We start from the raw sequence: 54310 nt of genomic DNA on the forward strand, positions 1-54310 counted from the left end.
ATGTCCACTGACGGCATCGGCGAAAGCCTCTGGCAAGCCTGCGTCGACCAACTCGCGCAGGAGCTGTCCGAGCAGCAGTTCAACACCTGGATCAAGCCCCTGACAGCGCAGGTCGCGGACGACCTTTCGCGCATGACGGTGTTCGTTGCCAACCGCTTCAAGCTCGATTGGATCCGGGCCCAGTACGCCGGCAAGATCGCCGCCATGGCCGAGAAGATGTATGGCCAGCCGGTAGCTGTTGAGTTAGCGCTTGCTCCGCGAGAAGCGCCCGTGCGTTCTGCCCCGGTTGCCGTGCTGGCCGAAACCGACGTGCCGCGCGACGTGGCCGGCCCGGGCGAGGAGCCCGCCAACGCCGGCTTCAAGAACCGGCTGAATTCGGGCCTCACTTTCGACACCCTGGTGGAGGGCACGGCCAACCGCATGGCGCGCGCCGCCGCCATGCACGTGGCCGGCATGCCGGGCCACCTGTACAACCCGCTGTTCATCTACGGCGGCGTCGGCCTGGGCAAGACCCACCTGATGCACGCGGTGGGCAACCGGCTGCTGGCCGACCGCCCGGATTCCAAAGTTCTCTACATCCATGCCGAGCAGTTCGTCTCGGATGTGGTCAAAGCCTATCAGCGCAAGACTTTCGATGAGTTCAAGGAGCGCTACCACTCGCTCGACCTGCTGCTGATCGACGATGTGCAATTCTTTGCCAACAAGGACCGCACGCAGGAAGAATTCTTCAATGCGTTCGAGGCCCTCCTGGCCAAGAAGTCGCACATCGTGATGACCAGCGACACCTATCCCAAGGGCCTGGCCGACATCCACGAGCGGCTGGTCTCGCGCTTCGATTCGGGCCTGACGGTGGCGATCGAGCCGCCCGAGCTCGAAATGCGCGTGGCCATCCTGATCAACAAGGCGCGCGCCGAATCGGCCGAAATGCCCGAGGAAGTGGCCTTCTTCGTGGCCAAGAACGTGCGCTCCAACGTGCGCGAGCTCGAAGGCGCGCTGCGCAAGATCCTGGCCTATTCGCGCTTCAATCAGAAGGAGATCTCGATCGCCCTGGCGCGCGAGGCGCTGCGCGACCTGCTGTCGATCCAGAATCGGCAGATCTCGGTCGAAAATATCCAGAAGACGGTGGCCGACTACTACAAGATCAAGGTCGCCGACATGTACAGCAAGAAGCGCCCGGCCAGCATTGCGCGGCCGCGGCAGATCGCGATGTACCTGGCCAAGGAGCTCACGCAGAAGAGCCTGCCCGAAATCGGCGAGCTGTTCGGCGGGCGCGATCACACCACGGTGCTGCACGCGGTGCGCAAGATCTCGGGCGAGCGCCAGCAGCTCACCGAACTCAACCAGCAGCTACACGTGCTCGAGCAGACGCTCAAGGGCTGATCCCGGATGTCATCAGGCATGCCCCTCGCAACAGCGGAGAATGGCGTCTCAATGGCGGATTCAAAGAGATAAGAGAAGAGGAAGAAGACATGATCGTTTTGAAGGCTACCCAAGACAAGGTCCTCGCCGCGCTGCAGTCGGTGGCTGGCATCGTGGAGCGGCGCCACACGCTGCCGATCCTGGCCAACGTGCTGATCCGCAAGACCGGCGGCCAGCTGCAGCTGACCACCAGCGACCTCGAGATCCAGATCCGCACCACGGCCGAGCTCGGCGGCGACGAAGGCAACTTCACCACCACCATCGGCGCGCGCAAGCTGATCGACATCCTGCGCACCATGCCGGCCGACCAGACCGTGAGCCTCGAATCGAGCGCGAGCAAGCTGGTGCTCAAGGGCGGCAAGAGCCGCTTCACGCTGCAGTCGCTGCCGGCCGAGGACTTTCCGCTGGTGCAGGAAGCCGCCAACTTCGGCCCGGTCTTCAGCGTGCCGCAAAAGACGCTGAAGGACCTGCTCTCGCAGGTTTCCTTTGCCATGGCCGTGCACGACATCCGCTACTACCTGAATGGCATCCTGTTCGTGGCCGAAGGCAAGCAGCTGAGCCTGGTGGCCACCGACGGCCACCGCCTGGCGTTCTCGTCGGCCACGCTCGACGTCGAGGTGCCGCGCCAGGAAGTCATTCTTCCGCGCAAGACCGTGCTCGAGATGCAGCGCCTGCTGTCGGACGCCGAAGGCGCCATCGAGATGCAGTTTGCGAACAACCAGGCCAAGTTCAGCTTCGGCGGCATGGAGTTCGTCACCAAGCTGGTCGAGGGCAAGTTCCCCGACTACAACCGCGTGATTCCCAAGAACCACAAGAACAGCGTCACGCTCGGCCGCGCGCCGCTTCTGGCCAGCCTGCAGCGCACCGCCATCCTGACGAGCGAGAAGTTCAAGGGCGTGCGCCTGAACATCGAGCCCGGCACGCTGCGCATTGCGTCGAACAACGCCGAGCAGGAAGAGGCGCAGGACGAACTCGACATCGACTACGGCGGCGACGCCATCGAGATCGGTTTCAACGTGACCTACCTGATCGACGCGCTGTCCAACATGGACCAGGACATGGTGAAGCTGGACCTGGCCGACTCCAACAGCTCGGCCCTCTTGACCATCCCCGAGAACGCATCCTTCAAGTACGTCGTGATGCCGATGCGAATCTAGAAGCCAGAAAACACAGCGCCTTGCGCAGACAGCCCGCGGCCCTCCGCGGGTTTGCGCTTTCAAGAGGCAGGAAAAACCGGCTCCGAGAGCCCGAGAAATCCCGTGAATGCCGTGAGAGATAGAGGAATATCCGAATGAGTGCAGAAGAGAACAAGCCCGAAGTACCCCACACCGAGCCGGTCTACACGCCCGAGATCGAGAGTGCGGTACCGATCGAGATCACGCCCGCCGACACCAGCTACGGCGAAGGCTCGATCACGATCCTCGAAGGGCTCGAGGCGGTGCGCAAGCGCCCCGGCATGTACATCGGCGACACCTCCGACGGCACGGGCCTGCACCACCTGGTGTTCGAGGTGGTCGACAACTCCATCGACGAGGCGCTGGCCGGGCACTGCGACGACATCGTCGTCACCATCCACAGCGACAACTCGATCTCCGTCACCGACAACGGCCGCGGCATTCCCACCGGCGTGAAGATGGACGACAAGCACGAGCCCAAGCGCTCGGCCGCCGAAATCGCGCTCACAGAGCTGCACGCGGGCGGCAAGTTCAACCAGAACAGCTACAAGGTGTCGGGCGGCCTGCACGGCGTGGGCGTGAGCTGTGTGAACGCGCTGAGCGTGATGCTGCGCCTGGTGGTGCGGCGCGAAGGCAAGATCCACGAACTCGAATTCAGCCGCGGCTTCGTGCAGAACCGCCTGCTCGAAACGGTGAACGGCGTCGAGGTGTCGCCGATGAAGGTCATCGGTGACACCGACAAGCGCGGCACCGAGGTGCATTTTCTGCCCGACACCCAGATCTTCAAGGAGAACTCGGACTTCCACTACGAGATCCTCAGCAAGCGCCTGCGCGAATTGAGCTTCCTGAACAACGGCGTGCGCATCCGGCTGAAGGATGAGCGCACCGGCAAGGAGGACGACTTCTCCGGCGCCGGCGGCGTGCGCGGCTTCGTGGAATTCATCAACAAGGGCAAGACCGTCCTGCACCCGAACTCGTTCTACGCGGAGGGCGAGCGCCCGGCCGACACCTACGGCGGCATCCCCGGCACGCACATCGGCGTCGAAGTGGCGATGCAGTGGAACAGCGGCTACAACGAGCAGGTTCTCTGCTTCACCAACAACATCCCGCAGCGTGACGGCGGCACCCACCTCACGGGCCTGCGCGCCGCGATGACCCGCGTCATCAACAAGTACATCGAAGAGAACGAGTTCGCGAAGAAGGCGAAGGTCGAAGTCACCGGCGACGACATGCGCGAAGGCCTGTGCTGCGTGCTGAGCGTGAAGGTGCCCGAGCCCAAGTTCTCCAGCCAGACCAAGGACAAGCTGGTGTCCAGCGAAGTGCGCGCGCCGGTGGAAGACATCGTCGGCAAGCTGCTGACCGACTACCTGCAGGAACGCCCGAACGACGCCAAGATCATCTGCGGCAAGATCGTCGAGGCTGCCCGCGCCCGCGAAGCCGCCCGCAAGGCCCGCGAAATGACGCGCCGCAAGGGCGTGCTCGACGGCATGGGCCTGCCCGGCAAGCTGGCCGACTGCCAGGAAAAGGATCCCGCCCTGTGCGAGGTCTACCTGGTGGAGGGTGACTCCGCCGGCGGCTCCGCCAAGCAGGGCCGCGACCGGAAGTTCCAGGCCATCCTGCCGCTGCGCGGCAAGATCCTGAACGTCGAGAAGGCTCGCTACGAGAAGCTGCTGACCAGCAACGAAATTCTCACGATGATCACCGCACTGGGCACCGGCATCGGCCGCGCCGGCGCGACCACCGCGGGCGGCGGGGCGGACGACTTCAACGTCGCCAAGCTGCGCTACCACCGCATCATCATCATGACCGACGCCGACGTCGACGGTGCCCACATCCGCACGCTGCTGCTCACCTTCTTCTACCGGCAGATGCCGGAGCTGGTGGAGCGCGGCCACATCTACATCGCGCAGCCACCGCTGTACAAGGTGAAGGTCGGCAAGGAAGAGCAGTACCTGAAGGACGGCCCCGCGCTGGACGCCTTCCTGCTCAAGGTGGCGCTGAAGGACGCGAGCATCGAGACCGGTGGCCCCAACTCGACCACCCTCTCCGGCGACACGCTGGCCGAGCTCGCGCGCAAGCACCAGCTGGCCGAGGCCGTGATCGCGCGGCTGCGCAACTTCATGGATGCCGAAGCCCTGCGCGCCATTGCCGACGGCGTGGCGCTCGACCTCGACACCACGCCCGCGGCCGAAGCCTCGGCCGTGGCGCTGCAGGCCAAGCTGCGCGAGCTCAACACCACCGGCGTGCCGGCCGAGGTGAGCAGCGAGTTCGACGCCCGCACCGACAAGCCGCTGCTGCGCATCAGCCGCCGCCATCACGGCAACATCAAGAGCAGCGTGCTGACGCAGGACTTCGTGCACGGCGCCGACTACGCCGCGCTCGCCGAAGCCGCCAACACCTTCCGCAACCTGCTGAGCAGCGAGGGCGCCATCGTCCGCCGCGGCGAAGGCGAGCGCGCCAAGGAAGAAAAGGTGGCCGACTTCCGCATCGCGATGAAGTGGCTCATCGGCCAGGCCGAGAACGCCACCTCGCGCCAGCGCTACAAGGGCCTGGGCGAAATGAACCCCGCGCAGCTGTGGGAAACCACCATGGACCCGACCGTGCGCCGTCTGCTGCGCGTGCAGATCGACGACGCCATCGAAGCCGACCGCGTGTTCACGATGCTGATGGGCGACGAGGTGGAGCCGCGGCGCGAGTTCATCGAGCAGAACGCACTGCGGGCGGCGAATATCGACGTCTGATCGATCGGTCAGCGGCAGCCCAGCCGGAACCGCCGGTCCCGGGCCTGCTGTCTCTGCCCGCGCAGCCAGTCCTGCATGGCCGCGCCCTGCGGCCGCCGCGCCGCGGTGTCGAGCGACTTGACGTGGGCGTCGAGCGCATCGCACTCGGCTCCTGTGTCGCCAGCGGCATTGCGAGCCGGCTCGCGCTCAAGGGACTGCTGCTGCGCCGCAAGTGCGGCGCTATTCCGATTCGACGCAGCTCGCGCCTCGAGGCTCATTCCGTCCACCAGATTCTGATTGCGATCCAGCCGAACGGTCGTGGCGGTCGAGCCTGCGGGGCAGGGCCCGTCCGAATAGGCGGTGCTGCCTGCCGCATTCGTGCATTTGCTGACCTCGCGAAATGGCGAGGCCGCTGGGCCAGTGAACGGGCCGCGACCGGGGTTTTCAGATCGAGCGATGCACGCGAACACCCTTCCGGCCGCCTCGGCCGCCCTGCACCATCCGCGCGACACGCGCCAGCCCGCCAGTGCCGCTTGCCGCGCGGCCGACCAGCGCACCGCCGGCGGCGCCCGCCAGCAGGCGTCGCGGCAGCGAATGGCTGCGCCCCGCGGTCAAGAGCAGCAGGAGGCCGGCACCAAGCACGGCAAGGTGCTCGCCGGGGAAGCCGCGCCGTTGCGCGTCCATTCTTCGCATGGCTTCGATCCTGGATCCGATGGTCATTTGAAGCTCCTTTTCTGTACGAACTTTCTTCATAGCGAGCGGTTCGGTGCACCTCTGTAGGCGCCGAGGACGTGCACCGCGTCGAATCGGGCCCACAGCGCGGCACTCTCAGGGTTTTCATTGGGAAGAACCTCCGAAAGGGCGCCGGCGCCCGTCACACGCCTGTCATCAGCTATTAAAACAATAGCGTTCAGTACTTCCCCGAGGATCCTTCCTCGTAAACGCTATATCTAGCCCGACTCTTGCTAAGCAAAATCCTCGACGGATTTCACGTCACCCCATGATCGAGGACTCGAAGCAATGAACCTTATGCGTCTGCGGCAGCCGGTGGCTGCATTGGTACTGGGCGGCACAGCAGCATTCTTCGGGGCGATGACATCGGCCCATGCGTTCTCGAACCCGCCCATCCAGATGGCGCAGGGCGTCGAATACATGTGCGGCGGCACGAACAAGGCCGAGGCCGCCTTCATGCAGATGGTGTCGCCGCGATGGGCGGCCACCATCGAGTTCGGCATCAACGACAGCGCGCAGCGCGGCAATTTCCCGGTGCGCGCGGCGGTCCAGGTGCGCGAGAAGTACACGGGCCGCCCCGTGATGGAAGCGCAGTCGCACGGGCCGTACATGCTTGCGCGGCTGGATCCGGGCGCCTACGACGTGAACGTGACGCTCGGCGGCCTCACGATGACGCAGACGCTGACGGTGATTGCGGGCGTGCCGGCCCGGGCGGTGTTCATGTGGCCGTCGAACTTCGACATGGCCTCGGTGATGCCGCCGATGCCGCAGGCACTCGCGCAGACCTCGGCGGCGCGCTGAGCTTCCCCTCTGTCTTCTTTCCCGGCCCCGGCCGGGTCCGGCCCTTTTCGTTAAGCCTTGCCTAAGCCGTGCGCCGCACAGTGGCGCCGTGGCCTTCCCCAGCCACGCAGACTGGCAAGCAAGAAAGGACCAGACCATGATCCCCCGGATTTCATCGCAGACGCGGCCCCTGGCGGCCGCCATGCTGTGCGGCGCCGTTCTTCTCGCGGCGCTTTCCTCTTCGGCGCACGCAACGTTCAACCCGCCGATCCGCATGACGCACGGCATCGAATACATGAGCGGCGGCATCGGCAGCGACGAGGCCAAGCTGATGGAGACGGTGGCGCCGCGCTGGCCGGCCACCTTCGAATTCGCGATCAAGGACCACAAGGGCGCCGAGTTCGCCTCCGACGTGCGCGTGACCGTGCGCGACAGCCACGGCACGGCGCTGCTCGACAACGTGGAGTCGGCCGGTCCGTTCATGGTGGCGCGGCTCGACCCGGGCACCTATGAAGTGGAGGCTCGCTTGCGCGGAAACACGCTCAAACAGACGCTGCAGATCAGGCCCGGCACGCCCGCTCGGGTGGCATTCGTGTGGCCGGCGGGCACCGATATGGCTTCTGCCGGCACGCGCGCGGTGCAGTGATCGGCGAGCACCGGCCCGGCGGCGGCGTGCCGGAACGGGGGGCTTTGCCGCTCACGCCGATCGCAGCGCACGCTATCCGGCTGCCCGGCGCTATAGAAAAAATAGCGGGGCGCTGGCCGGAGACCGCCTTGAATGCACGGCATGCGCCTTGCAGATGCCGTGTCCCGGGCCATGCCCGTTCCCATTGCCCCCATGCCGATACGTTCCCTGAGCGTGCTCACCGCGCTCCTGCATGTCTACATTGCGCTGCGCCTGCTGCCAGCGCTGGCCATGCTCACGCCGGCCTGGCCGCTCGCGCTGGCCGCGCTCGCCATCTCGGCCTTGACGATCCCGCTGCCTTTTGTCTCGCGCCGCGCCGGACGCAAGGCCTCGACGGGCGAACTGCTCCAGTGGACGGGCCTGATCAGCATGGGCTGGTTCTCCTCGCTGTTCGTGTCGACGCTGCTGCGCGACGCGGGGCTGCTGCTCGCCTGGCTCGCGAGCGTGCTGTTCGGCGCAACGGTGCCCTGGCATGCCGTGCTGCCCTGGAGCGCGATGGCCGTGCTGGTGCTGGCCACGCTGGTGTCGATGGTGGGCTTCCTCAATGCCCGCCGCACCGCGGACGTGAAGCGCGTCGAGGTTCCGATCCGCGGGCTGCCCGCGGCGCTCGAGGGCTTCACGATTGCGCAGCTCAGCGACATCCACGTCGGTCCGACGATCAGGAACGCCTACATCCAGCGCATCGTCGACGCGGTGAACCGGCTCGGCGCCGATGCCATCGCGATCACCGGCGACCTGGTGGACGGCAGCGTGGCCGAGCTGCGCGAGCACATTGCGCCGCTGGCCGGCCTGCGCGCGCGCCACGGCACCTTCGTCGTCACCGGCAATCACGAGTACTACGCGGGCGCGCATGCATGGATCGACGAGCTGCGCAGGCTGGGCCTGAAGGTGCTGCTCAATGAGCACGTGGTGCTGCAGACGCGCAACGTGCGCGGCGCCCAGAACGACGAAGAGCTGTTCGAGAGCCAGCTGGTGCTGGCGGGCGTGACCGACTACACCGCCGGCCACTTCGACGCCGCGCACGCCAGCGACCCGCACCTGGCGCTGTTCGATGCGCCGCCGCTGGTGCACACGCGGGTGCTGCTTGCGCACCAGCCGCGCAGCGCGACGCTGGCGGCCCAGGCCGGCTACCAGTTGCAGCTGTCGGGCCACACGCACGGCGGCCAGTTCTTTCCGTGGAACCTGTTCGTGCCGATGCAGCAGCCCTTCACCGCCGGCCTGCACCGGCTGCACGACATGTGGGTCTACGTGAGCCGCGGCACCGGCTACTGGGGGCCGCCCAAGCGCTTTGGCGCGCCGTCCGAGATCACGTTGTTGACGCTGGTGATGGCGCGCGGCTGAACGCGCCGGCGCGCTCAGCCGCGCAGTTCGGCGGCCAGCCGCCGGGCGTTCGAGGTGGCTGCGGCGTGGATCGGCTTCAGCCCTTCGCGCGCAATGCGCACGGCCGCGCCCGAAAGCCGGCTGGCCGTGCCCGCCGCCCGGGCCGTGGCTTGCACGAAGGCGTCGCTGCGCTCCGCAGCCTGCGCGGGGGTGACGCTGCCGGCCATTGACAGAAAGGCCCCGGCACTCAGAAGCCATTGCTGCAGCGCGCGGTTCGCCAGCGAGACATGGCTGCTGTGCCATTGCCTGACCATGGCGGCCCCCGATTCACCCGCGGCGGCGAGTTTTTCATTTCCCATGAGTTGAAACTCCGCGAGATCGGCCGCGCTGGGCGCGAGCCCCGCCTTGGCCATGCGCCCGGTGCGCATCTGGATCACGGACCCGGAGGACAGCAGCATCTCCTGGGTCTTGAGGGCCACGTCGACCCACAGCATCAGCGGGTTGGACAGGCGAGCGACGGAGGTAAGGGATGGCATGGGCGATCTATGAGGACGGATGAGCCCCACTATAGACGCGAGGCGCAGCAATTGCTGCACCGCAACAAAATCGACTCCGCATTTCTGTTGAACAAGTCCTACTTTCCGACATGGCAATAGCCTCGGCCCAAGGCGCGGACCGCTGCGGAAAGTAATTATTTCTTTTCTTTCCTTTCATTATTTGCAGATAACAACCACATCATGAAAGCACACAGGTCCGCGTCCCTCGGGGCCGCCGTGTTCGCAGGCGTCCTGAGCCTGCTGGGCGCACCGGCTCATGCCTTCGAAGACAGCGCGCGCGGCTTTTATTTCGAGGGCGGCCATGCGCCGCATGGCGACAAGGGCGGCACCGAGTCGGCCACGGTGGGCGTGACGCTGCCGTGGTCGCCGCGCCAGCCGGTGCACGAAGGGGCGCTCACTTCGTACTGGGATCTGTTCGCGAGCCATTGGCATGCGCCGGCCCTGGGCAGCGGTTCGCGCAACTACACCCAGATCGGCGCGATCTACACCTGGCGCTACCGCTTCGACAGCGGCAGCTCGCCGTGGTTTGCCGAAGGCGGCGTCGGCGGCACGGTGATGGACCACCTCTACAGGACGCCCGACCGGACCTTCAGCACCGCGTTCCAGTTCACCGAAGTGCTGGGCGTGGGACGCAGTTTCGGCGAGAACGGCAAGCATGAACTGACATTGCGGCTGCAGCATTTTTCGAACGCCGGCATCAAGAAACCCAACCCGGGCGAAAACTTTGTCCGGCTGCGCTACACCTATCGCTTCTAGCGCTTCAACGGCGCGGTATGCCGCCAGCGCCGCGCGCGCAGTTCGGTGACGAAGTACGCCACCGTGGCCACGCCCAGCGGCAACAGGTAGTAGAGCCCGCGGTAGACCAGCAGCACGCCCAGCAGCCGGCCTTGCGCCACCTCATGCGAGAGCAGGGCAAGGAACACCGCCTCCAGTACACCCAGGCCCGCCGGCACGTGCGTGACCACGCCGGCCACAGCGGCCACCAGCAGCACCGCGAGCACCGTGTGGTAGGCCACCGCGCCCTGCAGCAGGACCCAGATCACGCTGCCGATCAGCGCCCAGTTCAGGCACGACATGGCCAGCTGCAGCCAGGCCATCCGAAGAGAGGGCACCTTGAACGGATAGTGGCGCAGCCGGAACACGTGCCCGCTGGCCAGGGCGCACAGCACGAAGTAGCCCGCGGCCAGCAGCAGCAGCACCGCGCCCAGGATGCGGAGCCCGCCATTGCCGACCTTCCATTCGGCCGGCAGCGCCAGTGGCCAGAAGCAGAAGGCCAGGCCGGCCACCACCAGGTAGCCGAGCCAGTTGGTCAGCATGCTGAAGCCGAGCACGCGCGTGATGGTGCCGTTGGGAAGGCCCAGCCGCGAATAGAGCCGGTAGCGGAACGCCACGCCGCCCACCAGCGAACCGAGGTTGAGGTTGAAGGCATAGCTGATGAAGGTCACGCCCATGACGGTGCGGGCGCCGAGCGGATGGCGCGTGAGATGGCGGCCCAGCAGGTCGTAGGTGCTGTAGGTGGCAAAGCTGCCGGCCGCTAGCGCGCCGGCCAGCCACAGCGTGGCCGCGGGCAGCGCGCGCATGGCATCGAACACCTCCTGCCAGTCGATGGAACGCGCCTGGCTCACGAGCAGCCAGGCGATCAGGCCGAAGAAGGCCCAGACCGCGCTGCGCCGCAGCCAGGGCCACCAGGGCCGGCGCGCGAGTCTCGCGGTGCGTGTGGTCACTGGGCGGCCTCCATGCGCTTTCGGAACGGCCGGTGGGCGCTCATGCCGCTTCCGTCGGCGTGGCCCCGTTGTCGCCGGCAGCCTCGCGCTTTTCGCGCTTCTCGGCAAGCTCGGTGGCCTCGGCCGGGGTGAGGCGCGGCACCTGCCGCGGCAGCCAGCCCAGCCACGACGGATACCAGCGCAGGAAGTGGAAGATGAAGAAGCTGCGCACCAGCCGCCAGCCGCTCCATCCGGTCTCCAGGTCGGCCACGCCGATCTGCTGGCAGCTCTCGCGCATGAGCTTGTCCATGCGCTCCCACAGCAGCTGGTTGAAGGCCCTGCCGCGCGCGAACACGTTGGCCTCCAGGTTGAGCGACAGACTCAGCGGATCGAGATTGCTCGAGCCGACCGTGCTCCACTCGTCGTCCATCAGCGCGACCTTGGCATGCAGCGGGCGGTCGCAGTATTCGTAGATGCGCACGCCCGCATGCAGCAGGTGGTGGTAGAGCATGGTGGCGGCCGTCTTGACGATCGGCATGTCGGGCTCGCCCTGCAGGATGAGCCGTACATCCACGCCGCGCCGGGCCGCGCGGCGCAGCTCCTTGATGAGCCTGTAGCCGGGAAAGAAATACGCGTTGGCAACCACGATGCGCTGGCGCGCGGCGCGGATCGCGGCCAGGTATTCGCGTTCGACGTCGCCGGTGTGGCGGCGGTTGTCGCGCGTGATGAGCACCGCCTCCACATCGCCGACAGGCTCCCGGTCGACGGACGGCGCCTGCTTGAGCCGGCGGCGGAACCAGCGCGGCCCCTTGTCGCCGAGCGCGATGGCGCGCAGCACGAACTGGTGGATCTGCGCCACGACGGGCCCGCGCAGCTCCACCGCGTAGTCCTGCTTGGCCTTGGGCCCGAAGTCCAGCAGATGGTCGGCCGAATAGTTGATGCCGCCCACGAACGCGAGTTCGCCATCGACCACCACGATCTTGCGGTGCATCCGCCGAAACACGTTGAGCCGCTGGCCGAGGATGCGCTGCCCTGGATCGAACACCCGCACCCGCACGCCCACGGCGCTCAGCTCCGCGATGAATTCGCGCGACAGGTCCGGCGAGCCGAAGCCGTCGACCATCAGGTCGATCTTCACGCCGCGCTGGGCCGCCGAGCGCATGGCGGCATGCAGCGCAAGGCCCACCTTGTCCTCGAACAGGATGAAGGTCTCGATGATGACTTCGCGCTGCGCCTCCCGAATGGCATCGAACACGCGCGGGAAGAACTCCTCGCCGTTCTCGAGCAGCGCGATGCGGTTGCCGCCCACCCATCGGCCGACGTTATCCATGGCGTTCACCGCAGGTCATGGGTGGGGCCCGCTTCAAAGATCGATGTTCGCCACCAGCGGCGCGTGGTCCGACAGGTGCGACCAGGGCTTGCGCGGCAGCACCACGGGCGCGTGCACGCCCGCGTTGCGAACATAGATGCGGTCCAGCGGCAGCAGCGGAAAGCGCGCCGGAAAGGTCTTGGCGGCCGAGCCGTTCGCATGCACGAAAACCTCGCGCAGCGCGGCGCCTTCCTCCAGCACCTGGTGGGCGCGGCCGCGCCAGTCGTTGAAGTCGCCCGCGACGATCAGCGGCGCATCGGCCGGCACCTCGTCGCGCACGATGTGCAGCAACAGTTCCAGTTGCTGCTGCCGGTGCGCCTCGGCCAGGCCGAGATGCGCGCAGATCGCATGGACGTCGACCGTGCGGCCCGGCAGCCGCAGCACGCAATGGAGCAGGCCGCGCTTTTCGGGCCCGGCCACCGACACGTCGTGGTTGCGGAAATGCACGATCGGAAACTTGGACAGCACCGCGTTGCCGTGATGGCCCCTCGGGTACACGGCGTTGCGCCCGTAGGCGAACTGCGGCCACATGGTGTCGGCCAGGAATTCGTAGTGCGGCGCCTCGGGCCAGTTGTTGACCTTGCGCGAGTGGCGCGAATGGGTGCCGAGCACTTCCTGCAGGAACACCACGTCGGCTCCCACCGTGCGCACTGCGTCGCGCAGCTCCGGCAGGATGAACTTGCGGTTGAGCGCGGTGAAGCCCTTGTGGGTGTTCACCGTCATGACCTTGAGCGAAGTCGGCGCTGCGGCGGCAAGTGGAATCGGTGAGGAAGACATCGGTGTTGTGGTTGTACGTTGCCGCGCCCGGCGCGCCTGTAGGAACGCGCCACCTTCTTTGCCGCTTTCGCCAGGCGACGGCCGGCTCCTACAGGCAGGCCTGCCACACCCCGACACGGGGCGCATGGGGGGCCTCCTACGGTGGTTTTCAGGCTGCGGGAAACAAGCCAGCGGCCTTCTTCATCATCACTTTCAAAGGAACGCACCATGAAGCACGCAATCCTTCGCGCCACGGCGCTGGCCGGCCTGATGGCCGCGGCCGGTGCCGCCATGGCGCAAGCCACGTCGATACCCGCCCAGCCGGACCCGGCCGTGGGCGGCCAGGCCAGCACGCAGACGCCTGCCGGCGTGCCCAACCCGCCGCAGCGCCCCGACGCCAACATGCCGGTGTCGCGCGAAGCCGTGAAGGCCGAGGCGCGCGCCCACAATCGCAACAACACCAACAACCTGGTGCCCAAGGGCGAGGCGACCACCACCATGAACGGGCAGCCGAACGCGATGCCGCAACCCACCGGCGAGATGTCGCGCGCCGAGGTGAGCCAGCTGGCCCGCAAGCCCAAGCCCCAGTTCGGCCAGCGCGGCGAGCGGCCGGACGTGCCCACCAACCCGATCGAAAGGACCGGCACGCCCCAATAGCCGTCCATGTACGAAAAAAGCCCGCGGTGCTCGAGGCATCGCGGGCTTTTTTCATGGGGCGCCGCTTCCGGCGCCCTGATGATGGTCAGCTCTTGGCGGGTTGCCCGTCAGTGCCGCCGTGACCATGGTGGCCGCGGTGGCCATGCATGCCGACGTGCACCGTCTCCGCGTCGAAGGTCTTCTGCTGCTCGGGCGTCAGCGCCGCATAGAAGGCCTTGGTGGCTTCGGCGCGCTTGGCGAACCTGGCGCTGCGCTCGGCCTGGCGGGCCTGCATGCGCTCCAGCCGCTCGGGCGTGGTGAGCTTGGCGAATTCCGCACGGTCCATGCGCTGCGCATGGGCCCCGGCCGGCGGCTGGCTGGCCGCTGCGAACGTGGTCCACGCGCTTTCCTGTCCGGCGTTCAGCTTGAGCTTTTCCTTCAGCGCGGCAAGCCGCTTGGCGCGGTGCTCCTGCATGCGCTCCATGCGCTGTGCCGGGTCCATGCGCTTGTGCTGCGCCTTGGGTGCTGCGCCGCCCTCGGCCTGCGCAACGGCGGCGGTGGGCGTGGCAGTCGAAGTGCCGGATGCCGCCGGGGCCTGTTGTGCAAAGGCGCCCGAAGAGGCGAGGGCGGCCGAGCCCAGGAGGCTGGCCCAGACGATGCGTTGGCGAAGAGAGATCATGAGAAGTGCTTCCTTTCGAAGAAGCCCGCCGCCAATGGGCAGCAGGTGAGACGAAGTGTGGAAGACCTCTGTATCGGCGAGGTGAGCCGGAAGTGAGCGTGCGTAAAGAATCATGAACGCGCAGGCTTTTCGCGCCCGCGGCGTGGCTTACTTGGGCCTTGGCGGCTTCAATCCGCGATCGGTCCGCTGCAGCTTGCCCGCGCGCAGTTCGCCCACGGCCAGTGCCACGGCACGGGCCACGTTGCGCACTTCCTCCTGCACGCCTTCGTCGGCATCGAGGCTGTCGTGGCTGGTGGCGTAGGGCTCGTAGTAGCCGATGTAGCGGTCGAGCCGGGCCTGCGCGCCTGCGTCGACCAGGCCCATCCAGTCGAGCCAGTCCGACAGGTTGCGCCGCACGCTCTCGGCGCCGGCCACGTCGCCGTGCACCACCAGCCCGTAGACCCGTCCCGCCAGGTGCTTGGGATAGCCCCAGCCCTGGAGCTCGAGGGCCTTGGCTTCATCGGGCTTCTTGCCGTGGGTGCTGGTGGGGTCGGGGTTGCCGCCGTCGGCGCATACCAGCCGGTCGGTCATGAGCTTGAGCGGACTGGCGGACTGGTACCAGTGCGTGGGCGTGAACAGGATCACGCCGTGCGCGGCCACCCAGCGCTCGTAGATCTCGTTCATCCAGTCGCCGGTCTGGCGCATCGCATGGTTGGGATAGCAGCTGCAGGGCCAGTGGCACAGCGGCATGGCGGTGGACACGCAGCCCTTGCAGGGATGGATGTGGCGCCCGTAGTCGGAGGCGAGCAGGCTCAGGTCGAGCACGTCGACGTCGATGCCGCAGCCATCGAGCACTTCGCGCGCGAGCTGCAGCAGCCGCCAGCTCTTGGAGATCTCCCCCGGGCAGGTGCCGTCGTTGCGCGGCGAGCCGTTGACCAGCAGCACGCGCGACTTCGTCTGCGCCTGGCCCCAGGCCGCCTGCGCGGCGTCGATGCGCGCCCTGGCTTCGAGCCAGTCGACCGAAAGCTCGTAGTCGGGGTCGGCATGGCCGGGTCCGGCCTTGCGCGTGACGGGCGCCTTGCGGCCCTGCTCGTAGGCCTCCCATGCGATGAGTTCGATGCGCTGCAGCGCCTCCTTTTCGGACTGGAAGGCGGGATCCTGGAACGGCTGCATGAAGCGCTCGTGGAACTGGTCGCGCTTCAGTGTTTCGGGTGCCTGTCCCTTGCGGACCTCGGGGGCTTTGATCGTGCGGTGGGGCATGGCGGCCAATCTATGCCCCATCCGTGCGCCCGTGACCTGCGGGCGATGCCGATTTTCGGTAGGCCTGCGACTACATCAAGCGCCGAACTTGCCGCTCTGGAAGTCCTGCACCGCCTGCTTGAGCTGCTCCTGCGTGTTCATCACGAAGGGGCCGTACTGCGCGATCGGCTCGTGCAGCGGCTTGCCGGCGATCAGCAATGCGCGCGCCGGGCTGTGGTTGGTGGCCCCGGCGCGCAGCACCACGCCGTCGCTGCCGGGGTCGTTCGCAAGAATGGCCATGCGGCGCGTCGGCACCTCGCTGCCCGCGATCCACACCGATTCGCGGAATGCATACACCAGCGCGTTGTGGTCGTCAGGCAGGGCCTGGGCGAATTCGGCGCCGGGCGGCAGGGTAATGTCGAGGTACAGCGGCTCGGTGTGCTCGCGCCGCACCGCGCCTTCGATGCCATGGCTCGCGCCCGCGATCACGCGCACGTGCACGCCCGCCGCGGTGGTGTATTCCGGAATCTCCTCGCTCTGGATGTCGCGATACCAGGGCTCGCGCATCTTGTCCTTGGCGGGCAGGTTGAGCCAGAGCTGGAAGCCTTCCATCAGGCCGTCCTCCTGCTCGGGCAGTTCGCTGTGGACGAGCCCGCGGCCGGCCGTCATCCATTGCACGCCGCCGTTCTGCAGCAGCCCTTCGTGGCCGGCGCTGTCGCGGTGCCGCATGCGGCCCGCGATCATGTAGGTCACGGTTTCGAAACCGCGGTGCGGATGGCTGGGAAAGCCGCCGATGTAGTCGCCCGGGTTGTCGCTGCCGAAGGCGTCGAGCATCAGGTAGGGGTCGAGCCTTTTCTGCAGCGGCTGCTGCAGCACGCGGGTGAGTTTGACGCCGTCGCCATCGCTGGTGGAAACACCGGCCACGATGTGGTCGATGCCGCGCGGCGTGGCCACGGGATCGGTCGGGTGGTTGGCGTGGTGGTTTGCATTCGTCATGCAGCCATGGTGGCACTAACGGCCCGACCGCGCCACCCGGGAGGAATTGCGGAATCTGCCTCGGCGCGCTGCTGCGGCTTCAGCGCGGCCACTGCTGGCGCTGCCAGTAGCGGTACTGCCACTGCGTCGAGAAACCGGCACGCCGGTAGAGCGCGTGGGCGGCCATGTTGTGCGCGTCGACCTGCAGGAACACGCGCTCGAAGCCGCGCTCGAGTGCGGCCCGCGCGAGGCCCGCCAGCACGCGCCCGGCCAGGCCCCGGCCGCGCTGCGACTGCTCGGTTCGCATGCCGTGCACGCTGGCCCAGCCGTGGCCGAAGGCCATGGCGCCCGCCGCGACGGTCCGGCGGCCCTCGCGCACGCTGGCATAGAGCGAGCCCTGGGCGCGCGACAGCGCCCGCACGCGGTGGGCGCCGTCCACGGGATCGAAGCCCTCGCCGAGGAACAGGGTGGCCCAGGCGTCGTCGGGCGCAAGGTCGACGTCGGCCAGCGCGGCGCCGGCCGGCGCCACCTCGCACATGCGCCGTGCGGAGCCGATCTGCACGCAGGTCGGCGAGTCGCCGACATAGTGCCGCTGCTCCAGCTCGGACTGCAGCGCCACGAAAGAGGGCACATCGGCCAGGCGGAACGCGGGCACGAACTGGCGGCGGTCGTAGCGGTCCTCGATGCGGTCGATCGTGCGGCCTGCGACCGGTTCGCGGTGCAGCGGAACGGCCGACCTGGCGCGCTTGACGGTGCCATCGTCGAAGGGCAGCAGCCAGCCGTCGAGCTCTTCGACGGCCAGCGGCGAAACGGCGGCCACGGTGGCGCGCTCGATGGCTTCGACGTCGTTCATGGAAAAGCCTCCGGTGCGGTGAATCTGGCGGCCGCCACGCTCTTGAGCAGCGACTCGCGCTGGTTGCGGCTGATGCCGCGCACGCTCTCGGCGACCCACCTGGTACGGTCCGGGTCGATCTGCCCGTCGCGCCGCCATTGCTCGAGCACCGCCTGCGGCTTGTGCAGCATGGACGCGAGCCAGACCGCCTGGGCGGGCTCCAGGCTGCGCGCGGAGCGCTTGAAATAGCGCCGGGCGGCGGCTTCGGCGCCGCACAGGTTGCCGCCCCACGGCGCGTTGTCCAGGTAGAGCTGCAGGATGCGCGCCTTGCCCAGCGTCTGTTCCATTTCGACCGCGTAGAGCAGCTCGCGCAGCTTGCGTTCCGCCGTGCGGTCGCTGCCGGTCACCAGCATCTTGGCGAGCTGCTGCGTCAGCGTGCTGCCGCCGCGCTTGGGCTGGCCTTCCTTCTGGTTGTTGTCGATGGACGCGACGATTTCCGTCAGGTCGTAGCCGGCGTGGGTGAAGAAGCGCTGGTCTTCGGCCGCGATGACGGCGCGCGCCAGCCAGCTGTCATTGGCCAGCTTCGACGGCGCGCCGCAACTGGTGCGCGCGCCGAGCATGGCTTCGGTGCCCAGCCCCTCGACGGTGAACTGGCTGACGGTGGGCTGCACCGTGAATGTGGCCTCGGGCAGCATGACCTGCCCGCGCAGCGCCAGCGTGCCGCCGATGCGGGCGCGCTGCAGCTCGGGCAGGTTGGGCGCGAGCACGGCATACCAGCGGGCAATCGGTGCGTCCTTGATGTCGGCGCTGAGCTGCAGGCCCCTGCCCTTGGGCGGGAGGTGTCCTTCCCATTGGCCCTGGAGCATGGCGGCCGCGTCGGCGTTGCGGGGCGTGGCCTCGATGGTGCCGGCCAGCGTGTTGCCGTCCCGCTTCACGGTGGCGACCAGGCCCTCGAACACGATCGGCTGCGCGCCGAGCGCGGCAACCTCGGCGCTGCAGGGCGCACAGCGCAGTTCGAGCACGCCCGCCGCGTCCTTCCAGGCAAAGTGCAGGGTGCCGAACCGGCTGTCGAACGAATGTCCGTCGAGCCGCGGCGCGAACCAGGACGAGGTGGCCAGGCGCACTGCCGTCGGCACGCCCACTGCCATGCGCAGCGGGCCGGCCTCGACCGTGGTGCTCCATTCGCCCGCCGCTGGCGCAAGCACCAGTTTCACTATCAGGAAGATAGCAACGCACGTTGTCACCACAAGGGCCAGCAGCCCGTAGATCACGAATCGCAGAAACTGTTTCACAAAACTCTCATCACATCGGCCTCGCCACCGTCACAGCTTGCCACGGACCGCTCGAGCGTCCACTGGCCGCCGCCCAGTACCAGGCTGAAGTGTCGGTGAAAGCCGTGCCTTCGGCATCCACGATGCGCTCGCAAACGCGGATCTTTTGCGTGCTGTGCCGTTGCGCAACAAAACAGCGCCACAGCCGCTCCTGCGCATCGCGTTCGAGGCGTGCCTGCTCGATGCGAAAACCGAGCGCGCGGTAGCAGTCGGCCGCCGGATGCAGCATGCGCGTGGGGGCATTCACCGCGCGCATCACGATCATCTGCGTGCCGTCGGTCATGCGGCCGATGGCGCCCGGAAAGCGGTCGGCAAAGCGCTGCTCGACGTCGCCGAGCGCCAGCGGACGCAATGGAACGCCGTCCCATTGGCTGGGCCATTCATGCGAGGCCATGGCCATCGAAGGCTCGGGCGGTGCGCGCAGCGCCGCCGCGGTCGACCACAGCATGCACAACAGCATTGCGAGCGCAAAGGCCGTCTTGTGGCCGATGCGGTTGATGAAATGGTTGGCAAACAGGGCTTCAAAGAACCGTGTCGACATGGCGGCCTCCTTGGGTGGTGATCAGGCCCGGGATCGGCTGCTCGGCGAACGGGGGCTCGGTGCACACCGGCACCATCAGGCGCGCGATGCCGCCGCACACCGCGGCCAGAATCGACAGCCCGAGCAGGTTGTGCGCCCAGGGCGCGAGCGGGTGGCCCGCGCCCTCGAACCCGATGAGCATGCTGTTGCGCAGGATGTTGCCGCCCAGCACCACGAGGCCGACCATCGGCAGCCGGCGCAGGAAGCCGCGGTCGCTGTGCCCGGCCCAGAGCGCGACGGCGCAGGCCGTAAAGTAGCCGAGCCACACCATCTGCACGCCCGAGCACGGCGCATCGACGATCACCAGCCGTCCATCGACCACCAGGCTCGCGCCCTCGCGCGCCACGCTGAAGCCCGGCGCCAGCAGCCAGCGGCTCGCCTCGGCCGTGATCACGCGCAGCGGATAGCCCGCATAGAACTGCAGCGACGACAGCAGCGGCAGCGCAAGCACCGCCAGGCCGGCCACCGGCAGCGCGGCCACGCGCCGCGGCAGGAAAGCCAGCAGGCCGCATGCCAGCGCCAGCACGGCCACCAGGCCCGTGGCGAGCGGCGGCAGCGCGGGCAGGGCGCCGAGCCCGGTGCGCAGCACGGTCGCCAGCACCGTGCCGGCGCCCGCCAGTGCGAGCCAGCCCAGCTGCGGCGCGGCCCGCAGTTCGCGCCGGCAGCGCCATGCCAAGGCGGCGAGAGCGGCCAGCGCCAGCAGGCCCAGCGGATCGTCGGAGCCGTCGCGCAGCCGCCGAACCATCCAGGCCCAGGTCGGCGCGAGTGCGGCGAATTGCAGTGCGAGCCAGCCGGCGGCCGGTGCGCGGTCGACGTGGATGCCCCAATCCACGATGCGCGGATGGCGATGGGCGAGTGCGGCCAATGACATTTTTCTTTTCCTGGCTCAGGCCGTGAAGCGGCGCGGGTCGTTGCGGCGCGCGCGGCGGCGCAGCATCGCGAGCATCGACAGCACCACGGCAATGGCGCCCAAGGTCTCGGGCTCCGGCGTGCTGGGCACCTCTGCGCCGAGTGCGAGTTCGCTCACGCCCTGCGGCAACGGCAGCGGCTGGTTCACGCCCACGCTGTTCTGCGGCGCGGGGTTGCGCACCACCTTGTCCACGGCGATGAAGCTGGTGTACTGGGTCAGCAGGCTGTACTTCAGGCCGAGCTCGGTGATGCGCTCCTTGAAGGCGCTGCCGCCCTCGAGCGTCTCCTGGTCGCTCAGGCTCTGGATGCGGTGGCGCGCCCACAGCGTGCGCAGCGCGGCGGTGTCCTGGCGCAGTTGCGGATCGATGCGCAGTTCCTGGCGGTACGGGCCGTTGGCGCCCTGGCCTTCCACGATCACGCGGCCCCTGGCTTTTCCTTCCGCGTCTGCGCGCCACTTGCCGAACACGATCACCGGGCGCTCGCCCAGCACGTCGGGCAGCGCCTGCGGCTCCACGTCGTACACGTCGAGCCCGCCGAAAGTCAGCTTCACGTTGGTGAGCACCGGCGACTCCACCATGCGGCGGAAGCGCGCGGCCTGCTCGGGCGCCTGGATCGGGTCGGTGATGATGAAGGGCTCGCCCATGCCGGCGCGCGCAATGCCTTCCATCAGGCTGCGGTTCACCGACGAACCGATGCCGAAGGCGAACACATTGGCCTTCGAAAGGTTCTTGCGCACCAGTTCGAAAGCCTCGCGCTCCACGCTCACGTAGCCGTCCGTCACCAGCACCACGGTGCGCGACACCTTTTCTTCCTTCGGTTCGGCGTAGACGCGCTTGAGCGCGGGAATCAGCTCGGTGCTGCCGCTGCCGCTGTAGTTCTGGATGGTGGCCAGCGCCTGCTCGATGTTGGCGCGCGTGGCCGGCACCGAGCGGGGAGAGAGCATCTTGTTGCTGCCCGAGAACAGCAGCACGTTGAAGGTGTCGCTCGGCCGGAGGCCGCCGATCAGGCGTTCGAGCACGGTCTTGGCGGTGTCGAGCGGAAAGCCGTGCATCGAGCCCGAGATGTCGACCACGAAGATGTAGTCGCGCGGCGAAATGGCGCTGGCGGCCACGGCCTTGGGCGGCTCGACCATCGCGAGGAAGAAGTTCTCGGCGCCGCCGTCGGTGTTCTGGCCCTTGTAGAGCATCAGGCCCGATTCGATCCTTTCGCCCGCAAGGCGGTAGTCGAGCACGAAGTCGCGATTGTCCGCGGGCCGGCCGTCGGGCGCGAGTGCGATGTCGGCGTGCCGGTCTTCGTCGCTCTTCTTTACCTCGATGGCGTGGGACGACGAGCGCACCTCCTTCAGCCCCATGGGCGTGTCGATGCTGGCCTTGAGCCTGAAGCTGGTGTTCGGCGCCACATCTGCGCGCAACGTGGGCTGCGCCACCCACTTGGCCTGGGCGTTCTCCGACTGCGGGCTGTTGTAGCGCGGGCCCACCACGGTGGGAAAGACGAACGCATAGTTGCCCGACTGCGGCACCAGCAGCTCGGTGTAGCGCAGCTCCACCTTCACGTCGTCGCCCGGCAGGATGTTGGCGACGTTCATCTGGAACACGTTGGGCAGGTGCTGCTCGAGCAGCGCGGCGGTCTTGCCTTCCTTCTTGGCGGTGTCGTACTCGATCTGCGCCTGCTGCTTCTCGCGGATCTGCGCGGTGATCAGGCGGTCGGCCAGGCGCACGTTGAGGCCGCTGACCGCAGCCTTGGTCGAGCCCGGAAAAACATACTTCGCCTCGATGGCGCGCTGGCCTTCGTTGCGGTAGGTCTGCGTGACAGTCACGTCGGCAATGACGCCCGAGATCTTCACCGCCACCTCGGTGGCCTTGAGCGGCAGGCGGTCGACCGAGGGGTCGTCGCTCTTCACGAAGAAATACGGGCTCTCGGTCTTCAGCCGCGGGCCCGGTGCTTCCTGGGCATGCACGGGGTTGAGGCTGAGCGCGACGAAGCCCGCCGTGGCCAGGCTCACGGTGGCGAGCCAGAGCCAGCGGCCGGGACGGGTGGAGGTGTGGGCATCCATGGCGGTGTGGTGTTGGTGTCCGTGCGAACTTGCACAGCCGCAACTGTCGGCACCGCGCGAGAAGGAAATTGGAAGGCTGCTTGAAGTCCGGCCACCGGATGCCGCGTTGTGTGAAGCCTGTGTGAAGTCCGCCGGCGGCCGCGCTTCACACGCGCTTCGGATGGCGCGGCGAGCATCGCGGCTTCGACAACCGACGAGGAGAAAAAACATGTTCCAGTTGCTCAAGGCCCTGCAGGGTTCGATGCTGGTCAAGGTGGCCGGGCTGCTGATGCTCACGCTCCTGCTGTGCATTCCGCTGGCCGAGATCAATGCGATCAACCGGGAGCGCGGCCACAGCCAGCGCGAGGCGGCCGAGGAGCTTGCCGCCACCTATGCGGGCCCGCAGACCGTCGTGGGCCCGCTGCTGCTGGTGCCCTATGTGGAGCGCTGGATGGAGCCGCTGCGCAATGCGCAGGGCCGGGTGATCGGCCAGGAGGCCCGCAGCAAGGAAATGACCCACGTGGTGTTTCCCGACAAGCTGCACATCGAGGGGTCGATGGCGCCGCACGAACGCTACCGCGGCATCTTCAGGATTCCGTTCTATACGCTCGACGCCACGCTCGGCGGCGGCTTTGCGGCTTTCGATCCCCGATCGGTGGCGCACAGCGAAACCGATTCGCGTATCGAGTTCAAGGCACCATTCATCGTCTTCGGCGCAAGCGACCTGCGCGGGCTCGATGGTTCGCCTTCGATCGCGATGAACGGCGAGGCTTTGGGTTTCAGGCAGCGCGTGCCTGGCCTGGCAGACGATGCCCTGCTGGCCGACGGCATCCACGCACCGCTCACCGGCACAGCGCTGGCCGCATGGGAGGCGAGGGCGCCGCTGCCCTTCGAGATGAAGCTCGGCCTGGTCGGGCAGGACACGCTCTCGATGGTGCCGATTGCCGACGAGACCACCGCCCACCTGAAGTCGCCCTGGGCGCATCCGAGTTTCGGCGGCCGCTTTCTCGCCACCCAGCGCGAAGTGACGCCGCAGGGCTTCGATGCGCACTGGCGCGTGTCGTTGCTCGTGACTTCCGCACGCGAGCAGGTGCGCGCCGGGCTGTCGGGCCGCGGCGATGCCGCCAGTGCCGCCACGGCTGCTGCTGTGGCTGCAACCAACCATGCGCAACGCAACCTCGGCCCGCTGCAAACCTTCGACGTCTCGCTCGCGCAGCCGGTCAACGTGTACTCGATGAGCACCCGCGCCGGCAAGTACGGCGCGCTCTTCATCGGCCTGGTGATCATGGCGGCCTTCATGTTCGAGCTGTTCCGCAGGCAGCGCATGCATCCGGTGCAATATGGGCTGGTCGGCCTGTCGATCGCGCTGTTCTTCCTGCTGCTGCTGGCCCTGTCCGAGAAGCTGGCGTTCTGGCTGGCCTATGCCAGTGCGGCCGGCGCGAGCGTGCTGCTGCTGGGCATCTATTTCAGCGCAGTATTGCAAAGCTGGAAACGCGGCGCGGGCTTCGGGGCCTATGTCGCGGTACTCTATGGCGCGCTTTACGGCCTGCTGGCATCGGAAAGCAATGCCCTGCTGCTCGGCGCCCTGCTGACATTCGGCATGCTGACGGTGCTGATGCTCGCCACGCGCAAGGTCGACTGGTATGCACTGTCGGCCGGGAACCCCCGAACGCCCGAGCCGGTCTTACCTGAGGCGGCCGCGTCCGTGTAACCAACGCTACGGACTGTTTTTTTCCTTACCTTTTGCCACTGATCCCATGGACGATTCTTCTCCTTCCACCGAGCCCGCGCGCTCGCAGCGTTCAGCGAAGCTGCGGCGCGCGGCGCGGTGGAGCGCCATCGCGCTCGGCTGCGGCGCGCTGGTGCTGCTGGTGGCCGCCGTCGTCGCGGTGGCCGCCATCTATCCCCGGCTGCCCGACATTTCCGAGCTGGCCGACTACCGGCCCAAGCTGCCGCTGCGCGTGTATACGGTCGAAGGCACGCTGATCGGCGAGTTCGGCGAAGAACGGCGCACGCTCACGCCCTTTGCGAGCATTCCCAAGGTCATGAAGGACGCCGTGCTCGCCGTGGAGGACGCGCGCTTCTACGACCATGGGGGCGTCGACTACAAGGGCTTCGCACGCGCGGCCGTGGCCAGCCTCAAGGGCGGCCGCAAGCAAGGCGCATCGACCATCACGATGCAGGTGGCGCGCAACGTCTACCTGAGCTCCGAACGCACGCTGAGCCGCAAGGCCTACGAGATCTTGCTGGCCCTGCGCCTGGAGCAGCAGCTCAGCAAGGACCAGATCCTGGAGATCTACCTGAACCAGATCTACCTGGGCAACCGCGCCTATGGCTTCGCGGCCGCATCGGAAGCGTATTTCGGCAAGCCGCTGCAGAACGTCACGCTGGCCGAAGCTGCCATGCTGGCCGGCCTGCCCAAGGCGCCCGGCGCGAACAACCCGGTGGCCAATCCGCGGCGCGCCCGCGCACGCCAGCTCTACGTGATCGACCGCATGCAGGAAACCGGCTTCATCACCGCCGAGCAGGCGGCCGAAGCCAAGAAGGAAGAGCTGCACTTGCGCGATGCCGCCGATCCGGAGCGGCTGCATGCCGAATACGTGGCCGAGACGGTGCGCCAGATGATGTACGCGCAGTACGGCGACAGCATCTACACCAGCGGCATGAAGGTCTACACCTCGCTGGTCGCGGCCGACCAGGCAGCCGCCTACAGGTCGCTGCGCAAGGGCATCATGGACTACGAGCGGCGCCAACCCTATCGCGGTCCCGAGCGCTTCGTCGATCTGCCGGCCGATCAAAAGGAAGCCGACGAGGCGGTGGACGAAGCGCTGGCCGAGCATCCCGACAACGGCGACGTGATGGCCGCGGTGGTGCTGGAGGCCGGCAGCAAGGAAATCAACGCGGTGCGCGCGAACGGCGAAACCATCCAGATCACCGGCGAAGGGCTGCGGCCTGCGCAGTCGGGCCTTGCGGTGAAGGCGCCGCCCCACATCAAGATCCGTCGCGGCGCGGTGATCCGAGTCGCGAAGACACCCAAGAACACCTGGGAGATCACGCAGTTGCCCGAAGTGGAGGGCGCCTTCATCGGCATGGATCCGCGCACCGGCGCCATCAAGTCGCTGGTGGGCGGCTTCGACTTCGGCAAGAACAAGTTCAACCACGTCACGCAGGCCTGGCGCCAGCCGGGCTCGAGCTTCAAGCCCTTCATCTATTCGGCCGCGCTCGAGAAGGGCTTCACGCCCGCGACCATCGTCAACGACGCACCGCTGTACTTCGAGCCAAGCACCCCTGGCGGCCAGCCCTGGGAACCGAAGAACTTCGACGGCGGCTTCGAAGGCCCGATGCCGCTGCGCACCGCACTGATGAAGTCGAAGAACCTGGTGACGGTGCGCCTGCTGCAGGCCATCGGCGCGCCGTATGCGCAGGAGTGGATCACCCGGTTCGGCTTCGACAAGGACAAGCATCCGGCCTACCTGCCGATGGCGCTGGGCGCCGGTTCGGTCACGCCGATGCAGATGGCCACCGCCTACTCGGTGTTCGCCAACGGCGGCTACAAGGTCAATCCGTACCTGGTCACGCGCGTGACCGACCTGCGCGACAAGGTGCTGCTCGAAACCGAGCCGCCGGTGCTCGACGAAAGCCGGCGCGCCATTCCCGAGCGCAACGCCTTCATCATGGATTCGCTCCTGCAGAGCGTGGTGAAGGGCGGCACGGCCGCGCGCGCCTACCAGGCACTCAAGCGCGACGACCTGTTCGGCAAGACCGGCACCACCAACGATTCCTTCGACACCTGGTTCGCGGGCTTCCAGCCCACCACCGTGGGCATTGCATGGATCGGCTACGACACGCCGCGCCAATTGGGCGTGCGCGGCGAAACCGGCGGCAGCCTGAGCCTGCCGATCTGGATCGGCTACATGCAGGCGGCGCTCAAGGGCGTGCCGGTCAGCAAGATTGCCGAGCCGCCGGGCGTCGTCAACATCGATGGCGAGTGGTACTTCGACGACTTCACGCCGGGCCACAGCGTGGCGAGCCTGGGCGTTGAGAGCGAGGCGCCGCCAGTGCCAGCCGAAGAACTCTCGGGTGTGCCGCCGCCGCTGGGCCCGCCGCCGCAGCCCGAAGAGCGCAACCGCATCCTCGATTTCTTCCGCTGAGGCACGGCGGGAAGGAGCCGCACCGGGTCTCTACACTCGGTGCGGCTCCTTTCGCTTTACCTTCCCACGCTTCTCCCCCATGGAAATCCTCATCCTGGCGACGTCGATCATCGTCGGCGCCTACATCCTCAAGTCCAGGGACCAGCGCCAGCGCATCGCGCTGCTGGGCAGCCACCTGGGCAGATACCAGATCGAAAGGCTGATGGAGAGCCTCACCGAAGGCTACCTGCGCTGCCTCGGCGAGGACAGCGCCGAGCGGCGCCAGCAGATCTGGAGCCTGCTCGACTCCACCGAGGAAAAGCTCTCGGCCCAGTTCGACAGCTTTGCCGCCGAGTTTGCGCGCGTCGACGCGGCCGACGCACGCGTGAGCAAGCTGCCCGTGGCCATTCCGTTCGCGCACAAGCTGTTTCCGGCCGCGACCTTCGACCTGCGCGAGGCGCTGGCGATCCACGCGCGCGGCATTGCCGATGTCATGCGCAACGATGCGGGCCGCACGCCCAAGGCCAAGGCCTTCACCATGTCGGCCGAGCTGTTCCTGATGCAGCACACCTGCCACTGGTTCTGCAAGTCGAAGACGGTGGCCTCGGCCCGCATGCTGGCGCGGCACAAGACCTCGTACGAGCAATTGCTCGAGGCCGTGAGCCCCGCAACGCGCCGGGCCTACGCGGCACTCACGGGCCAGTGATCCGCTCAGTGGTGCGGCAGGAGCGGCAGGGTCAGCGTGGCCACCGCGCCGCCGCGCGCCACATTGCCGAGCTCGATGCGCCCGCGGTGCAGCGCGGCAATCTCCTTCACGAAGGCCAGCCCGAGCCCGGTGCTCTTCTTCCGGCTGTGCGGCCGCGCGAGCGAATAGAACTTCTGGAAGACCTTTTCCTGTGCGTAGTCCGGAATGCCCGGACCATGGTCGCGCACGCTCACGCGCGCCAGCTTCGAGGTGGTCTCCAGCGTCAGAAGCACCTCGCTGCCCTGCGGTGAAAAATCGATCGCGTTGTCCAGCAGGTTGCTGATGGCGCGCCGCAGCAGGAACGGATCGCCCTCGGTGCGGGCCTCGGCGCGGATGTTCACGCGCAGCTGGATGCTGCGCTTGGCCGCCGCGGGCTGCGCGCTGAGGGCGATGTCCTCGATCAGCGAAGCCAGCGCCACCGGCTCCGTGCGGTCCAGCCCGTGACGGGTTTCCAGTGCGGTGAGCTCCATCATGCGGTCGACGATTTCCTGGATGCGCTGTGTCTCGCGTTCGATGTTCTTCAGGAAGCGCTCGCGCTCGGCATGCGGCATCGACGGCTCCTGCAGCAGCTCGGCCGCGCCGCGGATCGCCGAGAGCGGGCTCTTCACTTCGTGCGTGAAGGTCTGCACGTAGTCGGCCACGTAGTTGCGGCCGGTCAGCGCATCGCGCATTTCGCTGAAGCCGCTGCGCACCGCGTCCACGGCGCGCCGCGCCATGCGCGAAAGGCTCAGCGTGCGCTGCGCGCGCACCCAGGCCCAGTAGTCCGAGATCAGCCCGAAGGGCCGCACCAGCCAGACCGAGACGATCACCGCCAGCAGCAGCAGCGCCAGCCCCGAACCCACGCCCACCCACAGCGTGCGGGCCCGCGCGTCCTCCACGAACTGGCCGAAGCTCTGCACCGGCTTGCCGACGCTCACCATGCCGACGATCTCGTTGTTCCACCGGATCGGCGCGCCCACGTACATCACCGAAGTGCGCGGGTCGCCGTCGACGTCGCGCGAGGTGCGCGCGCCGTACAGGCCGGCAAGCGTGCGGCTCACGTCGCTCCACTGCGAGTAGTCGGCGCCCAGGTGCCTGCCGAGCGAGTCGAACACCACGCGGCCGCTGCGGTCGGTGACGTAAACGCGCAGCTCGACGCGGTTCTTGTGCAGGTTGTAGATCTGCGCGGAGAACTCGCGCGCATAGACCGTGCGGAACAGCGGCTCGAGCCGCGCGGTGTTGAGGGCGCCCGCGATCACGTCCTGCTCGACCAGGCTGGCCATGAGCTGCGAAGTCTCGACCAGCGATTCCTCGGCCGATTCGCGATAGCGCGGATCGATGTCCGACACCACGCGGTAGAGCAGGAACGCGATGCCCGCCGTGTAGATCAGCAGGATTCCAATGAATATCCGCGTGCGCCGGCTCACGGCGTCGGGGGCAGTTCTTCGTTCAGCGCATAGCCGGTGCCGCGCAGCGTCCGGATCGGCTCCACCTCGGGCGCCACGGCCTTGAGCTTGGCGCGCAGGGTCTTCACATGCGCGTCGACGGTGCGGTCGAAGCTGTCGCTCGCGTCGTCCCAGACCAGCTGCAGCAGCTCGTCGCGCGTGAACACGCGTCCGGGCCGCTGGACCAGCAGCCGCAGCAGCCCGTATTCGTAGCGCGAGAGCTCGAGCAGGCGTCCGTAGTAGCGGATCTGCATGCGCTCGTTGTCCAGTGCAAAGGGCATTGCGGGGGGCTGGGCGGGCGCTGGAGACGCCGCGCCCGGAATTCGAGGGGGTACCCCATCGCCGGGGCCTGCGGTCCCTCCAGGGGCGGCTCGTGCGCTGCGCCGCAGGATGGTGCGCACCCGCGCCACCAGCTCGCGCGGCGAAAAGGGCTTGGCGATGTAGTCGTCGGCACCGAGTTCCAGCCCCACCACGCGGTCGATCTCGTCGCTTCGGGCCGTGAGAAACAGCATCGGCACCTCGGCGCCGCCCTGCGACTGGTTCAGCGCGCGCAGCCGCTTGAACAGCTCGAAGCCGTTGAGGTCGGGCAGCCCCACGTCCAGGATCGCGAGCGCCGGCGGCTCCTGCGCGAACTGCGCGATGGCGTCTTCGGCCGTGGCGCACCAGACCGGCGTGAAGCCGTCGCTCTTCAGCACGTACTGGAGGGTGTCGGCAATGCCCGATTCGTCTTCGGCGATCAGGATCCGCGGTTTGAAGCTCATCCCCGGATGTTAGCGAGCGGGCGCCGTCCGGCGACGGCCGGTTTGGCCGCGTGGCGCCGCGAACACGGCGCGGCCGTTCACGGACTTTTTTTCGGGCGCGGCGCTGTCCCCGTTTCTATTTCTTATTTCTCTTATTCAAATTAGTAGTAGTAGATAAGGGCAGCGCCGGTCTGTGGACATGGCACTTTTTCCCTTGCGTGACATGGACTTGTCATGCCCGCGTCACTGTGCGCAGCTGCGCTTCCATGCTGTCGCACCAAAAGGAACAACATTGCTGGAAGCGCCGGCCCTGTGGATAACGCCCTGCTTGTGCCGGAAATCTCCCCAGAGTTGTCCTTTGACACGCTCCGGAAAATCTGCCAAAGGCGTTTTCCGGTGCGAGAAATTCATTGCCTCATATTTGGGCAGACTGTAGATTTTTCATATAGATCAATCACTTAGCTTTCTCTTACAAGGAAGTGCGAGTGTTATCCACAGAGTTGCCCAAGCTTTGTGGGGAGAACCGGCGGCGGAACCTTTGGGCCCCATGCCGAACGAACTTTGTCCCTCAACCAGTGGAAATTCGAACGTGACACCTTCCGAAACCCGGGCCATCGTGTCCCTCAGCCTCCTGGCCGCCTTCGTCGACGGCGAGAAGCACGAGCGCGAACGCGCCGAGATCAAGCGCATTGCCGAAGGTCTTTCGCAAGCCGACGGCGTGAACCTGCCCACGCTCTACCAGGACGTCCTGATGAAGCGCGTCTCGCTGGCTTCGGTCGCGGGCGAGCTGAAGAGCACGGAATCGAAGCAGCTGGCCTACGAGATGGCGGTGTGCGTGTGCGATGCGGACGGCGCGCAGTCCGATGCCGAGCGCATGTTCCTGGCGGACGTGCGCACCTCGCTCGGGCTGGCTGCCTCGGCGGCGCAGTTCTCGCAGCAGGCGGAAGAGATTGCGGCAGCGGTGCCGGCGGCGGCCCCCGGCACGGGCACGGCCGTCGCGCCAGCTGCCGCTGCGCCATCGCCCGACAGCGCGGAGCTCGACAAGTTGATCCTCAATGCGTCCATCCTCAACGGCGCGCTCGAACTGCTGCCCGAGACGCTCTCGACCATGGCGATCATTCCGCTGCAGATGAAGCTGGTCTACCGCATCGGCAAGGCCTACGGCTACGAACTCGACAGCGGCCACGTGAAGGATTTCCTGGCGACGGTCGGCGTGGGCCTGACCTCGCAGTACCTGGAGCAGGCCGGGCGCAAGCTGCTCGGCGGCCTGCTCGGCAAAATGGGTGGCGGACTGCTGCGCGGCCTCGGCAACCAGGCGGTGAGCTCGGGCATGAGCTTCGCCTCGACCTACGCGCTCGGACACGTGGCCAAGCGCTACTACGCCGGCGGCCGCACGCTCTCGGCGCAGATGCTCAAGGACACCTTTTCGGGCGTGGTGCAGGAAGGCAAGAGCCTGCAGACCCAGTACCTGCCGGCCATCCAGGAAAAGGCCCGCACCCTCGATGCCGGAAAGGTGCTGTCGCTGGTCAGGGGAGCCTGATCCCCTTTTTCAGGAACACCGTGGGAGAGCCTATCTGGCCAGGTCGTCGAGGATCGGGCAGTCGGGGCGCGCATCCCCGTGGCAGCAGTGCACGAGGTGCGCGAGCGTGTGGCGCATCGACTGCATGTCGGCAATGCGCTGCTCCAGTTCGCCCAGGTGCTTTTGCGCGATGCGCTTCACGCTCGAACTCGCACGCCGGCGGTTGTGCCACAGGCCCACGAGCTCGGCGATTTCCTCCATCGAGAAACCGAGATCGCGCGAGCGCTTGATGAAGCGCAGCGTGTGGATGTCGGCATCGCCGTACTGGCGGTAGCCGCTTTCGGTGCGCGCCACCGGGGGCAGCAGGCCCAGGCCCTCGTAGTGCCGCACCATGCGCGCCGAGACACCCGAGAGCCGTGCGGCCTCGCCGATCGAGATGGTGGTGCCGAAGCTGCTCATTGGACCCTGTAGCCGGCGTTCTCTATTGCTGCCACGATGTCCTTTCGAGGCTGTGCGCTCAGCACGTCGACATGGCCGGTTTCAAGATCCACCGTGACCTGCGCCTCGGGGTCCACCGTCTGTACCGCGTTCTGCACCGCGCTCACGCAGTGGCCGCAACTCATGCCCGAGACCTGGAATTTCTGGCTCATCGTCTTTGCTCCTGTTGAATGAAATGAAGTGAACGAACCGCCAGTTTGAACCTTCTCATGATGTCAATGTCCAGCGCAGGGACACTGCGTACCCCGGCTTGACCTTGCCATGATGTGAGACTTTAGCCTCGGGGCATGGACAATCTGCTGCACAACCTGAACGACCCGATGAGCACCCTGGATCTTTCCGTCGGCGGCATGACCTGCGCCTCTTGCGTGATGCGCGTCGAACGCGCGCTCAGGAACGTGCCGGGCGTGCAGGAGGTCAGCGTGAACCTCGCCACCGAATCGGCGCGCGTGACCGCCGCTGGCGGCGAGGACCTGGATGCCCGCCTGCGCCGTGCCGTGCGTGCCGCCGGCTACGAGCCGCTCGCGGCCAGCAGCGCGGCCGACGAGGCGGCTGCGCTGTCGCCCTGGCACGGTTTCGCGCCCGTGGCCATCGGACTGCTGCTGTCGATACCGCTGCTCGCCCCGATGCTCGGCCAACCCTTCGGGCAGGACTGGATGCTGCCGCCCTGGCTGCAGCTGCTGCTGGCGGCGCCGGTGCAGTTCTGGCTCGGGGCGCGCTTCTATCGCGCAGGCTGGCATGCAGCAAAGGCGGGCACCGGCAACATGGACCTGCTGGTGGCGCTCGGCACCAGTGCGGCATTCGGCCTGTCGCTCTGGCTCTGGTGGCGCGCGGCCACGGGCGTGCATGCGGGGCACGGCGGCGTGCCGCATCTGTATTTCGAAGCCTCGGCAGTGGTGATCACGCTGGTACTGCTCGGCAAGTGGCTGGAGGCGCGCGCCAAGCGGCAGGCCACTTCGGCGATCCGCGCGCTGCAGCAGTTGCGGCCCGAAACCGCGCATCTGGTCGGCCCGCGCGGCGAAAGCGACGTGCCGCTGGCCGAGGTGATGGTGGGCGACCGGCTCGCGGTGCGTCCGGGCGAACGCGTGCCCGCCGATGCGCGCGTGATCGAGGGGCAGTCCGAGGTCGACGAATCGATGCTCACGGGCGAGCCGCTGCCGGTGCCGAAGGGACCTGGCAACGCATTGACGGGCGGCGCGGTCAATGGCGACGGCCGCATGGTCGTGGAGGTGCGCGCGGTGGGTGCCGAGAGCGTGCTGGCGCGCATCATCCGCCTGGTCGAGGACGCGCAGGCGGCCAAGGCGCCGATCCAGCGGCTGGTGGACCAGGTCGCGGCCGTGTTCGTGCCGGTGGTGCTGGCGATTGCGCTGGCCACGCTGGCGGGATGGCTGCTTGCGGGCGCCGGCATCGAGGTTGCCATGATCCATGCGGTGGCCGTGCTGGTCATTGCCTGCCCCTGTGCGCTGGGCCTTGCGACGCCGGTTGCCGTGATGGCCGGCACCGGTGTGGCGGCGCGCCGCGGCATCCTCATCAAGGACGCGCGGGCGTTGGAGCTTGCGCACCGCGTCGGCACCGTGGCCTTCGACAAGACCGGCACGCTGACGCTGGGCCGGCCGGTGCTCACGGCGCTGGTGCCGGTGGCGGGCGGCAGCGATGAAGCCGCATTGCTCGCAACCGCCGCCAGCCTGCAAGGCGGCAGCGAGCATCCGCTGGCGCGTGCCGTGATGGCGGCTGCCGCACAGCGCGGCGTGCAGGCACCGCCACTGAATGCGATGCAGGCGATGCCTGGCCGCGGCGTGCGCGGTCTGGTGAATGGCGAGCCCTGGGCCATTGCCAGCCTGCGCTGGTGCGCGGAGCTCGGCGCCGTGATCGACGCCGCGCAGCTCGAGCATCTGCACGGGCAGGGTGCCACCGTATCCGCATTGCTGCGTTTCGACGCGCCGGGTGCTGCCCGGGTGCAGGCGCTGCTGGCCTTTGCCGACGAGCCCAAGCCCGAGGCCGCGCAAGCCATCCGCACGTTGCATGCACGCGGCCTGCGCGTGGTGATGATCTCGGGCGACAACCTGCGCGCCGCGCAGGCCATGGCGGCGCGGCTCGGCATTGCGGCCGAGGACGTGCGCGCCGAGGTGCTGCCCGCCGACAAGGCAGCGCAGGTCAGCGCCTTGAAGAAGAACGGCCAGGTGGTCGCGATGATCGGCGACGGTGCCAACGATGCGCCCGCGCTGGCCGCGGCCGACGTGGGCATTGCCATGGCGCCTGCGGGTGGCGGCACCGACGTGGCGATGGAAGCGGCGGGCATCACGCTGATGCGCGGCGACCTGTCGCTCGTGGCCGAAGCGCTCGAGCTCTCGGCGCGCACGGTGGCCAAGATCCGGCAGAACCTGTTCTGGGCCTTTGCCTACAACGTGGCCGGCATTCCGCTGGCCGCCTTCGGGCTGCTGAGCCCGGTGGTGGCGGGTGCGGCGATGGCGCTGTCGAGCGTCAGCGTGATGGCCAATGCGCTGCTGCTGCGGCGCTGGAAGCCTTGAGCCCTCCCCGTCGATCTCAGTCGATCAGCAGCGCCAGCAGGTGGTCGTCGATGTAGTCGGCCTGGCCGGCGCGCTTGTAGAACTTGCGCAGGGTGCCTTCGTACTCGAAGCCCAGCTTCTCGTAGAAGCGCAGCCCCGGCGCGTTGTCGCTCTCGGCATAGAGCTCGATGCGCTTGACCCCCTCGGCCTTGAGCCTGGCGATGGCATCGCTCACCATGGCCTGCGCAATGCCCTTGCCGTGCAGCGACGGATCGACCGCGAGCGTGCCGAAACAGGCCACGTGCCGCGCACGGCCCGGGTAGCGCGTCGCGCGGTAGAAGCCTGCGACGCGGCCATCGGCTTCATAGACATAGAAGCTGCGGCTGTCGACCAGCTCCTTGTAGATGGCGCGGAATTCATCGAGCGGCATGGGGTCGTAGCCCAGGAACGGGACCACGCTCTCGTGCATGTAGATGGAGAAGACCGCTTCGAGGTCCTGGGGGGTGGCGAGCCTGCGCATGGATGACGGATTTTCTGCGGATGCGGCGACGAAAGCGCCAGCATACCCAGTCCGTCGTTGCGCTCCTCAGCGGTCCATGGCGCGGCCCGCGACCAGCACGGCGTTGGTGCCGCCGAACGCGAACGAATTGGAAAGCACGTAGCGCAGGTCGCGGGCTTCGCGCGCCTCGCCGAGCACGAAGTCGACGTCGAAGGCTGCGTCGGGCACCCGAAGGTTGGCCGTCGGCGGAAGCACCCCTTGCGCCAGCGTTCGCAGCGCCGTCACCAGTTCGATCGCGCCGCCGCCGCCCAGCACATGGCCGTGGATGGCCTTGGTGGCGCTCACGGGCGTGGCACGGCCGAACACTCCGCGGATGGACGCAGCCTCGGCCGCATCGCCCGCGGTGGTGGCGGTGCCGTGTGCATTGATGTGGCCGACCTGCGCGGGCTCGATGCCCGCATCGCGCAGTGCCGCGCGCATGGCGCGCACCTGGCCGGCGGGATCGGGATTGGTGATGTGCGTGGCGTCGCAGTTGGTGGCATAGCCCGCCAGAAAGAGCGAAGAGGCACGGACGGCGCTTCGCGTGCTGGCATGCGCCTCCGATTCGAGCACCAGCGCAGCCGCGCCTTCGCCGAGTGCGAAGCCTGCGCGGTCGCCCGAGAATGGCCGGCAGGCGCTGCCGGGTGCACCGGGCGGCGGCGGCGCCGTCACGCGCATCGCATGCCAGCTGGCCATCACGCCCGGCGTGAGCATGGCCTCGTGTCCGCCGACGATGGCCGTGTCGATCCAGCCGCCCCGGATGGCGCGCATCGCCTCGCCGATGGCCACGGCCGACGACGCGCAGGCACAGGCATACGCAATCGCCGCGCCCTGTGCGCCGAACTGCAGTGCGAGCTCCGCCACCGCTGCGTTGGGCATCACGGTGAGCACTGTCGTGGGCCGCATGCGGCGTCGCTCGCCGTAGAGCGCGCGCGTGGTGTCGTCGAAGCTGCCGGCGCCGGCCAGGCCGCTGCCCCAGAAGATGCCAAGGCGTTCGGGGTCGACGCTGCCGGACCGGAGCCCGGCCTGCGCGGCGGCATCGCGCGCGGCCGCGACAGCCATCGCGGTGCCTCGATCGAGCGGCAGGCGCGAACCGCTGCGCACGGCGGCCGCATCGAAATCGCAGGCGGCCACGGCCAGTTCGACCGGATCGAGGCCTTCGATCTCGAGCGTTCGCGCGCGCACTGCGGAACGTCCGTTGAACAGTGCGTCGTCGAACGACTCGGCGGTGCAGCCCAGCGGTGTGATGAAGCCGATGCCCGTGACGTGAACGCGCGCGCCGCTCACGCCTGCACGGCCATCGGCGAATCGAGCTTGCAGTCGATCTCGGCCTCGATCGCCTCGCACAGGCGGCCGAGCGTGATGCCGGCCTCGCGCGGATCGAGCCGGTCTTCGGGCAGGCGAAGATGGAAGGCGTCTTCCACCGCGAACACGAACTCCATCAGCGAAAGCGAATCGAGACCGAGCTCGGACAAGGCGGCTCCGGGCGCGATGTCGTCGCGTGCCACGTCGAACTGGTTCACCAGGATGGCTGCGATGCTGTTGAAGACGGGCGAAGAAGAGGAAAAAGAAGAAGAGGGCATGGCGTGCTTTCTTTCAGGCGGCAAAGGAGCGTGCGGGCAGGGCGCCGATGGCTTCGGGCGTGCCATGGGCCACGGCATCGGCGAAGGCGGAGGTTTCGCGCACCACCTGGTGGCGGTCGTTGTCGATCGTGATCATGTGGTAGCTGTTGGCGAGCACCACGCTGCGGAACGTCCCGCAGCGAAGCCCGCGCGCGAGGATGTCGAGATTGGCGAGGCTGGCGACCTCGTCCTCGCGTGCATGCAGCGCGAGCACGCTGCCGCATTGCACGCGGTGCAGGTTGCGCCTCACGTGGCGGATCAGCCGGTCGTGCTCGCGCAGGTGGCCCACGCCGATCACCGCGCTGCCGGCGCTCGACACCTTGCGGTGGCGCAGCTCGCGCTCGATCCAGGCGCGCACGCGCTCGTTCTTCACGCCGTAGGGCGGGCGTTCGCGGTATTGCCAGAACCGCCCGAGCGGCGTGTAGAAGGCCAGCGGCAGCAGCACCTGGGTGCGCGGCATGGCCCAGCCGTCGAAGCGCAGCGTGGTCGACATCAGCACCAGCGCATCGACGCTGCTGCCGCAGCGGATGGCCGCGCCGAGCGCCAGAGAAGAACCGGCCGAGATGCCCACCAGCATCACGCGCTCGTGCTGCGTGCGCAGCGCCTTCACCCGTGCCTCGATGGCGTCGATCCAGCGTTCGTACGGCAGGGCCTGCTGCACCGGTGCGGCGGCATCGAAGGAGTAGCCATCGACACGCATCGGATGCACTGGGTAGCCGCTCGCGCGCAGGGACGATTGCACGGTCAGGAGCTCGTCAGGTGTGCTGCATAAACCATGCAGCAGCACGATGGCCGTGCGCCGCACTGCGGGGTGCACCACGCTCAGGAGATCGGAGGGATCGCGGGCGCTCATCGCGTTGTCGCTGCGGCCTGGAAAGAGACCCGTGCCGCAGGTTGCTGTCGTATGCTCATGGCGCGTTTATCGCCGGGGTGTGCTGACCGGCCGCTGACCCTCCTTCGCGCAAGAATAGGCACTTCAAACCACCATACACACCATGCGAATCCTGCTTGTCGAAGACGATGCCGTGCTGCGCGACGTGATGCTGCGCAGCCTTGCGGATGCCGGCCATCGGGTCGACGTGTCGACCAACATCGAGGACGCCGACCACCTCTGGCGCGTGCAGCCTTTCGATGCGGTGCTGCTCGACCTGAACCTGCCGGCTACGGCCAGTCCCACCAGCGGCCTGGCGAGCGGCCTCAACGTCCTGCGCCAGGCGCGTGCGCGCGGCGACCGCACGCCGGTGCTGGTGCTGACGGCGCGCGGCCGCACCGAGGAGCGCATCGCGGGCCTCGATGCCGGTGCCGACGACTACCTGGGCAAGCCCTTCGATCTGGCCGAGGTCGAGGCGCGGCTGCGCGCGCTGGTGCGGCGGGCCAAGGGCACCGAAGACATCGTGCTGCTGGGCCAGCTCAAGCTGGACCGCAAGGCACGCCGCTTTTCCACCGCAAGCGGGCCGCTCGACCTGCCGGCGCGCGAGTTCGAGGTGCTGTGGGAGCTGATGAGCCCGCCGGGCCGCACGGTGAGCAAGCGGGCCCTGTCCGACAAGCTCTCCAGCTTCGACGAATCGCTGGGCGACAACGCGCTGGAGGCCTTCATCTCCCGGCTGCGCAAGAAGCTGGCCGGCTCGGGCGCGGGCATCCGCACGCTGCGCGGCATCGGCTACCTGCTCGAAGCCGAAGTGTGAGCCGTACGCATCCGGCCGCGCCCGCGCCATCGAAGGCAGCGCCTTCGCTCACGCGGCGCGTGCTGCGCAACGTGCTGGTGCCGCTGGCGCTCACGTGGATGGTGGGCGCGGTGATCGCGCTGGTCATCGCAAATTATTTTTCCGAGCAGGCCTTCGACCGCGCCATGCTCGACGACGCCTATGCGCTGTCGGCCAACGTGCAGGCGGGCGAGCGCGGCATCGAGCTGCTGCTCACGCCGCGCGAAGTGGCCACGGTGCTGTTCGACCAGGTCGACAAGATCTACTTTGCGGTGCAGCGGCTCGACGGCACGCTGATCTCGGGCCAGGCGGGCCTGAAAGCACCGCTGCCGGCGGCTGGCGCGCACTATCGCTTTTCGGACGTGAATTACGAAGGCAAGGTCCTGCGCGCGGTGGTGCTCGAGCCTGTCACCGAGCCTGACCGGCTGATGCCCTACCGGGTGGTGATTGCGCAGACCACGCTGAGCCGCGCGGCGCTGGTGCAGCGGCTGCTCGGCTATGCGCTGGCGCCGCAGGTGCTGCTGCTGATACTGCTCGCGGTATGGCTCTGGCATGGCATTCGCAGCGACCTGCGCCCGCTCGGCGAACTCCAGCAGGCGCTGGACCGCCGCGATGTGCACGACCTCTCTCCGGTCGCGGTGGTGCGCACCTCGCGCGAGGTGCAGCGCCTGGGCAATGCGGTCAATGCGCTGTTCGACCGCCTGAACCACAGCGTGCGTGCGCAGCGCGAGTTCGCGGGCAACGTGGCGCATGAGCTGCGCACGCCGCTGGCGGGCATTCGCGCACTGGCCGAATACGGGCTTGCGCAGCACGACTCCACCGTGTGGCGCGAGCAGCTCGCGCGCGTGGCCGAGCGCCAGGCCCGCGCGAGCCATCTCATCGACCAGCTGCTGGCGCTCGCGCTCGCGGACGAGGCGCGGACCGGCCTTGCGCGCGAGCCGGTGCGTCTCGACATATTGGCCGAGCAGACGGTGCTGCGGCACCTCGCGCGCGCCGATGCGCACGGCGTCGACCTGGGTGCGCGCGGCCTCGACGAGCGCGTGACGGTGCTTGCGAACGAAGCATTGGTCGAGGGCATTCTCGACAACCTGATCGACAACGCGCTGCGCTACGGCGGACGCACCATCACCGTCGAGCTGGCGGGCCGCACCCTGAGCGTGATCGACGACGGCCCCGGCATTCCGCTGGAAGCGCAGCGCGACCTGATGCAGCGCTGGGCGCAGGGCCCGGCGGGCCAGAAGCTGGGGCAGGGCTCGGGCCTGGGCCTGTCGATCGTGGCGCGCTATTCGGAGCTGCTGGGCGCCGATCTGCGGCTCGATGCGGCCGAGCCCACGGGGCTGCGGGTGAGCATTACCTTCGCGGAGCTCCGCGCGGGCACTGTCGCCGATGCGGGTGGTACGGGCGCGGCGCGCGCTGCCTGAGGTGGCGCGGCGTTCAGGCCTTCGCCGGCTTGCGCGGGGAGATGCGAGTGCGCGACTCGAACTCCACTTCGCCTTCGATCTCTACGGGGATGTTGAACGGGAGCTCCGCCATGCCGACGGCACTGCGCGCGTGCGCACCGATCGACGGGCCGAAGAGCTCGAGCACGAGATCCGAGAAGCCGTTGATGACGGCGGGCTGCCTGTCGAAGCCCGGTGCCGAGGCCACCATGCCGAACAGGCGTGTCCAGGCGGTGATGCGGTCGAGGTCGCCGAGTGCGCGCTGCAGGCTGCCGAGCATGGCCAGTGCGGTGAGCCGCGCCGCCGCATAGCCTTGCTCGACCGTCAGCTCGCGGCCCAGCTTGCCGAGCGGGGCGGCAATGGTGCCGTCGGCATTCAGCGGACCGTGCCCCGAGACGATGGCGCGGCGCCCGGCAATGCGCACGAAGGCGAAGGGCAGCACCACGCCGGGCGGCGGCGTGACCGGCGGCGGCAGCACGAGGCCGAGCGTTGCGAGTCGCTGTTCGATGCGGGCCATGCATTTTTCTCCTGCGGCGGTTGGGTCCGCCGCCGCATCTTGCCAGGGCCCCGCCGCGGCCGCGAGGGACTCAGTCCAGCGTCGGATAGTCCGTGTAGCCCTTGACCCCGCCGCCGTACATGGTGGCCTTGTCCACGGCGTTGAGCGGCGCGTTCTCGCGCAGGCGGCGCACCAGGTCGGGGTTGGCGATGAAGGGCTTGCCGAAGGCGACCAGGTCGTCGCCTTCCTTGACGGCCTGGTCCGCGAGCGGCTTGTCGTAGCCGTTGTTGACCATCCATGCGCCCTTGCCGCCGGCCTGGCGGTAGGCGGCCTTGAGCGCCTCGTAGTCGAAGGGACGGTCCTCGATCTCGCGCGGGCCGCCGGTGGCGCCTTCGATGATGTGGATGTAGGCCAGGCCGAGCGGAGCGAGCTGCTTCACCACGTAGGTGAAGAGCGGCTGCGGATCGGAATCGTGCACGTCGTTGGCCGGCGTGACGGGCGACAGGCGGATGCCGGTCCTGCCGCCGCCGACCGCGTCGACCACGGCGCGCGTGGCTTCGAGCAGCAGGCGGGCGCGGTTCTCGATGCTGCCGCCGTAGTCGTCGGTGCGCTTGTTGCTGCCGTCCTTCAGGAACTGGTCGAGCAGGTAGCCATTGGCGCCGTGGAGTTCCACGCCGTCGAAGCCGGCGGTTTCCACCGCGTTGCGCGCGGCGGCCGCATAGGCGTGGACGATGCCGGGCAGTTCTTCGGCGTCGAGCGCGCGCGGCTCGGAGGTTTCGACGAAGGTCGGCACGCCCTCCTTGATGAGCACGGTCTTGGTCCTGGCGGTGATGGCCGAAGGCGCGACAGGCTTGCCGCCGCCGGGCTGCAGTTCGCTGTGCGACACGCGGCCCACATGCCAGAGCTGCACCACGATCTTGCCGCCCTTGGCATGCACCGCATCGGCCACGCGCTTCCAGGCGTCGAGCTGCTCGGTGCCGTAGAGGCCCGGCACGTCGGCATAGCCCTGGCCCTGGTGGCTGATGGCAGTGGCTTCGGTGATGAGCAAGCCGGCGCTGGCGCGCTGCGCATAGTAGGTGGCGGCAATGTCCTGGGGAATCGCGTTGGGCGAGCGGTTGCGCGTGAGCGGCGCCATCACGACGCGGTTGGCGAGCTGCAGGTCACCGGCTTGTACGGGATCGAAAAGGGAGGGCATGGCGGAACGTCAAAGAGTGGGACGGAGGACGCGAGGCTAAACCTGGGCGGCCAAACCTGCTGTCGCACGGTTGTCCGATTGCTGCTAGGCGTTCAGGCCGCTGCAAATGCGAGCAGTTCCGTCCCCACGCGCACGGGCATCGCGGGCAGGATCTGCCCCATCGATGTGCTGCCCGTCGATGCTCACGCGCGCGCGCCTCGCCCTTGCCGGCTTGTGGCTGAGAGCAGCCCGGGTTTTCCTGCGGGTGGACGGGCCGCTTTGCGACTCTTGCGAGCTTCTGCCGACTTCTTCTTACTTCAGCAGGCCTTCGGCCTTCATCGCCTCTTGGACGGCGGGACGAGCAGCCACGCGCGCATGCCAGGCCTGGAGATTGGCGAAGCCCGAGATGTCGACGCCGGTGGACTTGGCCCAGTTGGTGACGGTGAACAGGTAGCCGTCGGCCACGCTGAACTGGTCGCCCATCAGATAGGACTTGTCGGCAAGCTGCCCGTCGAGCCATCCATAGCGCGACTTGAGCTTGTCCTTGAAGATCGCCTTGGCTTCTTCGGGCATGTTCGGGTTGAACAGCGGGCTGTAGCCCTTGTGCATCTCGGTGCCGATGAAGGTCAGCCACTCCTGCAGGCGGTAGCGCTGCAGCGTGCCGGCGGCCGGTGCGAGGTTCTTCGTCGGGGCCAGGTCGGCGATGTACTGCACGATGGCCGGGCCTTCGCGCAGGCGCGTGCCGTCGTCGAGTTCGAGCATGGGCACGTAGCCCAGCGGGTTGATGCCGTAGTAGTCGGTGCCGTCCTGCAGCTTGTGGGTCTTGGTGCTGGCCAGCACGGGCTCGAAGGCAAGGCCTGCCTCGTGCAGCGCGATATGGGGCGAGAGGGAGCAGGCACCGGGCGAGTAATACAGCTTCATGCGAAGAAATCTCCAATATTGGGAATATGGATAGCGGGAATCGATCCATGGACCAACGGGGATGCTAGCGGGTTTGCCCGCTGGGCGTTTGTCCTACGGCCGCTCGCGCGGGGCGACTATCGGGGCGGCTGCGGCCGGTTCCTAAGCTCCCCCGCACGGTGGGCGAGGCTCGCCGCAAGGAGTTTTCAGATGTTGAAGTACGCGATTATTTTTGCCTTGATCTCGCTGGTGGCCGGGGTGCTGGGCTTCGGCGGCATTGCGGCAGGCGCAGCCGGCATCGCGAAGCTGCTGTTCGGGTTGTTCCTGGTCCTGGCGGTGGTGTTCGTGGTCCTGGCGGCACTGGGGATCGGCGCAGTGAAAAAGGTGATCGACTGATGCAGCATCCGGCACCTGTCTGGCCGCGGGCCCGTCCGCTCGGACTGCTGCTGCAAAGCCCGGCCCATCGCGTGGTGCGTGTGCTGCTCGTGACGCAGAGCCACTGGCAGCTTCCAGAGTACCGCTCGCGCCGGCGGCGCGTCTGAATGCCGCATTGTTGCTATTAAAATAATAGCAAACTATCCAGGATACAAGAGGGGTCGGCTGGGTCCGGGGTGATTCAGGCGCGATTAACCATATTGCCCGCATTTCGGACGCAAAGCGGCACCCCCGATTAAAATCGGTGCCCCCTTTGCGCAGCGCACGCGTCAGTAGTGCGCCCCCTCTTTCAAATGCTGTACCCCGAAGAATTCGATTGTGTAGTCGTCGGCGGTGGCCATGCCGGCACCGAAGCCGCGCTTGCCGCCGCACGCATGGGCGCCAAGACGTTGCTGCTCTCCCACAACATCGAGACGCTGGGGCAGATGAGCTGCAACCCATCGATCGGCGGCATCGGCAAGGGCCACCTCGTGAAAGAGGTGGATGCGCTGGGCGGCGCGATGGCCATTGCGACCGACGAGGCGGGCATCCAGTTCCGTATTCTCAATTCGAGCAAGGGGCCGGCGGTGCGCGCCACCCGCGCGCAGGCCGACCGCGTGCTGTACAAGGCCGCGATTCGCCGCCGCCTCGAGAACCAGCCGAACCTGAGCCTGTTCCAGCAAGCCGTCGATGACCTGATGGTGGAGGGCGACCGCGTGGTCGGCGCCGTCACGCAGGTGGGCATTGCCTTTCGTGCGCGCACCGTGGTGCTCACCGCGGGGACCTTTCTCGATGGTCGCATCCATGTGGGCCTGGACAACTACCAAGCCGGACGCGCGGGCGATCCGCCGGCGGTCAGCCTGTCGGCGCGGCTCAAGGAACTCAAGCTACCGCAGGGCCGCCTGAAGACCGGCACACCACCGCGCCTGGACGGCCGGAGCATCGACTTCTCGAAGTGCACCGAGCAGCCCGGCGACGGCATGCCGGGCGGGGCAGGGCCGATGCCGGTGTTCAGCTTCATGGGTCGGGTCGACATGCATCCGCAGCAGATGCCGTGCTGGATCACCCATACCAATGCGCGCACGCACGACATCATCCGTTCGGGCTTCGACCGCAGCCCGATGTTCACGGGCAAGATCGACGGCGTCGGTCCGCGCTACTGCCCGAGCGTGGAAGACAAGATCAACCGCTTTGCCGACAAGGAAAGCCACCAGATCTTTCTCGAGCCCGAAGGCCTGACGACCAACGAGTACTACCCCAACGGCATCTCGACCAGCCTGCCGTTCGACATCCAGTACCAGCTCGTGCGCTCGATGCCCGGGCTTGAAAACGCCCACATCCTGCGACCCGGCTACGCCATCGAGTACGACTATTTCGATCCGCGCGAACTCAAGAGCAGTTTCGAGACGCGTTCGATCAAGGGCCTGTTCTTTGCCGGGCAGATCAACGGCACCACCGGCTACGAAGAGGCGGCGGCTCAGGGGTTGTTTGCCGGCATCAATGCCGCGCTCCAATGCCGCGGAGAAGAGGCGTGGCTGCCGCGCCGTGACGAGGCCTACCTGGGCGTGCTGGTCGACGACCTGATCACCAAGGGCGTGACCGAGCCGTATCGCATGTTTACCAGCCGTGCCGAATTCCGGCTGCAACTGCGCGAGGACAACGCCGACATGCGCCTGACGGAAGCAGGGCGCAAGCTGGGCTTGGTGGACGACGCGCGCTGGGATGCTTTCAGCCGCAAGCGCGACACTGTTTCACGTGAAACAGAACGACTCAAGTCGATCTGGGTGAATCCGCGCAACCTGCCGGCGTCCGAATCCGAGCGCGTGCTCGGCAAGGCCATCGAGCATGAATACAACCTGGCCGACCTGCTGCGCCGGCCCGATGTGAACTACCAGACGCTGATGTCGCTGGACGGCGGAAAGTACAGCGCAGGGGCTGCACTCACTGAAACCGAGATCGAGCAGATCGAAATCTCGGCCAAGTACTCGGGTTATATCGAGCGCCAGCACGACGAAGTGGAGCGCGCCGCGCATTTCGAGAACCTGCGCCTGCCGGCGGACTTCGACTACAGCCAGGTCAAGGCGCTGAGCTTTGAGGTTCGGCAGAAACTCGACGAGCACCGGCCTGAAACCCTGGGCTTGGCATCGCGCATTTCGGGTGTCACGCCGGCCGCCATTTCCCTGCTGATGATCCATTTGCGCAAAGGCGGCCACAAGGCATTCAACCGCGATGCAGACTCGGAAGCGGCTGCTGAATCGCAGCCCGCCCAATGAGCGCGCCCATCGACACGCTGCGCCAGGGCGCGGCAGCCCTGGGCACGGCCTTGAGCGATGCGCAGGCGGAACAGCTGCTGGCCTACGGCACGATGATGCTCAAGTGGAACAAGGTCTACAACCTCACGGCGCTGCGCGAACCGGCCAGCGTGCTGACGCACCATCTGCTCGACAGCCTGGCGGCCGTGGCGCCGTTGCAGCGCGAATGGGCAGGGAAGGGCAAGTTGCTCGACGTCGGTTCCGGGGGCGGCCTGCCGGGCGTGGTGATTGCCGTCATGCGGCCGGATCTCGAGGTGAGCTGCCTCGATGCCGTGGCCAAGAAGGCGGCCTTCGTCCAACAGGTGGCAGCCGAACTCGGATTGCCCAATCTGCGCGGCCTGCACGCGCGCGTCGAATCGCTGACGGGCAGCTATGAAGTCATCAGCTCCAGGGCCTTTGCCTCGCTGCCTGATTTCTTCAACGGGTCCAGGCACCTGCTCGCGCCGGGCGGCGTCTGGCTGGCCATGAAGGGCAAGGTACCCACCGATGAACTCGCTGCCTTGCCCCAAGGTATCGCAGTGTTTCACGTGGAACAATTGACTGTTCCTGGCCTGGGCGCCGAGCGCTGCATCGTCTGGGCGCGCCAGGAAGCGGCCTGAATCGCCAAAAAAGAGGCCGCCGCACCGGTGAAAGCCGGTGCCGAACGATCCTCGCCGGGCCGGCCTCGCTTAGACTCGACGCCTCCCCCTGGCTCTCCTTCTCGAGGCAAATCCCATGTTCGGCATTGCTGACTACGGCGCATTCGTCGCCGCCATCGTCCTCTTTCTCCTGATTCCCGGTCCGGGCAACCTCGCGTTGATCACCTCGACCAGCAAAGGCGGGATCCGTGGCGGCCTGGCGGCCACGCTGGGCGTGATCGTCGGCGACCAGTTCCTGATGTGGGCGGCGGTGGCGGGCGTGGCGGCTGTGCTGGGGGCCTATCCGGCCGCGTTCAAGGCGGTGCAATGGCTGGGCGCCATCTACCTCGCATGGCTGGGCGCCAAGATGCTGCTGGCCAAGCCCGGCGCGGCACCCATCCTGAACATTCGCCCCAGCCACTTCATGCGCCAGGCCCTGGCCATCACCTTGCTGAACCCCAAGGCCATCGTGTTCTACATGGCTTTCTTCCCGCTGTTCGTCGACCCGGCGCGCCACCAGGGCGTGGTCACTTTCGGCGCCATGGCGCTGACGATTGCTGCGCTGACCTTCCTCTACGGCCTCACTTCGACGCTGCTCACGCACTTTCTGGCCGAGCGCATCCGCGCCAATCCGCGCATTTCGGGCAGGCTCGAAAAGCTCGCGGGCGTCTTCCTGATCGCCTTCGGCATCAAGCTCGCCATTTCCCGCTGATTCTCATATGGCCAAGATTTTCTGCATTGCCAACCAAAAGGGCGGCGTCGGCAAGACCACCACCACCGTCAACCTGGCCGCCGGGCTGGCCAAGGTGGGCCAGCGGGTGCTGATGATCGACCTCGATCCCCAGGGCAATGCAACCATGGGTTCGGGCATCGACAAGCGCCAGCTGGAGCTCACGGTGTACGACGTGCTGCTCGAGTCGGCTTCGGTGGCCGAGGCGCGCGTCAAGGCCGACAAGCTGGTGGAAGGCGGCTGCGGCTACGACGTGCTGGGCGCCAACCGCGAGCTGGCCGGCGCCGAGGTCGAGATGGTGGCGCTCGACCGCCGCGAAAAACGCCTGCGCACCGCGCTCGCGACGGTGGGCGCCGAGTACGATTTCGTGCTGATCGACTGCCCGCCGAGCCTGAGCCTGCTGACGCTCAACGGCCTGTGCGCCGCGCATGGCGTGATCGTGCCCATGCAGTGCGAGTACTTCGCGCTCGAGGGGCTCACGGACCTGGTCAACACCATCAAGCAGGTGCACGCCAACCTCAACAAGAACCTGCAGATCATTGGCCTGCTGCGCGTGATGTTCGATCCGCGCATCACGCTGCAGCAGCAGGTGAGCGAACAGCTCAAGGCCCACTTCGGCGACAAGGTGTTCGACACCGTGATTCCGCGCAACGTGCGGCTGGCCGAGGCACCCAGCTATGGCTTGCCGGGCGTGGTGTTCGATCCGGCCGCGCGCGGCAGCCAGGCCTTCGTTGCCTTTGCCAAGGAACTGGTCGAGAAAATGCCGCCCGCCAGCGCCTTCGCATCCGGGGCCGTTGCGCCTCCCATTGCCCCGGTCGGGCCGGTCGCGCCGCCCAACCTGGCCGTTCCCGAGGACGTGCTGTCGCCGGCGGGTGGCCCCGATTCGGGCGAAAAAAGCTTCTGATGGCAGCGTCCCGTGTCTTCCTGCTGCCGGGCTGGCAGAACAGCGGCCCCGGCCATTGGCAAACCCGCTGGGAGTCGGTCCATGGCGACCACCGCGTCGAACAGCACGACTGGATGCGCCCGCTGCGCGGTGACTGGTCCGCGCGGCTCGAGGAGGAGGTGCTGGCGGCGCCCGGCCCCGTGGTCTTCGCGGCGCACAGCCTGGGATGCATCCTCGTCGCGGCCTGGGCCGCCCATTCCCGCAACACGCACAAGGTGCGGGGCGTGCTGCTGGTGGCGCCCGGCGACCTCGAACGCGACGACCTGCGCCAGCTGATTCCGGGCTGGGCGCCCATCGTGCGCAAGCCGCTGCCCTTTCCCTCGGTGCTGATCGCCGCCAACGACGATCCCTACTGCGAGGCCGCGCGCTCGCGCCAGATGGCCGCCGACTGGGGCGCGCGCTTCGTGGACGCCGGTGCGGGCGGCCACCTGAACGCCGAATCCGGCCTGGGCGACTGGCCCCGGGGCCGGCAACTATTGAACGAAATCTCGAAAGACACGCACTGATGGCGACCAAGAAACCCAAGGGCCTGGGGCGCGGCCTCGAAGCGCTGCTCGGCCCGACGGCCGCGCCGTCCGCCGACCCCAGCGGCGCCGACGAGAGCGCCGCCGCGCAGAATCCGAACACGCTGATGCTCGACGAGATGGTGGCGGGCGTCTACCAGCCGCGCACCCGCATGGACGAAGGTGCGCTGTACGAGTTGGCCGAGAGCATCAAGGCGCAGGGCATCATGCAGCCGATCCTGGTGCGCCGGCTCGATGCCGAATCGGCCGCCGCCAAGAACGCCGAGTACGAAATCATCGCAGGCGAGCGCCGCTTCCGCGCTGCCCGGCTCGCGGGCCTGGACCGCGTGCCGGTGCTGGTGCGCGATGTGCCCAACGAGGCCGCGGCGGCCATGTCGCTGATCGAGAACATCCAGCGCGAAGACCTCAATCCGCTCGAAGAAGCCCAAGGCCTGCAACGCCTGGTCTCAGAGTTTGGGCTCACTCACGAAGCTGCCGCACAGGCCGTGGGCCGGTCGCGCAGCGCGGCCAGCAACCTGCTGCGCCTGCTGAACCTGGCCGAGCCGGCGCAGCAGATGCTGATGGCGGGCGACATCGACATGGGCCATGCCCGCGCGCTGCTCTCGCTCGACCGCGGCACGCAGATCACCGCCGCCAACCAGATTGCGGCCAAGAAGATGTCGGTGCGCGAAGCCGAGGCGCTGGTGAAAAGGCTGGCGGCCGAGTTCACCCTCACGCCGTCTCGCCGCAGCAACGATGGGGAGAAGTCGCGCGACCTGCAGCGCGTGGAAGAGGAACTGGCCGACCTGCTGACCGCCGAAGTCGAGGTCCGCATCAAGAAGCGCAGCAAGCGCGGCGGCAAGGTGGAGGAGAGCGGCGAGCTGGCCATCCACTTCGGCTCCATCGAGGCGCTCAACGGGCTGATCGAGCGCATCCGCCGAACGGCCTAGGCGCGGAGGCGTCCAGTCGGACATTCGCGTGATTGATTCTTGCAATCTTTTACGCGTATCCTCGCCGCTGACGTTTCAACACCAGATCTCGAGGAGAGGGAGTTCATCATGAAGTTCAGGACAAAGTTTCCGTTCGCGGCCGTGGCCGTGGGCGCTCTGCTGCTGACCGGTTGCGTGACCACCGACATGCAGATGGGCAGCCAGTCGGCCAAGACCATGGCCACGGGCAGCGCGGCAGGTTCCGCCACCGCCGGCGAAAGCAGCCAGCTCGAGCGCTGCGAATCGCCGCTCGGTACCGTCTCGCTGATCGAGAACGTCAATGCCGGCTGGTACACCATTCTCACGGGCGAATACCGCCTGCCGCCCACGGCCAACCTGCTGCGCCTGCTGGTGCAGCAGTCGAACTGCTTCGTGGTGGTCGAGCGCGGCGCGGCCGGCATGAACGCGATGACGCGCGAGCGCGCGCTCATGCAGTCGGGCGAAATGCGCGGCGGCAGCAACTTCGGCCGCGGCCAGATGGTGGCGTCCGACTACGGCCTGTCGCCCGAGATCGTGTTCAGCAACAGCGATGCCGGCGGCATCGGCGGCGCGCTGGGCGGACTGGTGGGCGGCGGCCGGGGCCGCGCCCTGGCGGCCGTCGGCGGCAGCTTGCAGACCAAGGAAGCCAGCGCGCTCCTGACGCTCATCGACAACCGCTCGGGTGTGCAGGTCGCGGCCTCGGAAGGCAGCGCCTCCAAGACCGATTTCGGCGCCTTCGGTGCCGTCGCCGGCCGCAGTGCCGGTGGCGGCCTCGGCGGCTACACCAACACGGCGCAAGGCAAGGTGATTGCCGCGGCCTTCATGGACGCCTTCAACCAGATGGTGCGTTCGCTGCGCAGCTACAAGGCGCAGACGGTGCGCGGCCAGGGCCTGGGCGGCGGCGGCCGCCTGGGCGTGGATGGCGGCGCGGCGCCGTCGCAGACCTACGTGCCGGCCGAGCAGCCGGCGCCCACGCGCCGCCGCAAGTAGGCCGCAGGGCGCACGCCCAGCAACAGAAAAGCCCGGGGCTCTTGCGAGCCGCCGGGCTTTTTCACGGGCGCTTTCGAAGGATCAGAGCGCGAAGATCTTCCCGGGATTCATGATGTTCTTCGGGTCGAGCGCGCGCTTGATCGTGCGCATCATGTCGATCGCACCCACGCCTGCTTCCGTCACCAGGAAGTCCATCTTGTGCAGCCCCACGCCGTGCTCGCCGGTGCAGGTGCCCTCGAGTGCCAGCGCGCGGCTCACGAGCGAATGGTTCAGTTCCTCGGCCTTCACGCGCTCTTCGGGAATGTTCGGGTCGAGCAGATAGCCGAAGTGGAAATTGCCGTCGCCCACGTGGCCGACCAGGAAGTAGGGGATGCCGCTGGCATCGGCCTCGGCCACGGAGTCGAGCAGGCAGTCGGCCAGGCGCGAGATGGGCACGCAGGTGTCGGTCGAGATCACGCGGCAGCCGGGGCGCGACTGCACGGCCGCAAAGTAGGCGTTGTGCCGGGCGGTCCACAGGCGCGTGCGCTCTTCGGGCGTGCTGGCCCATTCGAAGGCTTTGCCGCCGTGGCCGCTCGCGAGCTCCTGCACCGTCTCGGCCTGTTCCTTCACGCCGGCCGGCGAGCCGTGGAATTCCATCAGCAGCATCGGCTCTTCGCGCAGGTTCAGCTTGGCGTAGGTGTTGACCATGCGCACCGTGTTCACGTCGATCAGCTCCACGCGCGCGATCGGCACGCCCAGCTGGATGGTCTCGATGGTGGTGCGCACCGCGGCCTCGATGCTCGGGAACGAGCAGATCGCGGCCGATACCGCCTCTGGCAGAGGATAGATGCGCAGCGTGATCTCGGTCACCACGCCCAGCGTGCCTTCGCTGCCCACCATGAGGCGCGTGAGGTCGTAGCCGGCGGACGACTTCTTCGCGCGCGTGCCGGTGCGGATGACCTCGCCGCCGGCCGTGACCACTTCGAGCGCGAGCACGTTCTCGCGCATGGTGCCGTAGCGCACCGCGTTCGTGCCGCTCGCGCGCGTGGCGGTCATGCCGCCGATGGAGGCGTCCGCGCCCGGATCGATCGGAAAGAACAGGCCCGTGCTCTTGATCTCGTCATTGAGCTGCTTGCGCGTGACGCCGGGCTGCACGGTGACGGTGAGGTCGTCGGCATTGACCGACAGCACCTTATTCATGCGCGAGACGTCAATGCTGATGCCGCCCTGCACCGCGAGCAGGTGGCCTTCGAGCGACGAGCCGACGCCGAAGGGGATGACCGGCACGCTGTGCTCGCTCGCGAGCTTCACCGCATCGGCCACGTCCTGCGTGCTTTCGGCAAATACCACCGCAGACGGCGGCGGCGCGTCGAACGAGGACTCGTCGCGGCCATGCTGCGTGCGCACGGCCATGGCCGTGGAACAGTTGCTGCCGAAGCGCGCTTTCAGGCCCTCGATCAGGCTGTCGGGCACGTCGCGCAGATGAAGCTCCGGCATCAGGTGCGAGGTTTGGGTCGGGGCGTTCATCGGGCGTCTCCTGGTCGTGAAAGGGGAGCGGGGGCTCTGTCCGGCCATTTTACGGAGCGAGCACCATAATGCGCTTCGGAAAAAGCCATGAACCCTACGACCCTCGCTGCGCTCGCCGCATTCCCTTCGCAGCTCGAAGCCCACTATGCGGCCATTCCCGACGCGTTCCGGCATTGGGCGCCGCCCTCGTGGGAGGGCGTGCCCAGCGAGGCTTTCACGGCCATCGAGCAGCTCTGCCATGTGCGCGACATCGAGGTCGAGGGCTATCACGTGCGCTTTCGCCGCACGCTGGAAGAAAGCCATCCGACGCTGGCCTCGATCGACAGCGAGCCGCTCGCCATTGCGCGCGCCTATGGCATGGCCGATGCGGCAAAGGTGCTGGCTGAATTCCGCATCGCGCGTGCCCGGACCATGGAAATCGTCTCGAACCTGACGGAGGTGCAACTTGCGCGCACGGCCGTGTTCGAAGGCTATGGGCCGCTCACGATGCGCAGCCTTGTCCACTACCTCTGCAGCCACGACCAGCAGCATCTGGCGGGCCTGCAATGGCTGGCCGGCAAGATCGACGCATCGAAGGCAGCCATCGCCGGCTAAACCAGGAGCTCCCATGGGCAACCGACTTTCGCAGATCGCCACCCGCACCGGCGACGACGGCACCACCGGCCTCGGCGACAACACCCGCGTGCCCAAGGACCACCTGCGCGTGCACGCGATGGGCGACGTGGACGAACTCAACTCGCAGATCGGCCTCTTGCTGTGCGAGCCCCTGCCGGAGCCCGTGCGCGAATTGCTGGTCGACGTGCAGCACCAGCTCTTCAACCTGGGCGGCGAGCTTTCGATGCCGGGCTACACGCTGCTGAAGGCCGACGCGCTGCTGCAGCTGGACAACGCACTGGCCGAGCACAACGCGGCCTTGCCGCGCCTGGCCGAATTCATCCTCCCCGCGGGCACGCGCGCGGCCTCGCTCGCGCATGTGTGCCGCACGGTGGCGCGGCGGGCGGAGCGCGCGGTGGTGGCGCTCGGCGCGACGGCCGAACTCAACGATGCGCCGCGCCAATATCTCAACCGGCTCAGCGACCTGCTCTTCGTGCTCGCGCGCGTGCTCAACCGGATGAACGGCGGCGACGACGTCTACTGGAAGAGCGAACGCATGGCACGCGCCGCAGCGGCAGACGCAGCCGAGCCCAACGACGAAGAAGGAAGCCCATCATGACGACGAAGAAAATGCCTGCCCGTGCATTCGCACTGGCCGCGACAAGCGCCGCACTCCTGCTGCTGTCTGCCGCTGCTGTTCACGCGCAGAGCGCCGACAGTCCGCCCACGGCGCAACCGGCGCATACGCTCAAGCCGCCGCCGCGCGACAGCAAGGTCGTGAACAGCGTGCAGCGCGGCACCAACGCCGCCGGCCGCGGCATCGACCGCGCCGAGGACGCGACGCGGCGCGGCGTCAACAATGTTTCGGAAAAAGCCAGCCGGCCGGTGCGCAGGGTGGGCGAAGCCTTCGGACGCAAGCTCGCGCCGGGTTCGAGCGGCCGCACCGCGCCGCCGCCTGTGGGGCCGCAGGGCAGCGCGCCCTGAGCGAGAGCCGCCGCGGCGAGGCAGGCCAACCGGAATGGCAAGAAACATAGAGATCAAGGCCCGCATCGACAGCGTGGAACGCGTGACATCCATCGCCGCGAAGCTCGCCGATTCAGGCCCCATTGAAATCGCGCAGGACGACACCTTCTTCCGCTGCGAAAACAGCGCCGACCGCCTCAAGCTGCGCACCTTCGCGCCCGACCGCGCCGAGCTGATCTTCTATCGCCGCGCCAACAGCAGCGGCCCGAAGGAATCGTTCTACCTGATCTCGCCCACCACCACGCCCGATGCGCTGCGCGAATCGCTCACGCTCGCCTGGGGCCAGGCCGGCCGCGTGCGCAAGCAGCGCCGGCTTTTCATCGTGGGCCGCACGCGCGTGCACCTCGACCGCGTGGAAGGGCTGGGCGAGTTCCTCGAACTCGAGGTGGTGCTGAAAGAAGGCGAGTCCGCCGAGGCTGGCACGGCCGAAGCGCATGCGCTCATGGCGCAACTGGGCATTGCGTCCGGGCAGCTCGTGCAGGGGGCCTACGTCGACCTGCTGCAGGCCGCCTGAGCCTTGCGGTCCTCAGCGCCAGCCCGCAGCCTTGAACTGGTCGGCGAGCTGCTGCGCAACACGGGCATAGCCTTCGGCATTGGCATGGATGCGATCGGAGCGCAGCGATGCGTCCGACAGCACGCTCGAATACACATTGGGCACAAGCAGCGCCTGCCCTGACTTCGCCACCTCCTCGTAGAACGACGCATCGCTCAGCGACCCGACAGCCGCGCGCATCGCGTCGGGCGAGGGCGTGGCCAGCAGCGCGACGTGCGGCGTGTGCGCGCGCCTGGCTGACAAGGGCCGCGAGGTTGTCGCGCGTGGCCGCGGGCGGCACGCCGCGCAGCATGTCGTTGCCGCCGATGCCGATCAGGACCGCGTCGTAGCTGGCGGCGGCCAGCAGCGGCGGCAGGCGCTCCAGCGCGCCGGCCGAGGTGTCGCCATTGAGGCCCGCGTTCTCGATCTGCCAGCCCGTGAGCTCGCCGAGTTTCACGGGCCAGGCGGCCTCGGGCGGCGCGCCGTAGCCGAAGGTCAGGCTGTCGCCCAGTGCGAGCACGCGGGCGTCGGCTTTCAGTGCGGCAGCGGAGGGCTTGCGCTTGCCGCAGGCGGCCAGCACGGCGCTTGCGGGCAGGCCGGCCAGCAGGTGGAGGAGGTGTCGTCGCTTCATGCTGCGCGCGAGCTTAAACGCAGTCCAGGAATCGCCTGCCTGCGCCTTCGCTCAATCCGGACGCTTGAAGAAGCGGTACAGGCCCGCGACCAACATGACGGCGCCCAGGAGAGCACCGGCGGTCTGACCGCCTTGATAGCCGCCGATTCCGGCAGGCGGCCCCGACATGAGCCACTTCAGGAGCATGCCCCCGCCCCACACGATGCCGATGGCACCAATGATCTTGTCACGCATGTTGATGAATGGCGCCTCCACGCCTCTGCTGCTTTGCAGGCCCATTGTCGCCAGAGCCCCGGGCCGGGCGCAAATCGGTACCGCGAAACCCGGCTTGAAGGACAACGCGCCGCCGCGATACCAGCACTTACCTGATTTCACCTGACCGCGACCTGATGCGTGCAGGGCGGACACAAGCGCCACTGACAATGGACTCGTCATCAACACGAAGGAGTTCCAGATGATCATCAAGTCAAAGAGCATGGCCGTCGCTGCTGCGGCGCTCGCGATGTGCATGGCAGCGGGAAGTGCCTTCGCACAGGACCGGGGCCACGATCGCGATCATGACCGCGGCAACGATCGAGGCAACGGCCGCTACGAACAGCAGGACCGCCGGTTCGACCGGCACGACGACGATCGTCGCGGCGACCGCTACGGGCGCCAGGACTATCGGCCGGGCCGGCAGTTCGACCGCGCCGGCTACCCCCAGC

56 protein-coding genes and 1 pseudogene (1 of these 57 cut by a window edge) are annotated in these 54310 nt (G+C 67.7%); 28 read left to right on the forward strand and 29 right to left on the reverse strand.

Annotation, left to right across the window (positions count from 1 at the left end):
- From dnaA to gyrB, 3 genes are all read left to right on the forward strand, one after another.
- The gene (gene dnaA / locus ACAM54_RS00005) at positions 1-1380 is read left to right on the forward strand and encodes a chromosomal replication initiator protein DnaA (protein ID WP_012745166.1); all 1380 of its coding nucleotides are present in this window, start codon (positions 1-3) and stop codon (positions 1378-1380) included.
- 89 nt (positions 1381-1469) lie between these two features.
- Complete coding sequence (dnaN, locus tag ACAM54_RS00010; protein WP_012745167.1) at positions 1470-2576, forward strand: DNA polymerase III subunit beta; 1107 nt, start codon at positions 1470-1472, stop codon at positions 2574-2576.
- A 134-nt stretch (positions 2577-2710) separates the two neighbouring features.
- Positions 2711-5335 (forward strand): DNA topoisomerase (ATP-hydrolyzing) subunit B, encoded by a 2625-nt coding sequence (gene gyrB, locus ACAM54_RS00015; protein ID WP_369649389.1) that lies wholly within the window; start codon positions 2711-2713, stop codon positions 5333-5335.
- An 8-nt stretch (positions 5336-5343) separates the two neighbouring features.
- Here gyrB and ACAM54_RS00020 read toward each other — a convergent pair whose 3' ends face one another.
- Both ACAM54_RS00020 and ACAM54_RS00025 read right to left on the reverse strand, forming a co-directional pair.
- Positions 5344-5592 (reverse strand): hypothetical protein, encoded by a 249-nt coding sequence (locus tag ACAM54_RS00020; RefSeq protein ID WP_369649390.1) that lies wholly within the window; start codon positions 5590-5592, stop codon positions 5344-5346.
- Positions 5593-5758: 166 nt separating this feature from the next.
- Positions 5759-6034 (reverse strand): hypothetical protein, encoded by a 276-nt coding sequence (locus ACAM54_RS00025; RefSeq protein WP_369649391.1) that lies wholly within the window; start codon positions 6032-6034, stop codon positions 5759-5761.
- 300 nt (positions 6035-6334) lie between these two features.
- Here ACAM54_RS00025 and ACAM54_RS00030 point away from each other — a divergent pair, with 300 nt between their 5' ends.
- The 3 genes from ACAM54_RS00030 (at position 6335) to ACAM54_RS00040 (ending at position 8852) form a co-directional block, all read left to right on the forward strand.
- Entirely contained in the window at positions 6335-6847 is a 513-nt protein-coding gene (locus ACAM54_RS00030) for a hypothetical protein (protein ID WP_307698277.1), read from the forward strand.
- 136 nt (positions 6848-6983) lie between these two features.
- Positions 6984-7472 (forward strand): hypothetical protein, encoded by a 489-nt coding sequence (locus ACAM54_RS00035; RefSeq protein WP_369649392.1) that lies wholly within the window; start codon positions 6984-6986, stop codon positions 7470-7472.
- Between the two features lie 132 nt (positions 7473-7604).
- Positions 7605-8852, forward strand: a complete 1248-nt coding sequence (locus ACAM54_RS00040; protein ID WP_369649393.1) for a metallophosphoesterase — start codon at positions 7605-7607, stop codon at positions 8850-8852.
- A 14-nt stretch (positions 8853-8866) separates the two neighbouring features.
- On the opposite strand, the gene ACAM54_RS00045 is transcribed toward ACAM54_RS00040, so the two are convergent.
- On the reverse strand, positions 8867-9367 hold the full coding sequence (locus ACAM54_RS00045) for a polyhydroxyalkanoate granule-associated phasin (protein ID WP_145738921.1): 501 nt from the start codon (positions 9365-9367) through the stop codon (positions 8867-8869).
- Between the two features lie 201 nt (positions 9368-9568).
- Here ACAM54_RS00045 and ACAM54_RS00050 point away from each other — a divergent pair, with 201 nt between their 5' ends.
- Positions 9569-10144 (forward strand): acyloxyacyl hydrolase, encoded by a 576-nt coding sequence (locus tag ACAM54_RS00050; RefSeq protein ID WP_369649394.1) that lies wholly within the window; start codon positions 9569-9571, stop codon positions 10142-10144.
- On the opposite strand, the gene ACAM54_RS00055 is transcribed toward ACAM54_RS00050, so the two are convergent.
- From ACAM54_RS00055 to ACAM54_RS00065, 3 genes are read right to left on the reverse strand one after another with little or no spacing between them, the layout of a single operon-like run.
- On the reverse strand, positions 10141-11112 hold the full coding sequence (locus tag ACAM54_RS00055) for a lysylphosphatidylglycerol synthase domain-containing protein (protein ID WP_145738918.1): 972 nt from the start codon (positions 11110-11112) through the stop codon (positions 10141-10143). The two genes, ACAM54_RS00050 and ACAM54_RS00055, sit on opposite strands and share 4 nt — an antisense overlap.
- A gap of 40 nt (positions 11113-11152) precedes the next feature.
- Complete coding sequence (gene clsB, locus ACAM54_RS00060) at positions 11153-12421, reverse strand: cardiolipin synthase ClsB (RefSeq protein ID WP_369651018.1); 1269 nt, start codon at positions 12419-12421, stop codon at positions 11153-11155.
- Between the two features lie 33 nt (positions 12422-12454).
- A complete protein-coding gene (locus ACAM54_RS00065; protein ID WP_018903409.1) occupies positions 12455-13237 on the reverse strand; it encodes an endonuclease/exonuclease/phosphatase family protein in 783 nt (260 codons plus the stop codon).
- 207 nt (positions 13238-13444) lie between these two features.
- Between ACAM54_RS00065 and ACAM54_RS00070 the strand changes: the two genes are divergently transcribed.
- Positions 13445-13873, forward strand: a complete 429-nt coding sequence (locus tag ACAM54_RS00070) for a serine/threonine protein kinase (RefSeq protein WP_192324812.1) — start codon at positions 13445-13447, stop codon at positions 13871-13873.
- An 85-nt stretch (positions 13874-13958) separates the two neighbouring features.
- On the opposite strand, the gene ACAM54_RS00075 is transcribed toward ACAM54_RS00070, so the two are convergent.
- From ACAM54_RS00075 to ACAM54_RS00110, 8 genes are all read right to left on the reverse strand, one after another.
- Positions 13959-14531 (reverse strand): Spy/CpxP family protein refolding chaperone, encoded by a 573-nt coding sequence (locus ACAM54_RS00075; protein WP_369649395.1) that lies wholly within the window; start codon positions 14529-14531, stop codon positions 13959-13961.
- A gap of 147 nt (positions 14532-14678) precedes the next feature.
- A complete protein-coding gene (locus tag ACAM54_RS00080; RefSeq protein ID WP_369649396.1) occupies positions 14679-15770 on the reverse strand; it encodes a flavodoxin family protein in 1092 nt (363 codons plus the stop codon).
- A 75-nt stretch (positions 15771-15845) separates the two neighbouring features.
- On the reverse strand, positions 15846-16745 hold the full coding sequence (locus ACAM54_RS00085; RefSeq protein ID WP_369649397.1) for a pirin family protein: 900 nt from the start codon (positions 16743-16745) through the stop codon (positions 15846-15848).
- Between the two features lie 79 nt (positions 16746-16824).
- A complete protein-coding gene (locus ACAM54_RS00090; RefSeq protein ID WP_369649398.1) occupies positions 16825-17577 on the reverse strand; it encodes a GNAT family N-acetyltransferase in 753 nt (250 codons plus the stop codon).
- Complete coding sequence (locus ACAM54_RS00095) at positions 17574-18770, reverse strand: biosynthetic peptidoglycan transglycosylase (RefSeq protein ID WP_369649399.1); 1197 nt, start codon at positions 18768-18770, stop codon at positions 17574-17576. The genes ACAM54_RS00090 and ACAM54_RS00095 overlap by 4 nt, the downstream gene beginning before the upstream one ends.
- Before the next feature lie 88 nt (positions 18771-18858).
- Entirely contained in the window at positions 18859-19428 is a 570-nt protein-coding gene (locus tag ACAM54_RS00100) for a hypothetical protein (RefSeq protein WP_369649400.1), read from the reverse strand.
- A complete protein-coding gene (gene xrtQ / locus ACAM54_RS00105) occupies positions 19409-20338 on the reverse strand; it encodes an exosortase Q (protein WP_369649401.1) in 930 nt (309 codons plus the stop codon). The genes ACAM54_RS00100 and xrtQ overlap by 20 nt, the downstream gene beginning before the upstream one ends.
- A gap of 15 nt (positions 20339-20353) precedes the next feature.
- Positions 20354-22429 carry a VIT domain-containing protein gene (locus ACAM54_RS00110; RefSeq protein WP_369649402.1) on the reverse strand — a complete coding sequence of 692 codons (2076 nt, stop codon included), beginning with the start codon at positions 22427-22429 and terminating at the stop codon, positions 20354-20356.
- 208 nt (positions 22430-22637) lie between these two features.
- Between ACAM54_RS00110 and creD the strand changes: the two genes are divergently transcribed.
- The 3 genes from creD (at position 22638) to ACAM54_RS00125 (ending at position 27244) form a co-directional block, all read left to right on the forward strand.
- Positions 22638-24119 (forward strand): cell envelope integrity protein CreD, encoded by a 1482-nt coding sequence (gene creD / locus ACAM54_RS00115; RefSeq protein ID WP_369649403.1) that lies wholly within the window; start codon positions 22638-22640, stop codon positions 24117-24119.
- Between the two features lie 46 nt (positions 24120-24165).
- Positions 24166-26559 (forward strand): penicillin-binding protein 1A, encoded by a 2394-nt coding sequence (locus tag ACAM54_RS00120; protein ID WP_369649404.1) that lies wholly within the window; start codon positions 24166-24168, stop codon positions 26557-26559.
- 79 nt (positions 26560-26638) lie between these two features.
- Entirely contained in the window at positions 26639-27244 is a 606-nt protein-coding gene (locus ACAM54_RS00125) for a hypothetical protein (protein WP_145738896.1), read from the forward strand.
- Positions 27245-27249: 5 nt separating this feature from the next.
- Here the strand turns inward: ACAM54_RS00125 and creC are convergent, their stop codons facing one another.
- On the reverse strand, positions 27250-28689 hold the full coding sequence (gene creC / locus ACAM54_RS00130) for a two-component system sensor histidine kinase CreC (protein ID WP_369649405.1): 1440 nt from the start codon (positions 28687-28689) through the stop codon (positions 27250-27252).
- Entirely contained in the window at positions 28686-29468 is a 783-nt protein-coding gene (gene creB / locus ACAM54_RS00135; RefSeq protein ID WP_369649406.1) for a two-component system response regulator CreB, read from the reverse strand. Before creB ends, creC begins: the two co-directional genes overlap by 4 nt.
- Positions 29469-30036: 568 nt before the next feature.
- Between creB and ACAM54_RS00140 the strand changes: the two genes are divergently transcribed.
- Positions 30037-30987: a YcjF family protein gene (locus tag ACAM54_RS00140; protein WP_369649407.1), complete on the forward strand. Its 951-nt coding sequence runs from the start codon at positions 30037-30039 to the stop codon at positions 30985-30987.
- A gap of 30 nt (positions 30988-31017) precedes the next feature.
- On the opposite strand, the gene cueR is transcribed toward ACAM54_RS00140, so the two are convergent.
- Entirely contained in the window at positions 31018-31425 is a 408-nt protein-coding gene (cueR, locus tag ACAM54_RS00145) for a Cu(I)-responsive transcriptional regulator (protein WP_145738888.1), read from the reverse strand.
- The gene (locus ACAM54_RS00150; protein WP_018903395.1) at positions 31422-31616 is read right to left on the reverse strand and encodes a heavy-metal-associated domain-containing protein; all 195 of its coding nucleotides are present in this window, start codon (positions 31614-31616) and stop codon (positions 31422-31424) included. Before ACAM54_RS00150 ends, cueR begins: the two co-directional genes overlap by 4 nt.
- A 135-nt stretch (positions 31617-31751) precedes the next feature.
- On the opposite strand from ACAM54_RS00150, the gene ACAM54_RS00155 reads away from it, so the two are divergent.
- Positions 31752-33992 carry a heavy metal translocating P-type ATPase gene (locus ACAM54_RS00155; RefSeq protein WP_369649408.1) on the forward strand — a complete coding sequence of 747 codons (2241 nt, stop codon included), beginning with the start codon at positions 31752-31754 and terminating at the stop codon, positions 33990-33992.
- 16 nt (positions 33993-34008) lie between these two features.
- On the opposite strand, the gene ACAM54_RS00160 is transcribed toward ACAM54_RS00155, so the two are convergent.
- From ACAM54_RS00160 to ACAM54_RS00175, 4 genes are all read right to left on the reverse strand, one after another.
- Positions 34009-34491, reverse strand: a complete 483-nt coding sequence (locus ACAM54_RS00160; protein WP_145738884.1) for a GNAT family N-acetyltransferase — start codon at positions 34489-34491, stop codon at positions 34009-34011.
- A gap of 66 nt (positions 34492-34557) precedes the next feature.
- Positions 34558-35796 carry a beta-ketoacyl synthase gene (locus ACAM54_RS00165; protein ID WP_369649409.1) on the reverse strand — a complete coding sequence of 413 codons (1239 nt, stop codon included), beginning with the start codon at positions 35794-35796 and terminating at the stop codon, positions 34558-34560.
- Positions 35793-36092: an acyl carrier protein gene (locus ACAM54_RS00170; RefSeq protein ID WP_145738880.1), complete on the reverse strand. Its 300-nt coding sequence runs from the start codon at positions 36090-36092 to the stop codon at positions 35793-35795. The genes ACAM54_RS00165 and ACAM54_RS00170 overlap by 4 nt, the downstream gene beginning before the upstream one ends.
- Before the next feature lie 13 nt (positions 36093-36105).
- A complete protein-coding gene (locus tag ACAM54_RS00175) occupies positions 36106-36984 on the reverse strand; it encodes an alpha/beta hydrolase (protein ID WP_369649410.1) in 879 nt (292 codons plus the stop codon).
- A gap of 142 nt (positions 36985-37126) precedes the next feature.
- Here ACAM54_RS00175 and ACAM54_RS00180 point away from each other — a divergent pair, with 142 nt between their 5' ends.
- Both ACAM54_RS00180 and ACAM54_RS00185 read left to right on the forward strand, forming a co-directional pair.
- On the forward strand, positions 37127-37816 hold the full coding sequence (locus tag ACAM54_RS00180) for a response regulator transcription factor (RefSeq protein ID WP_145738875.1): 690 nt from the start codon (positions 37127-37129) through the stop codon (positions 37814-37816).
- Positions 37813-39255, forward strand: a complete 1443-nt coding sequence (locus tag ACAM54_RS00185) for a sensor histidine kinase (protein ID WP_192324786.1) — start codon at positions 37813-37815, stop codon at positions 39253-39255. Before ACAM54_RS00180 ends, ACAM54_RS00185 begins: the two co-directional genes overlap by 4 nt.
- 13 nt (positions 39256-39268) lie before the next feature.
- Here the strand turns inward: ACAM54_RS00185 and ACAM54_RS00190 are convergent, their stop codons facing one another.
- The 3 genes from ACAM54_RS00190 to gstA form a co-directional block, all read right to left on the reverse strand.
- Entirely contained in the window at positions 39269-39790 is a 522-nt protein-coding gene (locus tag ACAM54_RS00190) for a RidA family protein (RefSeq protein WP_369649411.1), read from the reverse strand.
- A 70-nt stretch (positions 39791-39860) separates the two neighbouring features.
- Positions 39861-40964 (reverse strand): alkene reductase, encoded by a 1104-nt coding sequence (locus ACAM54_RS00195; protein WP_369649412.1) that lies wholly within the window; start codon positions 40962-40964, stop codon positions 39861-39863.
- Between the two features lie 291 nt (positions 40965-41255).
- Positions 41256-41864: a glutathione transferase GstA gene (gene gstA, locus ACAM54_RS00200; RefSeq protein WP_145738867.1), complete on the reverse strand. Its 609-nt coding sequence runs from the start codon at positions 41862-41864 to the stop codon at positions 41256-41258.
- A gap of 189 nt (positions 41865-42053) precedes the next feature.
- Between gstA and ACAM54_RS00205 the strand changes: the two genes are divergently transcribed.
- The 8 genes from ACAM54_RS00205 (at position 42054) to ACAM54_RS00240 (ending at position 49320) form a co-directional block, all read left to right on the forward strand.
- Positions 42054-42239, forward strand: a complete 186-nt coding sequence (locus ACAM54_RS00205) for a DUF1328 family protein (protein ID WP_145738865.1) — start codon at positions 42054-42056, stop codon at positions 42237-42239.
- A gap of 332 nt (positions 42240-42571) precedes the next feature.
- Positions 42572-44530 carry a tRNA uridine-5-carboxymethylaminomethyl(34) synthesis enzyme MnmG gene (gene mnmG / locus ACAM54_RS00210; RefSeq protein WP_369649413.1) on the forward strand — a complete coding sequence of 653 codons (1959 nt, stop codon included), beginning with the start codon at positions 42572-42574 and terminating at the stop codon, positions 44528-44530.
- Positions 44527-45168: a 16S rRNA (guanine(527)-N(7))-methyltransferase RsmG gene (gene rsmG / locus ACAM54_RS00215; RefSeq protein WP_369649414.1), complete on the forward strand. Its 642-nt coding sequence runs from the start codon at positions 44527-44529 to the stop codon at positions 45166-45168. Before mnmG ends, rsmG begins: the two co-directional genes overlap by 4 nt.
- Before the next feature lie 115 nt (positions 45169-45283).
- Entirely contained in the window at positions 45284-45898 is a 615-nt protein-coding gene (locus ACAM54_RS00220; RefSeq protein ID WP_369649415.1) for a LysE family transporter, read from the forward strand.
- 7 nt (positions 45899-45905) lie between these two features.
- Positions 45906-46820: a ParA family protein gene (locus ACAM54_RS00225; protein ID WP_012745213.1), complete on the forward strand. Its 915-nt coding sequence runs from the start codon at positions 45906-45908 to the stop codon at positions 46818-46820.
- Complete coding sequence (locus tag ACAM54_RS00230; RefSeq protein ID WP_369649416.1) at positions 46820-47365, forward strand: RBBP9/YdeN family alpha/beta hydrolase; 546 nt, start codon at positions 46820-46822, stop codon at positions 47363-47365. Before ACAM54_RS00225 ends, ACAM54_RS00230 begins: the two co-directional genes overlap by 1 nt.
- The gene (locus ACAM54_RS00235) at positions 47365-48312 is read left to right on the forward strand and encodes a ParB/RepB/Spo0J family partition protein (protein ID WP_369649417.1); all 948 of its coding nucleotides are present in this window, start codon (positions 47365-47367) and stop codon (positions 48310-48312) included. Before ACAM54_RS00230 ends, ACAM54_RS00235 begins: the two co-directional genes overlap by 1 nt.
- 108 nt (positions 48313-48420) lie before the next feature.
- On the forward strand, positions 48421-49320 hold the full coding sequence (locus ACAM54_RS00240; RefSeq protein ID WP_369649418.1) for a CsgG/HfaB family protein: 900 nt from the start codon (positions 48421-48423) through the stop codon (positions 49318-49320).
- Between the two features lie 81 nt (positions 49321-49401).
- On the opposite strand, the gene ACAM54_RS00245 is transcribed toward ACAM54_RS00240, so the two are convergent.
- Complete coding sequence (locus ACAM54_RS00245) at positions 49402-50826, reverse strand: FAD-binding oxidoreductase (protein WP_369649419.1); 1425 nt, start codon at positions 50824-50826, stop codon at positions 49402-49404.
- 87 nt (positions 50827-50913) lie between these two features.
- On the opposite strand from ACAM54_RS00245, the gene ACAM54_RS00250 reads away from it, so the two are divergent.
- From ACAM54_RS00250 to ACAM54_RS00265, 4 genes are read left to right on the forward strand one after another with little or no spacing between them, the layout of a single operon-like run.
- The gene (locus ACAM54_RS00250) at positions 50914-51420 is read left to right on the forward strand and encodes a DinB family protein (RefSeq protein ID WP_209500401.1); all 507 of its coding nucleotides are present in this window, start codon (positions 50914-50916) and stop codon (positions 51418-51420) included.
- A gap of 13 nt (positions 51421-51433) precedes the next feature.
- Positions 51434-52039, forward strand: a complete 606-nt coding sequence (locus tag ACAM54_RS00255; RefSeq protein WP_192324778.1) for a cob(I)yrinic acid a,c-diamide adenosyltransferase — start codon at positions 51434-51436, stop codon at positions 52037-52039.
- Entirely contained in the window at positions 52036-52404 is a 369-nt protein-coding gene (locus ACAM54_RS00260; protein ID WP_145738847.1) for a hypothetical protein, read from the forward strand. Before ACAM54_RS00255 ends, ACAM54_RS00260 begins: the two co-directional genes overlap by 4 nt.
- A 34-nt stretch (positions 52405-52438) precedes the next feature.
- A complete protein-coding gene (locus ACAM54_RS00265; RefSeq protein ID WP_369649420.1) occupies positions 52439-52957 on the forward strand; it encodes a class IV adenylate cyclase in 519 nt (172 codons plus the stop codon).
- A 12-nt stretch (positions 52958-52969) separates the two neighbouring features.
- Here the strand turns inward: ACAM54_RS00265 and ACAM54_RS00270 are convergent, their stop codons facing one another.
- The 3 genes and pseudogenes from ACAM54_RS00270 to ACAM54_RS00280 all read right to left on the reverse strand — a co-directional run bounded on the left by ACAM54_RS00270 (position 52970) and on the right by ACAM54_RS00280 (position 54083).
- Positions 52970-53239: a hypothetical protein gene (locus ACAM54_RS00270; protein ID WP_369651020.1), complete on the reverse strand. Its 270-nt coding sequence runs from the start codon at positions 53237-53239 to the stop codon at positions 52970-52972.
- A 28-nt stretch (positions 53240-53267) separates the two neighbouring features.
- Positions 53268-53606, reverse strand: a pseudogene (locus tag ACAM54_RS00275) (GDSL-type esterase/lipase family protein); the annotation flags it as partial.
- Between the two features lie 51 nt (positions 53607-53657).
- On the reverse strand, positions 53658-54083 hold the full coding sequence (locus ACAM54_RS00280; protein ID WP_369649421.1) for a hypothetical protein: 426 nt from the start codon (positions 54081-54083) through the stop codon (positions 53658-53660).
- Here ACAM54_RS00280 and ACAM54_RS00285 point away from each other — a divergent pair.
- Positions 54061-54310 carry the 5' portion of an RcnB family protein gene (locus ACAM54_RS00285; RefSeq protein WP_145738842.1) on the forward strand. 194 nt of this gene lie beyond the right edge of the window, so 250 of the gene's 444 nt are visible here — the first part of the coding sequence; the start codon lies at positions 54061-54063; its stop codon lies off the right edge, out of view. The genes ACAM54_RS00280 and ACAM54_RS00285 overlap by 23 nt on opposite strands.

This window comes from Variovorax sp. V93 (assembly GCF_041154485.1).
Taxonomy (GTDB): domain Bacteria; phylum Pseudomonadota; class Gammaproteobacteria; order Burkholderiales; family Burkholderiaceae_C; genus Variovorax; species Variovorax beijingensis_A.

Coding starts and splice junctions, on each gene's coding strand:
- dnaA (WP_012745166.1), top strand. CDS start 1: ATGTCCACTGACGGCATCGGCGAAAGCCTCTGGCAAGCCTGCGTCGAC.
- dnaN (WP_012745167.1), top strand. CDS start 1,470: ATGATCGTTTTGAAGGCTACCCAAGACAAGGTCCTCGCCGCGCTGCAG.
- gyrB (WP_369649389.1), top strand. CDS start 2,711: ATGAGTGCAGAAGAGAACAAGCCCGAAGTACCCCACACCGAGCCGGTC.
- ACAM54_RS00020 (WP_369649390.1), bottom strand. CDS start 5,592: ATGAGCCTCGAGGCGCGAGCTGCGTCGAATCGGAATAGCGCCGCACTT.
- ACAM54_RS00025 (WP_369649391.1), bottom strand. CDS start 6,034: ATGACCATCGGATCCAGGATCGAAGCCATGCGAAGAATGGACGCGCAA.
- ACAM54_RS00030 (WP_307698277.1), top strand. CDS start 6,335: ATGAACCTTATGCGTCTGCGGCAGCCGGTGGCTGCATTGGTACTGGGC.
- ACAM54_RS00035 (WP_369649392.1), top strand. CDS start 6,984: ATGATCCCCCGGATTTCATCGCAGACGCGGCCCCTGGCGGCCGCCATG.
- ACAM54_RS00040 (WP_369649393.1), top strand. CDS start 7,605: ATGCACGGCATGCGCCTTGCAGATGCCGTGTCCCGGGCCATGCCCGTT.
- ACAM54_RS00045 (WP_145738921.1), bottom strand. CDS start 9,367: ATGCCATCCCTTACCTCCGTCGCTCGCCTGTCCAACCCGCTGATGCTG.
- ACAM54_RS00050 (WP_369649394.1), top strand. CDS start 9,569: ATGAAAGCACACAGGTCCGCGTCCCTCGGGGCCGCCGTGTTCGCAGGC.
- clsB (WP_369651018.1), bottom strand. CDS start 12,421: ATGGATAACGTCGGCCGATGGGTGGGCGGCAACCGCATCGCGCTGCTC.
- ACAM54_RS00065 (WP_018903409.1), bottom strand. CDS start 13,237: ATGTCTTCCTCACCGATTCCACTTGCCGCCGCAGCGCCGACTTCGCTC.
- ACAM54_RS00070 (WP_192324812.1), top strand. CDS start 13,445: ATGAAGCACGCAATCCTTCGCGCCACGGCGCTGGCCGGCCTGATGGCC.
- ACAM54_RS00075 (WP_369649395.1), bottom strand. CDS start 14,531: ATGATCTCTCTTCGCCAACGCATCGTCTGGGCCAGCCTCCTGGGCTCG.
- ACAM54_RS00080 (WP_369649396.1), bottom strand. CDS start 15,770: ATGCCCCACCGCACGATCAAAGCCCCCGAGGTCCGCAAGGGACAGGCA.
- ACAM54_RS00085 (WP_369649397.1), bottom strand. CDS start 16,745: ATGACGAATGCAAACCACCACGCCAACCACCCGACCGATCCCGTGGCC.
- ACAM54_RS00090 (WP_369649398.1), bottom strand. CDS start 17,577: ATGAACGACGTCGAAGCCATCGAGCGCGCCACCGTGGCCGCCGTTTCG.
- ACAM54_RS00100 (WP_369649400.1), bottom strand. CDS start 19,428: ATGTCGACACGGTTCTTTGAAGCCCTGTTTGCCAACCATTTCATCAAC.
- xrtQ (WP_369649401.1), bottom strand. CDS start 20,338: ATGTCATTGGCCGCACTCGCCCATCGCCATCCGCGCATCGTGGATTGG.
- ACAM54_RS00110 (WP_369649402.1), bottom strand. CDS start 22,429: ATGGATGCCCACACCTCCACCCGTCCCGGCCGCTGGCTCTGGCTCGCC.
- creD (WP_369649403.1), top strand. CDS start 22,638: ATGTTCCAGTTGCTCAAGGCCCTGCAGGGTTCGATGCTGGTCAAGGTG.
- ACAM54_RS00120 (WP_369649404.1), top strand. CDS start 24,166: ATGGACGATTCTTCTCCTTCCACCGAGCCCGCGCGCTCGCAGCGTTCA.
- ACAM54_RS00125 (WP_145738896.1), top strand. CDS start 26,639: ATGGAAATCCTCATCCTGGCGACGTCGATCATCGTCGGCGCCTACATC.
- creB (WP_369649406.1), bottom strand. CDS start 29,468: ATGAGCTTCAAACCGCGGATCCTGATCGCCGAAGACGAATCGGGCATT.
- cueR (WP_145738888.1), bottom strand. CDS start 31,425: ATGAGCAGCTTCGGCACCACCATCTCGATCGGCGAGGCCGCACGGCTC.
- ACAM54_RS00150 (WP_018903395.1), bottom strand. CDS start 31,616: ATGAGCCAGAAATTCCAGGTCTCGGGCATGAGTTGCGGCCACTGCGTG.
- ACAM54_RS00155 (WP_369649408.1), top strand. CDS start 31,752: ATGGACAATCTGCTGCACAACCTGAACGACCCGATGAGCACCCTGGAT.
- ACAM54_RS00160 (WP_145738884.1), bottom strand. CDS start 34,491: ATGCGCAGGCTCGCCACCCCCCAGGACCTCGAAGCGGTCTTCTCCATC.
- ACAM54_RS00170 (WP_145738880.1), bottom strand. CDS start 36,092: ATGCCCTCTTCTTCTTTTTCCTCTTCTTCGCCCGTCTTCAACAGCATC.
- ACAM54_RS00175 (WP_369649410.1), bottom strand. CDS start 36,984: ATGAGCGCCCGCGATCCCTCCGATCTCCTGAGCGTGGTGCACCCCGCA.
- ACAM54_RS00180 (WP_145738875.1), top strand. CDS start 37,127: ATGCGAATCCTGCTTGTCGAAGACGATGCCGTGCTGCGCGACGTGATG.
- ACAM54_RS00190 (WP_369649411.1), bottom strand. CDS start 39,790: ATGGCCCGCATCGAACAGCGACTCGCAACGCTCGGCCTCGTGCTGCCG.
- ACAM54_RS00195 (WP_369649412.1), bottom strand. CDS start 40,964: ATGCCCTCCCTTTTCGATCCCGTACAAGCCGGTGACCTGCAGCTCGCC.
- gstA (WP_145738867.1), bottom strand. CDS start 41,864: ATGAAGCTGTATTACTCGCCCGGTGCCTGCTCCCTCTCGCCCCATATC.
- ACAM54_RS00205 (WP_145738865.1), top strand. CDS start 42,054: ATGTTGAAGTACGCGATTATTTTTGCCTTGATCTCGCTGGTGGCCGGG.
- mnmG (WP_369649413.1), top strand. CDS start 42,572: ATGCTGTACCCCGAAGAATTCGATTGTGTAGTCGTCGGCGGTGGCCAT.
- rsmG (WP_369649414.1), top strand. CDS start 44,527: ATGAGCGCGCCCATCGACACGCTGCGCCAGGGCGCGGCAGCCCTGGGC.
- ACAM54_RS00220 (WP_369649415.1), top strand. CDS start 45,284: ATGTTCGGCATTGCTGACTACGGCGCATTCGTCGCCGCCATCGTCCTC.
- ACAM54_RS00225 (WP_012745213.1), top strand. CDS start 45,906: ATGGCCAAGATTTTCTGCATTGCCAACCAAAAGGGCGGCGTCGGCAAG.
- ACAM54_RS00230 (WP_369649416.1), top strand. CDS start 46,820: ATGGCAGCGTCCCGTGTCTTCCTGCTGCCGGGCTGGCAGAACAGCGGC.
- ACAM54_RS00235 (WP_369649417.1), top strand. CDS start 47,365: ATGGCGACCAAGAAACCCAAGGGCCTGGGGCGCGGCCTCGAAGCGCTG.
- ACAM54_RS00240 (WP_369649418.1), top strand. CDS start 48,421: ATGAAGTTCAGGACAAAGTTTCCGTTCGCGGCCGTGGCCGTGGGCGCT.
- ACAM54_RS00245 (WP_369649419.1), bottom strand. CDS start 50,826: ATGAACGCCCCGACCCAAACCTCGCACCTGATGCCGGAGCTTCATCTG.
- ACAM54_RS00250 (WP_209500401.1), top strand. CDS start 50,914: ATGAACCCTACGACCCTCGCTGCGCTCGCCGCATTCCCTTCGCAGCTC.
- ACAM54_RS00255 (WP_192324778.1), top strand. CDS start 51,434: ATGGGCAACCGACTTTCGCAGATCGCCACCCGCACCGGCGACGACGGC.
- ACAM54_RS00260 (WP_145738847.1), top strand. CDS start 52,036: ATGACGACGAAGAAAATGCCTGCCCGTGCATTCGCACTGGCCGCGACA.
- ACAM54_RS00265 (WP_369649420.1), top strand. CDS start 52,439: ATGGCAAGAAACATAGAGATCAAGGCCCGCATCGACAGCGTGGAACGC.
- ACAM54_RS00280 (WP_369649421.1), bottom strand. CDS start 54,083: ATGCTCTTTGACTTGATGATCATCTGGAACTCCTTCGTGTTGATGACG.